Annotated in this window: 51 protein-coding genes and 1 pseudogene (1 of these 52 running past the window's edge); 25 read left to right on the forward strand and 27 right to left on the reverse strand. The window is 68.4% G+C overall.

What is annotated here, in order from left to right; translation table 11 throughout:
* From AC0IZJ_RS22145 to AC0IZJ_RS22175, 7 genes and pseudogenes are all read left to right on the forward strand, one after another.
* Window positions 1–249, forward strand: a pseudogene (locus AC0IZJ_RS22145) (hypothetical protein); the annotation flags it as partial.
* Window positions 246–2,414, forward strand: coding sequence for a secretin N-terminal domain-containing protein (locus AC0IZJ_RS22150; protein ID WP_471853731.1), 2,169 nt, complete (start codon window positions 246–248; stop codon window positions 2,412–2,414). The pseudogene AC0IZJ_RS22145 and the gene AC0IZJ_RS22150, both read left to right, overlap by 4 nt.
* Window positions 2,415–2,422: 8 nt before the next feature.
* Window positions 2,423–2,890, forward strand: a complete 468-nt coding sequence (locus AC0IZJ_RS22155) for a type II secretion system protein (protein ID WP_471853732.1) — start codon at window positions 2,423–2,425, stop codon at window positions 2,888–2,890.
* Window positions 2,890–3,270, forward strand: a complete 381-nt coding sequence (locus AC0IZJ_RS22160; RefSeq protein ID WP_471853733.1) for a type II secretion system protein — start codon at window positions 2,890–2,892, stop codon at window positions 3,268–3,270. Before AC0IZJ_RS22155 ends, AC0IZJ_RS22160 begins: the two co-directional genes overlap by 1 nt.
* Before the next feature lie 6 nt (window positions 3,271–3,276).
* A complete protein-coding gene (locus AC0IZJ_RS22165; protein WP_471853734.1) occupies window positions 3,277–3,792 on the forward strand; it encodes a type II secretion system protein in 516 nt (171 codons plus the stop codon).
* A 244-nt stretch (window positions 3,793–4,036) separates the two neighbouring features.
* Entirely contained in the window at window positions 4,037–4,786 is a 750-nt protein-coding gene (locus AC0IZJ_RS22170; RefSeq protein WP_471853735.1) for an NF038120 family PEP-CTERM protein, read from the forward strand.
* A gap of 28 nt (window positions 4,787–4,814) precedes the next feature.
* Entirely contained in the window at window positions 4,815–7,985 is a 3,171-nt protein-coding gene (locus AC0IZJ_RS22175; protein ID WP_471853736.1) for a S8 family serine peptidase, read from the forward strand.
* A 90-nt stretch (window positions 7,986–8,075) separates the two neighbouring features.
* Here the strand turns inward: AC0IZJ_RS22175 and AC0IZJ_RS22180 are convergent, their stop codons facing one another.
* Window positions 8,076–8,486: a hypothetical protein gene (locus AC0IZJ_RS22180; protein WP_471853737.1), complete on the reverse strand. Its 411-nt coding sequence runs from the start codon at window positions 8,484–8,486 to the stop codon at window positions 8,076–8,078.
* A 52-nt stretch (window positions 8,487–8,538) separates the two neighbouring features.
* On the opposite strand from AC0IZJ_RS22180, the gene AC0IZJ_RS22185 reads away from it, so the two are divergent.
* Window positions 8,539–9,054 (forward strand): CAP domain-containing protein, encoded by a 516-nt coding sequence (locus tag AC0IZJ_RS22185; RefSeq protein ID WP_471853738.1) that lies wholly within the window; start codon window positions 8,539–8,541, stop codon window positions 9,052–9,054.
* On the opposite strand, the gene AC0IZJ_RS22190 is transcribed toward AC0IZJ_RS22185, so the two are convergent.
* The 4 genes from AC0IZJ_RS22190 to AC0IZJ_RS22205 form a co-directional block, all read right to left on the reverse strand.
* Window positions 9,032–9,697 (reverse strand): response regulator transcription factor, encoded by a 666-nt coding sequence (locus tag AC0IZJ_RS22190; protein ID WP_471853739.1) that lies wholly within the window; start codon window positions 9,695–9,697, stop codon window positions 9,032–9,034. The genes AC0IZJ_RS22185 and AC0IZJ_RS22190 overlap by 23 nt on opposite strands.
* Complete coding sequence (locus AC0IZJ_RS22195; RefSeq protein WP_471853740.1) at window positions 9,679–10,893, reverse strand: sensor histidine kinase; 1,215 nt, start codon at window positions 10,891–10,893, stop codon at window positions 9,679–9,681. Before AC0IZJ_RS22195 ends, AC0IZJ_RS22190 begins: the two co-directional genes overlap by 19 nt.
* 85 nt (window positions 10,894–10,978) lie before the next feature.
* Window positions 10,979–12,097, reverse strand: a complete 1,119-nt coding sequence (gene mnmA / locus AC0IZJ_RS22200) for a tRNA 2-thiouridine(34) synthase MnmA (RefSeq protein WP_471853741.1) — start codon at window positions 12,095–12,097, stop codon at window positions 10,979–10,981.
* Window positions 12,098–12,122: 25 nt separating this feature from the next.
* Entirely contained in the window at window positions 12,123–12,620 is a 498-nt protein-coding gene (locus tag AC0IZJ_RS22205) for an NUDIX domain-containing protein (RefSeq protein ID WP_471853742.1), read from the reverse strand.
* A gap of 83 nt (window positions 12,621–12,703) precedes the next feature.
* Between AC0IZJ_RS22205 and AC0IZJ_RS22210 the strand changes: the two genes are divergently transcribed.
* The 3 genes from AC0IZJ_RS22210 to AC0IZJ_RS22220 are packed head-to-tail and all read left to right on the forward strand — an operon-like array spanning window position 12,704 to window position 15,563.
* Entirely contained in the window at window positions 12,704–13,819 is a 1,116-nt protein-coding gene (locus AC0IZJ_RS22210) for a Re/Si-specific NAD(P)(+) transhydrogenase subunit alpha (RefSeq protein WP_471853743.1), read from the forward strand.
* A 2-nt stretch (window positions 13,820–13,821) separates the two neighbouring features.
* Window positions 13,822–14,142, forward strand: coding sequence for an NAD(P) transhydrogenase subunit alpha part 2 (locus AC0IZJ_RS22215; protein WP_471853744.1), 321 nt, complete (start codon window positions 13,822–13,824; stop codon window positions 14,140–14,142).
* Window positions 14,139–15,563 (forward strand): NAD(P)(+) transhydrogenase (Re/Si-specific) subunit beta, encoded by a 1,425-nt coding sequence (locus tag AC0IZJ_RS22220; protein WP_471853745.1) that lies wholly within the window; start codon window positions 14,139–14,141, stop codon window positions 15,561–15,563. The genes AC0IZJ_RS22215 and AC0IZJ_RS22220 overlap by 4 nt, the downstream gene beginning before the upstream one ends.
* On the opposite strand, the gene AC0IZJ_RS22225 is transcribed toward AC0IZJ_RS22220, so the two are convergent.
* From AC0IZJ_RS22225 to AC0IZJ_RS22240, 4 genes are read right to left on the reverse strand one after another with little or no spacing between them, the layout of a single operon-like run.
* Complete coding sequence (locus AC0IZJ_RS22225) at window positions 15,547–15,963, reverse strand: GtrA family protein (protein ID WP_471853746.1); 417 nt, start codon at window positions 15,961–15,963, stop codon at window positions 15,547–15,549. The genes AC0IZJ_RS22220 and AC0IZJ_RS22225 overlap by 17 nt on opposite strands.
* Window positions 15,960–16,664, reverse strand: a complete 705-nt coding sequence (locus tag AC0IZJ_RS22230; RefSeq protein WP_471853747.1) for a WbqC family protein — start codon at window positions 16,662–16,664, stop codon at window positions 15,960–15,962. Before AC0IZJ_RS22230 ends, AC0IZJ_RS22225 begins: the two co-directional genes overlap by 4 nt.
* Window positions 16,661–17,230 carry a PglD-related sugar-binding protein gene (locus tag AC0IZJ_RS22235; RefSeq protein ID WP_471853748.1) on the reverse strand — a complete coding sequence of 190 codons (570 nt, stop codon included), beginning with the start codon at window positions 17,228–17,230 and terminating at the stop codon, window positions 16,661–16,663. Before AC0IZJ_RS22235 ends, AC0IZJ_RS22230 begins: the two co-directional genes overlap by 4 nt.
* Before the next feature lie 16 nt (window positions 17,231–17,246).
* Window positions 17,247–18,206: a glycosyltransferase family 2 protein gene (locus AC0IZJ_RS22240; RefSeq protein ID WP_471853749.1), complete on the reverse strand. Its 960-nt coding sequence runs from the start codon at window positions 18,204–18,206 to the stop codon at window positions 17,247–17,249.
* A 246-nt stretch (window positions 18,207–18,452) separates the two neighbouring features.
* On the opposite strand from AC0IZJ_RS22240, the gene rffA reads away from it, so the two are divergent.
* From rffA to AC0IZJ_RS22260, 4 genes are all read left to right on the forward strand, one after another.
* Window positions 18,453–19,580: a dTDP-4-amino-4,6-dideoxygalactose transaminase gene (gene rffA, locus AC0IZJ_RS22245; protein ID WP_471853750.1), complete on the forward strand. Its 1,128-nt coding sequence runs from the start codon at window positions 18,453–18,455 to the stop codon at window positions 19,578–19,580.
* On the forward strand, window positions 19,577–21,592 hold the full coding sequence (locus AC0IZJ_RS22250) for a hypothetical protein (RefSeq protein WP_471853751.1): 2,016 nt from the start codon (window positions 19,577–19,579) through the stop codon (window positions 21,590–21,592). The genes rffA and AC0IZJ_RS22250 overlap by 4 nt, the downstream gene beginning before the upstream one ends.
* A gap of 98 nt (window positions 21,593–21,690) precedes the next feature.
* On the forward strand, window positions 21,691–23,364 hold the full coding sequence (locus AC0IZJ_RS22255; RefSeq protein WP_471853752.1) for a long-chain-fatty-acid--CoA ligase: 1,674 nt from the start codon (window positions 21,691–21,693) through the stop codon (window positions 23,362–23,364).
* Window positions 23,365–23,426: 62 nt separating this feature from the next.
* Window positions 23,427–23,993 (forward strand): hypothetical protein, encoded by a 567-nt coding sequence (locus AC0IZJ_RS22260; RefSeq protein WP_471853753.1) that lies wholly within the window; start codon window positions 23,427–23,429, stop codon window positions 23,991–23,993.
* A 141-nt stretch (window positions 23,994–24,134) separates the two neighbouring features.
* On the opposite strand, the gene AC0IZJ_RS22265 is transcribed toward AC0IZJ_RS22260, so the two are convergent.
* Window positions 24,135–24,695 (reverse strand): thymidine kinase, encoded by a 561-nt coding sequence (locus AC0IZJ_RS22265; RefSeq protein WP_471853754.1) that lies wholly within the window; start codon window positions 24,693–24,695, stop codon window positions 24,135–24,137.
* 430 nt (window positions 24,696–25,125) lie between these two features.
* Here AC0IZJ_RS22265 and AC0IZJ_RS22270 point away from each other — a divergent pair, with 430 nt between their 5' ends.
* Window positions 25,126–25,785 (forward strand): hypothetical protein, encoded by a 660-nt coding sequence (locus AC0IZJ_RS22270; RefSeq protein WP_471853755.1) that lies wholly within the window; start codon window positions 25,126–25,128, stop codon window positions 25,783–25,785.
* On the forward strand, window positions 25,782–27,005 hold the full coding sequence (locus tag AC0IZJ_RS22275; RefSeq protein WP_471853756.1) for a glycoside hydrolase family 19 protein: 1,224 nt from the start codon (window positions 25,782–25,784) through the stop codon (window positions 27,003–27,005). Before AC0IZJ_RS22270 ends, AC0IZJ_RS22275 begins: the two co-directional genes overlap by 4 nt.
* 155 nt (window positions 27,006–27,160) lie before the next feature.
* On the opposite strand, the gene AC0IZJ_RS22280 is transcribed toward AC0IZJ_RS22275, so the two are convergent.
* From AC0IZJ_RS22280 to AC0IZJ_RS22295, 4 genes are all read right to left on the reverse strand, one after another.
* Window positions 27,161–28,525, reverse strand: coding sequence for an efflux transporter outer membrane subunit (locus tag AC0IZJ_RS22280; protein ID WP_471853757.1), 1,365 nt, complete (start codon window positions 28,523–28,525; stop codon window positions 27,161–27,163).
* Window positions 28,526–28,530: 5 nt separating this feature from the next.
* Window positions 28,531–31,764, reverse strand: a complete 3,234-nt coding sequence (locus AC0IZJ_RS22285; protein ID WP_471853758.1) for an efflux RND transporter permease subunit — start codon at window positions 31,762–31,764, stop codon at window positions 28,531–28,533.
* 87 nt (window positions 31,765–31,851) lie between these two features.
* Complete coding sequence (locus AC0IZJ_RS22290; protein ID WP_471853759.1) at window positions 31,852–33,066, reverse strand: efflux RND transporter periplasmic adaptor subunit; 1,215 nt, start codon at window positions 33,064–33,066, stop codon at window positions 31,852–31,854.
* A gap of 20 nt (window positions 33,067–33,086) precedes the next feature.
* On the reverse strand, window positions 33,087–33,884 hold the full coding sequence (locus tag AC0IZJ_RS22295; RefSeq protein WP_471853760.1) for an alpha/beta hydrolase: 798 nt from the start codon (window positions 33,882–33,884) through the stop codon (window positions 33,087–33,089).
* Window positions 33,885–34,010: 126 nt separating this feature from the next.
* Here AC0IZJ_RS22295 and AC0IZJ_RS22300 point away from each other — a divergent pair, with 126 nt between their 5' ends.
* Window positions 34,011–34,943 carry a LysR family transcriptional regulator gene (locus tag AC0IZJ_RS22300; RefSeq protein WP_471853761.1) on the forward strand — a complete coding sequence of 311 codons (933 nt, stop codon included), beginning with the start codon at window positions 34,011–34,013 and terminating at the stop codon, window positions 34,941–34,943.
* 14 nt (window positions 34,944–34,957) lie between these two features.
* Here the strand turns inward: AC0IZJ_RS22300 and AC0IZJ_RS22305 are convergent, their stop codons facing one another.
* The 8 genes from AC0IZJ_RS22305 to trpE form a co-directional block, all read right to left on the reverse strand.
* Window positions 34,958–35,116: a hypothetical protein gene (locus AC0IZJ_RS22305; RefSeq protein WP_471853762.1), complete on the reverse strand. Its 159-nt coding sequence runs from the start codon at window positions 35,114–35,116 to the stop codon at window positions 34,958–34,960.
* Between the two features lie 145 nt (window positions 35,117–35,261).
* Window positions 35,262–35,948: a uracil-DNA glycosylase gene (locus AC0IZJ_RS22310; protein ID WP_471853763.1), complete on the reverse strand. Its 687-nt coding sequence runs from the start codon at window positions 35,946–35,948 to the stop codon at window positions 35,262–35,264.
* A complete protein-coding gene (gene trpC / locus AC0IZJ_RS22315; protein ID WP_471853764.1) occupies window positions 35,945–36,736 on the reverse strand; it encodes an indole-3-glycerol phosphate synthase TrpC in 792 nt (263 codons plus the stop codon). The genes AC0IZJ_RS22310 and trpC overlap by 4 nt, the downstream gene beginning before the upstream one ends.
* Entirely contained in the window at window positions 36,733–37,770 is a 1,038-nt protein-coding gene (gene trpD / locus AC0IZJ_RS22320; RefSeq protein WP_471853765.1) for an anthranilate phosphoribosyltransferase, read from the reverse strand. Before trpD ends, trpC begins: the two co-directional genes overlap by 4 nt.
* Window position 37,771: 1 nt before the next feature.
* On the reverse strand, window positions 37,772–38,272 hold the full coding sequence (locus AC0IZJ_RS22325) for a DinB family protein (protein WP_471853766.1): 501 nt from the start codon (window positions 38,270–38,272) through the stop codon (window positions 37,772–37,774).
* 2 nt (window positions 38,273–38,274) lie between these two features.
* Window positions 38,275–39,324 carry a low-specificity L-threonine aldolase gene (gene ltaE, locus AC0IZJ_RS22330; protein WP_471853908.1) on the reverse strand — a complete coding sequence of 350 codons (1,050 nt, stop codon included), beginning with the start codon at window positions 39,322–39,324 and terminating at the stop codon, window positions 38,275–38,277.
* 172 nt (window positions 39,325–39,496) lie between these two features.
* A complete protein-coding gene (locus tag AC0IZJ_RS22335; RefSeq protein WP_471853767.1) occupies window positions 39,497–40,078 on the reverse strand; it encodes an anthranilate synthase component II in 582 nt (193 codons plus the stop codon).
* Window positions 40,079–41,566, reverse strand: coding sequence for an anthranilate synthase component I (gene trpE / locus AC0IZJ_RS22340; protein ID WP_471853768.1), 1,488 nt, complete (start codon window positions 41,564–41,566; stop codon window positions 40,079–40,081).
* Between the two features lie 255 nt (window positions 41,567–41,821).
* Here trpE and AC0IZJ_RS22345 point away from each other — a divergent pair, with 255 nt between their 5' ends.
* Complete coding sequence (locus AC0IZJ_RS22345) at window positions 41,822–42,424, forward strand: chalcone isomerase family protein (protein ID WP_471853769.1); 603 nt, start codon at window positions 41,822–41,824, stop codon at window positions 42,422–42,424.
* A 152-nt stretch (window positions 42,425–42,576) separates the two neighbouring features.
* Here the strand turns inward: AC0IZJ_RS22345 and gph are convergent, their stop codons facing one another.
* The 3 genes from gph to AC0IZJ_RS22360 all read right to left on the reverse strand — a co-directional run bounded on the left by gph (window position 42,577) and on the right by AC0IZJ_RS22360 (window position 45,900).
* Window positions 42,577–43,239 (reverse strand): phosphoglycolate phosphatase, encoded by a 663-nt coding sequence (gph, locus tag AC0IZJ_RS22350; protein ID WP_471853770.1) that lies wholly within the window; start codon window positions 43,237–43,239, stop codon window positions 42,577–42,579.
* Between the two features lie 43 nt (window positions 43,240–43,282).
* A complete protein-coding gene (locus tag AC0IZJ_RS22355) occupies window positions 43,283–44,887 on the reverse strand; it encodes a DUF3455 domain-containing protein (RefSeq protein ID WP_471853771.1) in 1,605 nt (534 codons plus the stop codon).
* A 179-nt stretch (window positions 44,888–45,066) separates the two neighbouring features.
* Entirely contained in the window at window positions 45,067–45,900 is an 834-nt protein-coding gene (locus AC0IZJ_RS22360) for a class I SAM-dependent methyltransferase (protein ID WP_471853772.1), read from the reverse strand.
* Between the two features lie 144 nt (window positions 45,901–46,044).
* Between AC0IZJ_RS22360 and AC0IZJ_RS22365 the strand changes: the two genes are divergently transcribed.
* Window positions 46,045–47,055, forward strand: coding sequence for an AraC family transcriptional regulator (locus AC0IZJ_RS22365; protein WP_471853773.1), 1,011 nt, complete (start codon window positions 46,045–46,047; stop codon window positions 47,053–47,055).
* On the opposite strand, the gene alaC is transcribed toward AC0IZJ_RS22365, so the two are convergent.
* Window positions 47,052–48,275 carry an alanine transaminase gene (alaC, locus tag AC0IZJ_RS22370; RefSeq protein ID WP_471853774.1) on the reverse strand — a complete coding sequence of 408 codons (1,224 nt, stop codon included), beginning with the start codon at window positions 48,273–48,275 and terminating at the stop codon, window positions 47,052–47,054. The two genes, AC0IZJ_RS22365 and alaC, sit on opposite strands and share 4 nt — an antisense overlap.
* A 91-nt stretch (window positions 48,276–48,366) precedes the next feature.
* On the opposite strand from alaC, the gene AC0IZJ_RS22375 reads away from it, so the two are divergent.
* The 5 genes from AC0IZJ_RS22375 (at window position 48,367) to AC0IZJ_RS22395 (ending at window position 55,232) form a co-directional block, all read left to right on the forward strand.
* Window positions 48,367–49,044 (forward strand): alpha/beta hydrolase family protein, encoded by a 678-nt coding sequence (locus tag AC0IZJ_RS22375; RefSeq protein ID WP_471853775.1) that lies wholly within the window; start codon window positions 48,367–48,369, stop codon window positions 49,042–49,044.
* Window positions 49,041–49,949: a carbohydrate kinase family protein gene (locus AC0IZJ_RS22380; protein WP_471853776.1), complete on the forward strand. Its 909-nt coding sequence runs from the start codon at window positions 49,041–49,043 to the stop codon at window positions 49,947–49,949. The genes AC0IZJ_RS22375 and AC0IZJ_RS22380 overlap by 4 nt, the downstream gene beginning before the upstream one ends.
* A gap of 7 nt (window positions 49,950–49,956) precedes the next feature.
* Window positions 49,957–50,865, forward strand: coding sequence for a pseudouridine-5'-phosphate glycosidase (locus AC0IZJ_RS22385; RefSeq protein ID WP_471853777.1), 909 nt, complete (start codon window positions 49,957–49,959; stop codon window positions 50,863–50,865).
* A gap of 96 nt (window positions 50,866–50,961) precedes the next feature.
* Complete coding sequence (locus tag AC0IZJ_RS22390; protein ID WP_471853778.1) at window positions 50,962–52,137, forward strand: efflux RND transporter periplasmic adaptor subunit; 1,176 nt, start codon at window positions 50,962–50,964, stop codon at window positions 52,135–52,137.
* Window positions 52,134–55,232 carry an efflux RND transporter permease subunit gene (locus AC0IZJ_RS22395; RefSeq protein ID WP_471853779.1) on the forward strand — a complete coding sequence of 1,033 codons (3,099 nt, stop codon included), beginning with the start codon at window positions 52,134–52,136 and terminating at the stop codon, window positions 55,230–55,232. Before AC0IZJ_RS22390 ends, AC0IZJ_RS22395 begins: the two co-directional genes overlap by 4 nt.
* Here AC0IZJ_RS22395 and AC0IZJ_RS22400 read toward each other — a convergent pair whose 3' ends face one another.
* On the reverse strand, window positions 55,233–55,580 hold the 3' portion of the coding sequence (locus AC0IZJ_RS22400; protein WP_471853780.1) for a low molecular weight protein-tyrosine-phosphatase. 126 nt of this gene lie beyond the right edge of the window; only the last 348 of its 474 coding nucleotides appear in the window; its start codon lies off the right edge, out of view; it ends in the stop codon at window positions 55,233–55,235.

The raw sequence follows: 55,580 nt of genomic DNA on the forward strand, positions 1-55,580 counted from the left end.
GCCGCGCCCCCCCCACCGCCGATGGCGCCGCCCATGCCCTATCAGATGATCGGCCGCGTCGTCGAAGGCGATGGCGCCCAGGCCGTCGAGGTTGCGCTGCTCGCAGGGCCGAACAAGGCGCTCAGCGTCAGGCGCGGCGACGTCATCGACGGCCAGTGGCGCGTCGAACAGGTCTCGACCAGCGGCGTCAGCCTGACCTGGCTGCCGGCCAGGCTCCCACAGAACATCGCATTCAAGGTCGTGCCATGAAGCAGCTCCTTCTTCTCCTAAGCGCCCTGCTGCTGACGGCCTGCGCCAACCCCGCCCTGCGCCAGGCCGAAGACCTCGGCCGCACCAACCAGTGGCCGGCCGCGCTGCGCGTGCTGGACGACGCCCTCGGCAAGGACCCCAACGACCCGCAGTTGCGCGCCGCCCAGGTGCGCGCCCGCGAGCAGGCCACGGCCCGCCTCATCCTGCAGATCGAGGCGCTGCGAGGTGCCGGCCGCTGGGACGAGGCGCAGGCCCTGTTGAGCCAGCTCGGCCTCGCCGACGCCAAGCACCCGCGCCTGACCGCGCTGAGCGTCGACATCGAGCGCGGCCGCCGCCACGAGGCGCAGCTCATCACCGGCCGCGCCGCGCTGAAGGAGGGCCGCGTCGAGCGTGCCGATGCGGTGGCGCGGGAGATCCTCGCCGAGGCGCCCCAGCACCCCGGCGCGCGACTGCTGGCCAGCCAGGTCGCCCAGTCCCGGCCGCTTGAAACAGCGGTCGGCGAGCTGGGCACCAACTTCCAGAAGCCGGTGACGCTGGAGTTCCGCGATGCGCCGCTGCGCCAGGTCTTCGAGGCGCTGGCGCGTTCGAGCGGCGTCAACTTCGTCTTCGACAAGGATGTTCGCGCCGATGCCCGCGTGACCGTCTTCCTGCGCGGCGTGACGCTGGACGAGGCCATGCGCGTCATCCTCGGCACCCAGCAGCTGGACCGCAAACTGCTCAACGACAGCTCGGTGCTCATTTTTCCCAACACGGCCGCCAAGCAGCGCGAGCACCAGGAGCTGATCACCCGCACGCTCTACCTCACCAACGCCGACGTGAAGCAGGTGCAGGCCATGGTGCGCACCATCGCCAAGGTGCGCGACATCCACATCGATGAGCGGCTGAACCTGCTCATCGTGCGCGACACGCCCGAGGTGGTGCGGCTGGTGGAGCGGCTGATCGCTTCGGTGGACCTGCCCGAGCCCGAGGTGATGCTGGAGGTGGAGGTGATGGAGCTGGCCACCGACCAGGTCGACGCCCTCGGTCTGCAATGGCCGGAGACGATCAACTACGGGTTGCCGGGCTTCAACGGTGGGCTGGCCACCGGCCAGGTCTTTCTCGGCCAGCGCGACCAGTTCCGCGCGACCATCGCCAACCCGGCGATCGTTGCCACATTGCGCGGCTCGGGCGGCAACTCCAACACGCTGGCCAACCCCAAGATCCGCGTGCGCAACCGCGACAAGGCCAAGGTCCACATCGGCCAGAAGCTGCCCATCTTCACAACGACGACCAACTTCACCGGCTCCACATCGGTGGCCGCCTCGGTCAGCTACCAGGACATCGGCCTGAAGCTCGACGTCGAGCCCACCGTCCAGCTGGACAACGACGTCGTCATCAAGATCGCGCTGGAGGTCAGCAACGTCATCCGCCAGGTCAGCGGGCCTGGCGGCACGACGGCCTACGAGATCGGCACGCGCAACACCGCCACCACGCTGCGCCTGGCCGACGGCGAGACGCAGGTGCTGGCCGGCCTCATCAACGACGAGGACCGCAAGAGCGGCGCAGGCATCCCCGGCCTGTCGCGCATCCCGGTGCTGGGCCGCCTGTTCGGCACCCAGACCGACACGCGCAACAAGACCGAGGTGGTGCTGCTCATCACGCCGCGCGTCGTGCGCAACCTGGCCGTGCCCGACGCCTCCCTCACGCGCCTGGCCAGCGGCACCGACGCCAGCCCCGGCGCCTTCTCCAGCCTGCTGCGCCGCGAGGCCCGGGTGGGCGTGGGCCCGGCCAGCGGCACGGTCACCACCGCCGCGCCTGCCGCGGCCGCTCCGGCAGTGCCTGCAGAAGCCACGCTCAGGCTGGACGTGACGCCGCAGGTGCCGGCCGGCGGCACCGTCTCGGTTGCGCTGAAGAACGACAGCGGCCTGCAGGTCAAGGGCGAGTTGGAGTACGACGCGAGCCGCCTGGTGCCGGCCCAGCCGCTGCAAGGCGCCTCGCCGGGGCGCTATCCCATCGAGATCCCGCCTCGCGGCGACCGCGTCGTCGTGCTGCGGGCGCTGCCGGCGGCGGCGGGTCAGGTCCTCAACATCGGCCTGAGCGGGCTGTCGGCGAGCGGGCTGAATGGTGAATCGGCGCCCGTGCGTGTCGACGGCACAGGGCTGCTGACGGTGGAAGCCGCGCGCTGAGGCTGGCGATGCGCCAACGCGGCTTCACGTTGATCGAGATGCTGGTCGTGCTGGCCATGCTGGGCGTGCTCGCGTCGGCCGCGCGGCCGTTGCTGGAGCTCTCGGTGCAGCGCACGCGCGAGCACGAGTTGCGCCAGGCCCTGCGCACGCTGCGCGAGGCGCTCGACAGCTACAAGCGCGCGGTGGAGGCGGGCAGCATCACGCAGAGCCCGGAAGACAGCGGCTACCCAGCCCGGCTGCAGTTGCTGGTGGACGGCGTGCCCGACGTCAAGTCACCCAACGGCCGCAAGCTCTATTTCCTGCGCCGCCTGCCGCGCGACCCCTTTGCGCCGCCCGACCAGCCCGCCACTGAAACCTGGGGCCTTCGCGCCTACGACAGCGCGCCGGACGATCCCCGCGCCGGCAAGGACGTGTTTGATGTCTTCTCGCTCTCCGACCGAAAAGCGCTTGACGGCACGCGGCTGAAGGACTGGTGATGAAGCGAAACCTGGGCTTCACGCTGATCGAGCTGATCGTCGTCATGGCCATCGTCGCCCTGCTCGCCTCCATCGCTGCGCCGCGCTATTTCAACTCGCTGCAGAAGAGCAAGGAGACCGCGCTGCTGCAATCGTTGACGACGATGCGCGACGCCATCGACCAGTACGCCGCCGACAAGGGCCGCTACCCCGAGTCGCTGCAGGAACTGGCCACCGCCCGCTACATCCGCGATGTGCCCGAGGACCCGCTCACCGCGAGCCGCGAGAGCTGGGTGGAGCTGCCGCCGCCCAGCGACATGCAGGTGGGCGGCCACGTCTGGGACGTGCGCAGCGGCGCAGCCGGGCGCTCGGCGGACGGGCGGCTGTATGCGGACTGGTAGAGGCCGGTGAACACCCAGCGCGGCTACAGCTACCTCGCCGTTCTCTTCCTCGTCGCGCTGACGGCCGCCGGGCTGGCCGCGATGGGCCAGGCCTGGAGCACCGCCGCTCAACGCGAGCGTGAACGAGAGCTGCAGTTCCGGGGCGGAGAGATTGCGCGCGCCATCGCGGCCTATGCCCGCGCCACCCCCAACCCGCCGCAGCTGTACCCCAAGCGTCTGGAGGATCTGCTCGTCGACGGCCGCGGCTTCAAGCCCCGGCACCACCTGCGGCGTCTCTACGTCGATCCGTTCACCGGCGCGGCGGACTGGGAGCTGATGCCCGAGCCCGGCCAGCCCGGTGCCTTCAGCGCGGTGCGCAGCCGGTCGGAACAGGCGCTGCTGCGCGAGTTCGCGGCCGACGGCACGGCTGTGCGCGTAGCCCATGACCTGGTCTTCTCGGCTCATGCACAAGGCGCGCTTGCCGCTCAGGCTGGCGCCTCGGCACCGATGACGTTGCCTGCCGCATCAGCCGCTTCCCGGTAGCACGTTTTCCCTAGCCCAGGTTGCACATTTACTGCAATCGGGCGGGAAATCTGTCCCGCGTATAGAGGGTGGGCAAGTGTGTATTTAGTCACGCGAACCCCTCCAACAGAATCGAACTCCCCGCAGGCTTCGCCTGCACAGGGGGCTCGCCATCTTTCAACCCTTTGGCGGGCCACGCGGCCGCCCATCAGGCGCCGCGCTCCTGCGTTGCAAGATCCATTTGGCAAAGAAAGAGGGTATTTCGATGAAGAAGTTTGTGACCTCCCTGGCGCTGGCCGTGTCCGCGCTTGCCTTGTCCGCAGCGGCCCACGCGGGCGTGCTGCGTACCACGATCACATTCGATCCGGTGGACACGTCGACGCTCATTTTTCCGCCTGCGCTTGTGGATGGCGACGAGTTCTACCAACCTGGTCTGGGTGGCCGAACGATGTGGTTCGACCCGTTCGCGAACACCTCGGGCGCCTTCGGTACCCTCGTAGGCAACATCATCGACGGCTCCATCGTCGACGACACCTGTGTTGGCATCATCTGCCCGGTCAACAACGCGACCACCTACGTCGTATTGCTTAACGACGCCGTCCTCGCGTTCGGCTCGACCGACGGCTTGCCCTTTTCCGTGCAGAGCCTGAACGCCAGCTTCATCGGCTCCGGTGTTCCGGACGCCAGTACGCAGGGCTTCCTCGCACTGCAAGGCGTGCGAGGCGGCGCCGCGTTGACCGCCTACTACGAACTGTCCGCCCTGGACGCCAACGGCAATCCGAACTTCGAAGCCATCGACACCGGTGAGTTCGGCGACTACGAGTTCGATAGCGTCTTCGCCTTCGCGTTTGAGTGCCCGATCGACAGCCAGACCTGCAACGCGTTCTCGACGAACAAGGCCCAGTTCGCACTGGACGACATCGTCATCGAGTACGTCCCTGAGCCTGCCAGCCTGGCCCTGGTCGGCGTCGCCGGCCTCGCCCTCCTGGGTGCCCGCCGCCGCCGCGCCGCCTGACCGCTGACATCGTCGAAAGGATCACTCCATGAAGATGAAACTCAAGCCCGCCGCTCTGGCGACGCTGATCCTCGCCTCGGGCCTGGCCACGAGCGCCTTTGCACAGGATCGCAAGACCTACATCGTCCAGTTGAAGGACGAACCTGCAGCCTCCTACCAGGGCGGTGTTGCCGGTCTGGCCGCCACGCAGCCCGCTGCAGGCGACACCTTCAAGTTCGGCACTGCCGCCGTGCAGGCCTATGTCAACTACCTGGGCCAACAGCAGAGCAAGGTGCTCGCAGTCGTAGGCAGTGCGCCGGTGCTGGCGAGCTACAAGGTCGTGTTCAACGGCTTCGCCGCCCGCCTCACCGACGACGAAGCCCGCTCGCTGTCCATCAATGGCGGGGTCGTCGGTCTGTGGCTGGACGAGGCACGCCAGGTCGACACCATCTCGACCTCCAAGTTCCTGAAGCTCAGCGAACCCGGCGGTCTGTGGTCCAAGATCGTGGGTGGTTCTGCGCTGAAGGGCGAGAACCTGGTTGTCGGCATCGTTGACGGCGGCATCTGGCCCGAGAACCCGGCGTTCTTCGACCGTGTCAACGGCAATGGCGAACCCACCAACAGCCCGAGTGACGCGCTGGCCTTTGGCCCGGTGCCGGCCAGCTTCACTGGCAGCTGCGAGACAAGCCCCAGCATCGACCCGGCCAAGCACTGCAACAACAAGCTCGTCGGCATCAAGCACTTCGACGCCGGCTTCATCGCCAATGCGCCGCCGCTGCACTGGACCGACTTCGCCGGATCCGGCCGCGATTCCCTGTCCGGCGCCACCGGCCACGGCGGCCACGGGGACCACACCGCGTCCACCGCAGCTGGCAATGAGAACGTGCCCGTCACCATCAATCAGGCTGTGGTGGGCAGCGCTTCCGGCATGGCCCCGCGTGCCCGCGTAGCGTCCTACAAGGTCTGCTGGACCTACGTGAACGCTGCCGCCACCGACGGTACCGGCAGCCAGAACACGTGCTACACCTCGGACTCTGTGGCGGCCATCGACGCTGCCGTCGCCGATGGCGTCAATGTCATCAACTTCTCGATCAGTGGCTCGCAGACGTCGGTCAACGACCCCGTCGAGCAGGCGTTCTACCGTGCGTCGCTGGCCGGCGTGTTCGTTGCCACTTCGGCCGGCAACAGCGGCCCTGCCCAGGCTGTCGCCCACCTCAGCCCCTGGGTGACGACGGTCGCCGCTTCCACGCATGACCGCGCCTTCTCGGGCAGCGCCACCGTGGGCGGCACGACCTATACCGGCGGCTCCACCACCAAGACCGGGCTGGGTCCCACGAACATGATCCTGGCCGAGAACGCCGGCGTGGGCGGCGGCAACGCCAGCCTGTGCTTCAGCGCCTCGCCGCCCGCCGGCCAAGTGCTGCTGGACCCCGCCCTCGTGGCCGGCAAGCTGGTCGTCTGCACCCGCGGCAATAACGCGCGCGTGGACAAGGGCCTGGCCGTCAAGAACGCCGGCGGCGTCGGCATGATCCTGGCCAACGCCTCACCGGGCCAAACCATCGACGGCGACTTCCAGCCTGTTCCCACTCTCCAGGTCAGCAACACCGATGGCGCTGCCATCAAGGCCTACGTGAGCGGCGCCGCCAACCCCACGGGCTCTATCGCCGTCTCGACGATGATCAGCAAGCCGGCTCCCATCATGGCCGACTTCTCATCCCGTGGCCCGAATGGCGGCGACAGCAACGTGCTGAAGCCCGACCTGACCGCCCCGGGCGTGGACGTCGTCGCCCACGTCACGCCGGCACAAACCGAAGCGCAGAAGGCCCAGATCGTGGCAGGCACGCTGGTGCCGCCGCCCGCCTGGGACAGCTACCAGGGCACGTCGATGGCCAGCCCCCACGTGGCCGGTCTGGCGCTGCTGCTGAAGCAGGCCCACCCGACCTGGGGCCCTGCGGCCATCAAGTCTGCGCTGATGACCACGGCCTACTCGACGCTGAACGACGGGCTGCCCAGCCCGCAGAACGGGCTCCTGCCCTGGGCCCAGGGTGCCGGCCATGTCGACCCGCAAAAAGCAGCCGACCCGGGGCTGGTCTACGACGCGGGCAAGGCCGACTGGGTCAAGTACCAGTGCAAGGTCAACAGGCCCGCCGTCACGCCGGCCAGCGATTGCACGACCTTCGGCACGCTGGACGAGACCTACAACCTGAACCTGCCGTCGATCACAGTTGGCGCGGTGACAGGATCCATCGTCGTGACCCGCAAGGTCACCAACGTCGGCGCTTCTTCGGCGACCTACAACGCCGCCGTCACGACGCCGCCTGGCTTCACGACGACGGTGTCGCCCAACTCGTTGACGCTGGCCCCGGGCGAAACCAAGACGTTCACGGTCACGTTGGCACAGGCGGGCGCTGCAGAAGGCGTCTGGCAGTTCGGCCAGTTGGTCTGGAGCGACGGTGCCCACTCGGTGCGTTCGCCCATCCAGGCGAAGGCGGGCAAGGCGATCTCGGCACCCGTCGAGTTCACAGACACCAAGGGTTCAGGCAGCAAGTTGTTCACCGTGCGCACCGGCTTCGCGGGTCGCATGGGCGTGGCCAAGGGTGGGCTGAAGGACGTCACCCTGGGCGCGGAAACCACGCTGACGCCCTTGGTCACCAGCTCGGTGACGCTTGCCAACCGCTGCTACGGCAACAGCAACTTTGCGTCAATCGCCAAGTACAACTTCACCGTGCCGGCGGGTGCCATCGTGGCCCGTTGGGCATTGCGCCAGGACGATGTGAGCGGTGGGTTGGATGACCATGATCTGGTCGTCATCAACATGAACGCCGCGACCTACATCTACTCGGGCAATGACGGTTCGAATGAAGCTGTGCAGATCGTCGCGCCAGCGGCTGCCAACTACCGTGCCTGCGTGCTGGCGTACTCCGGTGCCGCGCCGATGAAGCACAAGCTGTCGAGCTGGATCGTGATGCCTGGTGATGCGGGTGGCCTGAACGCGCTGGTGCCAGCGCAGGTCTACGCCGGCGGCACGGCCACGGTTGGCTTCAGCTGGACGGGCCTCGCAGCCGGCAAGCGCACCGTCGGTGGCGCCCATTGGCTTGATGCCTCCGGCAAGGTGCAGGCAACCACCGTCCTGCGCGTCTCCACCGATGGCAGCGTGCCGGTGCAGAACGTGCCGAGCAACATGCCCAGCAAGCTGGTGGACGGGGCTGTCAACCAGTAAGCCGCAACCGACGTCGCCGGGGCCTTGGTGCCCCGGGTCGATCAGGCCGCATGCCGCGAGGTGTGCGGCCTTTTTCCTGGTGCGCCGCGACTATTTCGCGCTTCGCGATGGTGATGGCGACGTCGTCTGCACTTGGCAGCGGTTGGCCACGCAGGCGGCCCCGGGATCCGTCGCTATGGCGCAGTTGGAGCGCATGCCGCTGGCCTCGACCTCGCGCCTGTGCGCCTCGGCCTGCCGCGTGGCGAGCGCCTTCAGGGCTTCGGCATCCGTGCCCTGGGTGGACCAGGCCCAGTAGCCGGCGGGCCCGCCGCAGGCCTTGGCGCCAACCGGCACCGTGCGGCACTGCGTATCGCTGCTGCAGCTGGCTGGGCCGATCAGCGTGCGGAGTTCGCCGGCCAGGCGTGTGGAGTCGGCCACGGGAGCGGCGGCAGGTGGCGTCTGCGCGCAGCTGGCAAGGGCGATGCAAGTGAGGGCGGAGGCGAGGATGCGGGGCGGGTTCATGGCCGCATGCTGGGGCCGGTCGCCTGTTCTTGGCAACAACTAGGATGCATCCATGCGTATGTGGCCGTCCCTGTTGCTGAGCCTGGCTGCTACGGCGCCGACCGTGCTGGCCGCCGATTGCCAGCCCGATGCCCAGGTGGCCGCCCGCGCGCTGAACGCGCTGCGCGCACAGGCCCAGCGCTGCGGCGACCGCCGGTGGCCGGCCGTGCCCGCCTTGCGCTGGCAGGCGGTGCTGGGTGAGTCGTCCCGCCGCTACGCCGTCGAACTGGCCACGCTGGACCGGCTGGACCACACCAGCGCCAGCGGCGCCACGCTGCGCACGCGGCTGCGCGAGGCGGGCTATGCGATGCGCGCGTCGGGCGAGAACCTGGCCGGTGGCCCGGAGACGCTGGACGAGGCGCTGGCCCAATGGCTGGCCAGCGCGGGGCATTGCGAGAACCTGATGGCGCCTGACTTCGAGGAGTTTGGCCTGGCCTGCGTGGCCAGCGGGGGCCGGCTGCAGCGCTACTGGGTCCTGCAGCTGGCGGCGCCAGCGGGGCCTCGACCTAAATCCAACCCAGATCGATAGCGCGCAGCACCGCCTGCGTGCGGTCGCGCACACCCATCTTGGAGAAGATGGCCGAGCAGTGATTCTTGATGACGCCCTCGCTGTTGCCCAGCAGGCTGGCGATCTCGGTGTTGCTGCGGCCGCTGGCCACCAGGCGCAGCACTTGCAGCTCCTTCGGGCTCAGCGGGTCGGGATGGTCGGCCGCCGTGAAGGCGCGCTCGCCGCCTTTGGCCTCCATGCGCGTCGTGAGCGACGGGCGCAGCGCGGTGCCGCCGCCGTGCACGTCGCGCAGGGCCTGCAGCAGCGTGTCGGTGCTGATGGCTTTCAGCAGGAAGCCCTTGGCGCCGGCCCGCGTGGCTTCGTCGAAGGCGACGGTGTCGTCGAAGGTGGTCAGCAGGATGACCGGCAGGCGCAGCGCCCGCGCGGCCAGGGCGCGGATCAGGCCGACGCCGTCCAGCCGCGGCATGCGCATGTCGGACAGGATGACGTCGGGCATGTTCTCGGCTGAGGCAGCCGCCAGCCACTCCAGCGCCTCGGCGCCATCGCTGGCCTCGCCAACGACCTGCAGTTCATCGTCGTGCAGCGCGAGCAGGCCCTTGAGGCCTTCACGCACCAGTTGCTGGTCCTCGACCAGCAGGATCTTGATCACACCCATCGCGGACATCTCAGCTCGATTCGAAACCCAGGGCTCGTGCGCGTCACGCGCATCTGCCCGCCCAGTTCGGCCATGCGCTCGGCCATGCCGGTGAGGCCATTGCCAAAGCCATCGCCCCGCCCTTCGTGCCAGCCCGGCGCACCCCGCCCATCATCGTCGATGCTGACGGCGACTTCATCGCCATCACCCCTGAGTTCGACCTGCACGCGGCGGGCGAGCGCGTGGCGCACGCTGTTGGTCACGCCCTCCTGCACGCAGCGCAGCAGTGCGTGCGCGGCGCGGGGACCAAGGTCGCGGGTGGCGTCGTCCAGGGCCAGCTCAATGCGCGTGCTGGCAATCCCCTCGGCCAGCGCCTGCAACGCGGCAGACAGGTCGATGCGCTGCGAGCTGCGCTGCTGGGATACGGACTCGCGCACGTCGGCCAGCAGCTGCGCCGCCACGCCCTGGGCGCGGCCCAGCGCCTGACCGGCGCCGCCGCTGTCGGCCCGCGCCAGCAGCGCGCCGCCGAGCTGCAGCTGCAGGTTGAGTGCCGTCAGGTGGTGGCCCATCAGGTCGTGCAGCTCGCGGGCGATCTGCATGCGTTCGTTGTAGCGCATCTGCTCGGCCAGCAGGTGCTCGCCGGACAGCTGTTCGGCCAGCACGGCCTGCAGCCAGCGGCGCTTCTCGGCCTCGGACGCCGCCATGCGCCCCAGGCCGAAGGCCAGGCCGTGCAGGGCCAGCATGGCGAACAGCATGCCGAACTGGTCCAGCCAGGCCGTGGTCGAGGCGTAGACGTAGATGCCCGTGTTCAACAGCACCTGGGCCGCCGCGAAGCCCAGCGCCAGGCGGGCCGGCAGCACGACGGCGCCGAGCGCCGTGACCAGGAAGGGCAGGCCGGGCGTCACGCCGAAGGCCAGCAGGTCCACCAGCAGCAGCCAGGCCAGGCGCTGGTTCACCGGCAGGGCCGTCTGGCCCAGGCGCGCGAGGCGGAAGATCAACGCGACGAAGGCCACCAGCAGCAGCACGCAGACGACCACCAGGCCGCGGTCGTTCACGTCGCCGCCGAGCTGGCGCCAGACCCAGGCGGCCAGGCCGTCGTAGGGCTCCGTGCGCACGCCCAGCAGCGCGGAGCCGGCGCTGACCAGTTCCATCGCGCACACCACCAGCGCCGCCAATCGCAGCACGGTGCCGGGCTCGGCAAGCCGCGCGAGCAGGCGGTCGATCACTGGCGCCCCTCGGCCGGCGGGTACGCCGACCGATCCCCCGAGGGGATGGCCGCTTGCTTGGGACGGCCCGGCGCTGTGCGGCGCGTCATTCATCAAGGGCTTGCGCGATGACGCCGCCGCCGAGGCACACGTCGCCGTCGTAGACCACCGCGCTCTGCCCCGGCGTCACGGCCCACTGCGGGTCAGGGAAGCGCAGCGTCAGCCGGCCGGCCGCGTCGAAGCCGACGCTGCAGGGCGCATCCGCCTGGCGGTAGCGCGTCTTGGCCGCGGCCGCGTCGGCAACCGGGGCATGGCCGGCGATCCAGCTCAGGTCGTCGGCCACCAGGGCCGGGCTCAGCAGCAGCGGGTGGTCGTGGCCCTGCACGGCGATCAGCGTGTTGCGCTCGATGTCCTTGGCGGCAACGAACCAGGGCTCGTGCTCGCCGCCACCGCGTGGCGAGCCCTTCTCCTTCACGCCGCCTATGCCCAGGCCCTGGCGCTGCCCCAGCGTGTAGAAGGAAAGGCCGACATGCTCGCCAAGCTTGCGGCCGCGCTCGTCCTTGATGGGCCCGGGCTGGTGCGACAGGTATTTGTTCAGGAAATCGCGGAAGGGCCGCTCGCCGATGAAGCAGATACCGGTCGAGTCCTTCTTCTTCGCGTTCGGCAGTGCGATCTCGGCGGCGATGCGGCGCACCTCGGTCTTGGGCAGGTCGCCGACCGGGAACATCGTCTTGCTGAGCTGAGCCTGCGACAGCCGGTGCAGGAAGTAGCTCTGGTCCTTCAGCGGGTCCAGGCCCTTGAGCAGCTGGAACTCACCAGCGACTTCGCGGACGCGTGCGTAATGGCCCGTGGCGATCTTCTCGGCACCCAGCCGCATCGCATGGTCCAGGAAGGCCTTGAACTTGATCTCGGCATTGCAAAGCACGTCGGGATTCGGCGTGCGGCCGGCCTGGTACTCGCGCAGAAAGCTCTCGAAGACGCGGTCCTTGTACTCCGCCGCGAAGTTGACATGCTCGATGTCGATGCCCAGCACGTCGGCCACCGACGCGGCATCGAGGAAGTCCTGGCGCGTCGAGCAGTACTCGTTGTCGTCATCGTCTTCCCAGTTCTTCATGAAGATGCCGATGACCTCGTGGCCTTGTTGCTTCAGCAGGTGGGCAGTGACGGCCGAGTCGACGCCGCCGGACAGGCCGACCACGACACGGTGCTTCTTGTGGGAACTCATGGGCGCGATTGTCCCAAACGCCCGCTCACCCCTTGACCCACGGGGACTGCAGCGACTCATGCGCGAACACCGCCTCCAGCGGCAGCCGCCGCCCGGCCGCATGGTCGCGCACGCACTGCAGCACCAGCGGGCTGCGGTGGCGTTCCGTGCAGGCGGCCAGCTCCGCCTCGCTCATCCACAGCGTGCGCTTGATGCCCTCGTCCAGCGTGCGCCCGGCGATCTCCTCGCCGACCGAGCCGCTGAAGGCCAGCCGCACATAGGTCACATCCTCTAATCGTGCCGGCCGCAGGAAGCGGGCCAGGTAGACGCCGAGGAAAGCCTCGGGCTGAAAAGCCCGCGCCGTCTCCTCCAGCGCCTCGCGCACGACCGCCTCCATGGGGCTTTCGCCCAGCTCCAGATGGCCTGCCGGGTTGTTCAGCATCAGGCCCTCGGGGGTTTCTTCCTCAACGAGCAGATAGCGCCCGGCGCGCGCTATCACTGCCGCGACCGTGACGCTGGGGCGGAACCTGGCTGTGGCAAGCATGCTTCTTCCTCTCGCATTCCCGCTCCGGGCGGGCCTGTGCATTGTGTAAGCTGCCACGCAACCCCTGCCCCCGGAGGAGATCCATGCAGATTGGCATCCCGCGCGAACGCGCGGCCGGAGAGACCCGCGTGGCCGTCACACCTGAGACGGCCAAGAAGCTCAAGGCTCAAGGCCACACGCTGCGCATCGAAAGCGGTGCCGGCGTCGCCGCCAGCGTCACTGATGCCGCCTACGAGGCGGTCGGTTGTGAGATCGTCGACCAAGCTGCGGCACTGGCCAGCGAACTGGTGTTGAAGGTGCGTGCACCCGGCGCCGACGAGCTGGCCCTGATGAAGCCCGGCACGGCCTTGGTCGGCATGCTCAACCCCTTCGACCGCGAGGGCCTCACGGCGATGGCGGGCGCGGGGCTGACCAGCTTTGCCCTCGAAGCCGCGCCGCGCACGACGCGCGCCCAGAGCATGGACGTGCTGTCCAGCCAGGCCAACATCGCCGGCTACAAGGCCGTCATGATCGCGGCCGACAAATACCAGCGCTTCTTTCCCATGCTGATGACGGCGGCCGGCACCGTGAAGGCGGCGCGTGTCGTCATCCTCGGCGTCGGTGTGGCCGGCCTGCAGGCCATCGCGACCGCCAAGCGGCTGGGCGCCGTCATCGAGGCCAGTGATGTGCGGCCCTCGGTGAAGGAGCAGGTCGAGTCACTGGGTGGCAAGTTCATCGACGTGCCCTACGAGACGGCCGAGGAGAAGGAAGCAGCCGAGGGCGTCGGCGGCTACGCGCGCCCCATGCCGCAGAGCTGGCTGGACCGGCAGAAGGCCGAGGTGGCCAAGCGTGTCGCGGCGGCGGACATCGTCATCACGACGGCGCTGATCCCCGGCCGCGCGGCGCCGGTGCTGGTCACCGAGGAGATGGTCAAGGCCATGAAGCCGGGCTCGGTGCTCGTCGACATCGCTGCACCCGCAGGCGGCAACTGCCCGCTGACGGAGGCCGGCAAGACGGTCACCAAGCACGGCGTGGTCATCGTCGGCGAGACCAACCTGCCGGCGCTCGTCGCGGCCGATGCATCGGCGCTGTATGCGCGCAATGTGCTGGACTTCCTGAAGCTCGTCATCACCAAGGAAGGCACCTTCAACGTGCCGCTGGATGACGACATCGTCGCGGCCTGCCGCGTGACCCAAGACGGTCAAGTGACCCGGAGCTGAAGATGGAAATCGTCGACCACACCATCATCAACCTGATCATCTTCGTGCTGGCCATCTACGTGGGCTACCACGTCGTCTGGACGGTAACGCCCGCGCTGCACACGCCGCTGATGGCCGTCACCAATGCGATCTCGGCCATCGTCATCGTCGGCGCCATGATGGCCGCCGCGCTGACCGAGACCAACTTCGCCAAGGCGATGGGCGTTCTGGCCGTGGCGCTGGCAGCGGTCAACATCTTTGGCGGCTTCCTCGTCACACGGCGGATGCTGGAGATGTTCAGGAAGAAGGAAAAGAAGGCCGTGACGACGGAGGCCAAGCCATGAGCCTCAACCTCGTCACGCTGCTCTACCTCGTCGCCAGCGTCTGCTTCATCCAGGCGCTGAAGGGCCTCTCGCACCCGACAACCTCCATCCGCGGCAACCTCTTCGGCATGGTCGGCATGGCCATCGCCGTGTTCACCACCGCCGCGTTGATCTTCAAGCTGGCCGGCCACGGCATGGGTCTCGCCTGGGTGCTGTTGGGCCTCGTCGTCGGTGGCGGTTACGGCGCCTGGCGGGCCAAGACGGTCGAGATGACCAAGATGCCCGAGCTGGTCGCCTTCTTCCACAGCATGATCGGCCTGGCTGCGGTGGCGATTGCCATTGCGGCGGTAGCCGAACCCGTGGCGTTCGGCATCACCGAGGCGATTGGCTATGCGATTCCGAAGGGCAACCGCCTCGAACTGGCGCTGGGGGCCTTCATCGGTGCCGTCACCTTTACGGGTTCCGTCATTGCCTGGGGCAAGCTCTCGGGCGGCAGCAAGTTCCGTCTCTTCCAGGGCGCGCCGGTCACCTTCAAGGGTCAGCACTGGCTGAACCTTCTGCTCGGCCTGCTCGCCATCTGGGGGTGCGGGGTCTTCTGCTGGGCCGGCTACGAGCATGCCTTCTGGATCGTGGTGGCCCTGGGTTTCGTACTGGGCGTGACGCTCATCATCCCGATCGGCGGCGCCGACATGCCGGTCGTCGTGTCCATGCTCAACAGCTACTCCGGCTGGGCGGCGGCGGGCATAGGCTTCTCGCTGAACAACAGCATGCTGATCATTGCAGGCTCGCTGGTGGGCAGTTCGGGCGCGATCCTGAGCTACATCATGTGCAAGGCGATGAACCGCTCCTTCTTCAACGTGATCCTGGGTGGCTTCGGCGGTGAAGCGGGCACGGCCGCCGTGGGTGACGGCAAGGCCCGTCCAGTGAAGAGTGGCAGCGCCGACGACGCCGCCTTCGTGCTCGGCAACGCCGAGAGCGTCGTCATCGTCCCGGGCTACGGCCTGGCCGTGGCGCGCGCTCAGCATGCGGTGAAGGAACTGGCCGCCAAGCTCACCGAGAAGGGCATCAGCGTCAAGTACGCCATTCACCCGGTGGCCGGCCGCATGCCGGGCCACATGAACGTGCTGCTCGCCGAGGCCGAGGTGCCCTACGACCAAGTCTTCGAGATGGAAGACATCAACGGCGAGTTTGGCCAGGTCGACGTCGCCATCATCCTGGGCGCCAACGACGTCGTGAACCCCGCCGCGCATGTGAAAGGCAGCGCCATCTACGGCATGCCCATCCTGGAGGCCTACAAGGCCAAGACCATCATCGTCAACAAGCGCTCCATGGCCGCCGGCTATGCCGGCCTGGACAACGAGTTGTTCTACATGGACAAGACCATGATGGTGTTCGGCGACGCGAAGAAGGTCGTGGAGGACATGCTCAAGGCGGTGGAGTGACCGCCGACGGCCTGACGCGGAAGACCCAGTATTTCTGCAGCAGAAACAGCATGCCTGCCAGCGCAATCACCATCACGCCCTGCACCCAGGTGTGCGGGTAGCCCAGCCGGTCGACGCAGACGTAGAGCGCGACGAGATTCACCATGTAGCCGAGCGCGTAGGCGCAGCCATAGCGCAGCAGGGCGGCATGGGCTGCGCCCTCGTGGGCAAAGGTCCACTTGCGATTGAACGCGAAGGTCTGCAGCACGCCGATCAGGTAGAGCAGGCTCATGGCCGTTTTCGGGCCCAGATGCAGCAGTTCTGTCAGGCCGAGATACCAGACGAAGCCCAGGGCGTTGGACGCTATCCCGACGATGCCGTAGCGGAGCAGCTGGCGCAGCGTGCGCGGCGCTGCCGTCACGGCTGCCCGCCGTCGCGCCAGCCCCAGATGTACCAGGGCGCCTGCGGGCCGGTGTGGAACAGCAGATCGAGGATGCTCACGCCATGTTCGAACGTCTCGGTGCCCTGGTCGTAGGTCGGGTAGCCGCTGTAGTCCTTCCACTCCAGTTGGATGCCGGCGGCCGAGAACGCCGACTCATCGATGTACTCCCGCGCTGCAGGCCCCGAGATGTAGCGCTGCGTCTCGGCCTGGCGCAGCAGGCTCAGCAGGCGTTCCTGTTTGGCCCCCGCGCTGGCGTAGTTGCGCGAGTCCTCGAAGCGTGTCTGCAAGCCCAGCAGATCAACTGCAATGCGCTGGATCAGGTGCTGATTCAGCGCCGACAGGTTGGCCCATTGACGACCGCAGTAGATGTCTTCGAAGAAACCTTTGTACTGCTTGAAGTATGGGCTTTTGCGGTAGTTCTGCCGGATGTGATCCCAGTGGGAAGCCTGCCAGCGCGGGTCGTTCAGCTCGACATCGCAGATGCGCCTGTCCGTGCTGATGCCGACCGGGATGGTCAGCCAACGCGGCCCCTGTGGTGTCTGGATGCGATTGCGGTTGCGCCAGTCGTTCTTGGTGTACTGGACGTCGTCGTAGAAGATGAACAAATCCGCGTCATGGATGAGGTCGAAATATCCCTTCCAGGGGATGTAATTCGATTGCAGGACGACGACGCTCTTCATGTGGAGTGGGTCCGTTTGACGAGGGCAGCAGCCTTGACAAAGCTGCCGCTGGGCAACGCGACGCGGTCGACCACGACCGCACCGGCACCGACGAAACTGTGTTCTCCCAGCTGCACGAAGCCGCACAGCGTGGCGCCGGGGGAGATGAAGCTGTTGGCGCCGATCTGGGTGTCATGGTTGATGCAGGCCAGTGGCCACAACACGCAGGCCGAACCCAGTCGGGCATGCACGTCGACATGGGCGCCGGCCATGACGAAGCAGCCAGCGGCCACGGCCGCCTCTTCGGCGACGTAGGCCCCGGGATGGATCAGCGGCGGGCAGGCGTAGCCGGCGGCCTGCACGCGCTCCCAGGCCGCCCAGCGTGCCGGCAGATTGTTGTAGCCGATGGCGAGCGCCACGCCGTGGTCTCGTGCGGGATGGGACAGCTGCACCTGCTCGAAGCGGCCCAGCGCTTGTTCGTTCCGCCCGGTGTCGTCAATCAGGCCGACGACCTCGTGGCCGCACAGGCGCGCCAGCGCGGCCACGGTGTTCGAGAAATCACCTGCGCCGTAGATCAGCAGTTTCATGGTTCGGCTGCTTCCCTCACGGCGTGCGATGCACGTCCTTGACGATGAAGGTGGGCCGGTTCTGCACCTGCTTGAACACCTTGCCCAGGTAGATGCCGATGACGCCCATCCCCATCGTCGTGATGCCCAGGCTCAACGCGACCAGTGCCATCACAGAGGTGTAGCCCGACAGTGCGTCGTCAAACAGGATCTTGCGAACCACGAGGTAGACGATGTAGAGCATGCTCAGGCCGGTGATGCTGACGCCGGCGTTGAACAGCAGCGTGAGCGGCTGCGCCGAGAAGGCGCTGATGGCGTTCACCATCAGCTGGACTCGGCGCATGAAGGTGTAGCTGCTGGCGCCTTCGCGCTGGCCCTTTGGAATCGGGATGCCGATCTGCTGATAGCCGGTCCATGCCAGCATGCCGCCGATGAAGAGATTCTTGTCGCCAAGCTGAAGCGACGCCTGCACGAAGCGCCGGGTCATCAGGCGCTCGGTGGTCATGTTCTCGGGGATGCGGATGTCGCTCATCGAATTGAAGATGCGATAGAACATGCTGCCGGCGCGCCGCTCCACCCATCCGCCCTTGCGAGCTTCCTGATAGCCATAGACCATGTCGCTGCGGGTCTGCAGCAGCTTGGCGTGCATGTCTGCCAGCACGTGCGGTGAGACCTCCAGGTCGCAGTCGATCAGGAAGATCAGCTCGCCCCGCGCCGTCGCCAGGCCTGCCTGCATGGCCGCGTGATGCCCGAAGTTGCGGGACAGGTCGACCACCACCAGTTGCGGCAGCTGGGCGCGACTGGCCACGGCCCATTCGAGCGAGTCGTCCGGCGAGCCGTCGTTGACGAGCACGATCTCGAAGTCGCGACAGTCGATGCTCGCCAGCGCGGCGAGGCACTCATCAAGAAACTCTTCGAGGAATGGCCTGGACCGGTACATCGTCGAGACGATGCTGATGCGAGGACCTTCGGGGGCAGCGTCTGGGTGGGCGTGCATGGGGCAAGGAGAGGGAAGGATCCAAACGATCCGGGGCGCCGCCGCAGGCCGCCGTCAGACGGCTCTGCAGGGCGAAAGATGATAGGGGAGCGCGGTCGCGGCCCGCGCCGCTCGAATGGGCGGGGCGCGGTCGGCCGGCGGTTACCGTTCGGAGCGACACTGTGAACGATACGCCCGTGCTGCGGCTCACCCGACGGTGGGGCTGCTGCAGTGCTTCAAACGTTCGCCAGCCAACCTCTCCTTGACATGAGCATTCCGTTCAACAAGCCCCACATGACGGGCCGCGAGCTGTTCTACATCTCCGAGGCCCATCACCACGGATGGCTGGCTGGCGATGGGAAGTTTTCCAAGTTCTGCCATGCCAAGTTGGAAGAGGTGACCGGCACGCGCAAGGCCTTGCTGACGCACTCGTGCACTGCGGCTCTGGAGATGGCGGCCATGCTGGCCGACATCGGGCCCGGCGACGAGGTCATCATGCCCTCGTACACCTTCGTCTCGACGGCCAATGCGTTCGTGCTGCGGGGCGCCACGCCGGTGTTCGTCGACATCCGGCCCGACACGCTCAACCTCGACGAACGTCTGGTCGAGGCGGCGATCACGCCGCGTACCAAGGCCATCGTGCCGGTGCACTACGCTGGCGTGTCCTGCGAGATGGACACCTTGCTGGACATCGCCGCCCGGCATCAATTGCTCGTCATCGAGGACGCCGCCCAGGGCTATGGGTCCTTCTACAAGGGGCGGCCGCTCGGCACGCTGGGCGCCTTAGGTGCGTTTTCCTTCCACGAGACCAAGAACGTCATTTCCGGTGAGGGCGGCGCGCTGCTGGTCCAGGATCCCGCGCTGGTGGAGCGCGCCGAGATCATCCGCGAGAAGGGGACGAATCGGTCTCGCTTCTTCCGCGGCCAGGTCGACAAGTACACCTGGGTCGATATCGGTTCGTCCTTCCTGCCGTCCGAGCTGGTTGCGGCCTTCCTGTGGGCGCAGCTGCAGGAAACGGATCGGATCAACGCCGAGCGCATCGCCATCTGGCAGCGATACCACGAGGCCTTTGCGCCTCTCGAAGCGGCGGGCCTGCTGCGCCGCCCCATCATCCCGGCGGACTGCCAGCACAACGCCCACATGTACTACCTGCTACTCGAAGACCTGGAGCAGCGCACGCGCTTCATCGCCGAGCTGAAGGCCCGCCACATCGGCGCCGTCTTCCACTACGTGCCGCTGCATTCCTCGCCGGCCGGCCAGCGCTTCGCTCGCGCATCGGGGTCGATGGCGGTGACGGACCGGCAATCCGAGCGGCTGGTGCGCCTGCCGCTCTGGTTGGGCGTGGAGCCTGAACAGGAACGCGTCATCGACGCCGCGCTTGCGACGCTCCGATGAGCAGCCTGCGCCGCGCCGCATACGGCCTGGTCGTCGCGTTGCTGGTTGGCCTGCTGCTGGTGCTGGTGCATCAGCGCGCCAAGCCTCACCGTCTGGAGGTCTGGGTTGACAGCCCGGCGGTCGGTTCCCTGTGGCTGCAGGCGCGCTGCGAGGGGTCCGGCGCCGAGGCCTTCCGGCATCGCGAAGCCATCCACCCCGGGTATCAGCGGCTGCGCCTGCCGCTGCCGGCCTGCCCGCTGGAGGCGGTGACCCTTCGGTCCAACGTCGACTCGGCGCGGCTCGCGGCCGCCCTGGTCAGCCGCTACGGCGTGCCACGCCAGCAGTTGCTGGGCGAGGCGAGGACCCTGGAGGGCGAGGGATTCCTGCGCATGGATGCGCGGCCGGATCGCGCGCAGGCCGTGGCGTTGGCGTCGCCGCTCACCCTGCCGGCCGGTGGTCTGGACACGCGCGCCCCGGGTGTCGGCGCCCTGCAACTGATGTTTGTGCCCCTGCTGGTCTGGCTGGCGGTGCTGCTGCTGCCCCGTCGCGATCTGGCGGCGGATGCGCCGGTGCCGTTCACGCGGGGCTGGGCGCTGGCCCTGCTGCTGGCCGTCATCACGATGGCCTGGCTCGTGCGCACCGATGTGTCGCTGAGCCCGGATGAGGGCACGCACGTCACGACGGCCCGCTACCACTTCGAGCACTGGGTCAAGCCCGCCATCGGCGCGGCCGAGATGGAGCCGGCCTACCGGGCCAACGTCTACGGCATTTCCTACCTCAACGCGACAGATCCGGTCTATGTGCTGGCCGCGAAGTTCGCGGTGGCAGCCTGGCCGCTGTTGCAGGACGACGTACTCGGTCTGCGGCTGTTCAACGTGCTGTTGCTGGCCTGGGTTCTCGTGGCTGCCGCGCGGTTGCGGCGCGGCTTCATGTTCCTGCTTCCGCTGCTGCTGATGCCGCAGGCCTGGTATCTGTTCGCGTACTTCAACGGTGACGCCTTGCCTTACGCCCTGAGCGCGATGCTGTACCTGCTGACGCTGGCCCATTGGACTTCGGACGTACCTCGATCACCCTGGTCCCCGGGTCGGGCGCTGGCCTTTGGCGGCCTGGCCGGCCTGCTGCTGCTTTCCAAGCAAAACTACTGGCCCTGCCTGGTGCTGCTGGCAATGCTGTGGATGTCCACCTGCCGTCCCGGACTCGATGCCCCGGCCTGGCGCAGGCTGCGCTGGGCGGCCCTCTGGCTGCTGCTGTTCTTGCCCTTGGCCATCGACGGTACCCTGCCCGCCCTCCCGCGCGCGCTGCCTGCGCTGATCTGCCTGCTGGTGCTGGCGACCCTGCTGGCCTGGTGGGGCTGGCGCCAATGGCAGGCGCGGGGCGACTGGCTGCCTCGCTGGCGCGCGGTTGGCTGGCTGGCGCTCGGCCTGTGCCTGGTAATCGGCATCAAGATGACCGACGAGCTGGCACACAACGCGGCGCCCTGGGCGCCCGAGCGGGCGGCAGCCGCGCTTGCGGTGCAGGAAAAGTTTGCCGAGGCGAGCATGCGCCCGAGCGCGCTTGCAGCGGGGGGCGCCAACAGCCGCTACCGCATGCGCAACCAAGGAAAGGGCTTGGTCGAGCTGCAAGAGCGGGGCTGGCTGGGGCAATCCCTGCGCACGGCCTTCGGGTCCTATGGCTATCTGGACATCGAGTCGCCGGCGCTGTTGAGCTCCGCGCTGCAGGCCAGCCTACTGGGCGTGCTGGCCCTGGCGTTCTGGCGTCAGCGGCCGCAGGCCGAGTTGAGCGGCGTGCGCCAGGCCGTGCTCGTCAGCTGTGCCAGCGCCATCGTCGCTTCGGCGTTGTTCAGCTGGACGGGGGACTACCAGCCGCAGGGGCGCTATCTGCTGAGCATCGTGCCCATGCTGGGCCTGGGTCTGGCCCTGGTCGGGCGCGAGGATCGAGTGCCGCTGCGCTGGGTCGCCGCAGTCGGCTTCGCGTTGTCCCTGACGTCCTTCGTTGGCGTGGGCACTGCAGGGCTCGTGCACGTCGTTCACTAGGGGTTGCGCGGTCGCCAAGCGCCTATCGAATCCCCTGACGGTCCGCTGTCAGCCTTCGGTCAGAATCGCCGCCAATCAAGAATGAAGGAGACAAGGCCATGGAGCCCATCTGGCTGAAGCAATACCCGGCCGAGGTACCGCGTGACGTCAACGTCTCGCTCTACCCGAGCCTGGTCGATCTGCTCGACACCTCGTTCAAGAAGAACGCCGCCAAGCCGGCCTATCTGATGATGGGCAAGAGCGTCAGCTTTGCGCAGGTGGACGAAGCCTCGCGGGCCTTGGCGGCCTATCTGCAGAGCCTGGGCCTGGAGAAGGGCGACCGCGTCGCGCTGATGATGCCCAACCTCTTCCAGTACCCGGTGGCCGTGGCTGCCGTGCTACGGGCGGGTTATGTCGTCGTCAACGTGAACCCGCTGTACACGCCGCGCGAGCTTGAGCATCAGCTCAAGGACTCGGGCGCCAAGGCCATCGTCATCATCGAGAACTTCGCCTCGGTGCTGCAACAGGTCATCAAGAGTGTGCCGACCAAGCACATCGTCCTGGCGGCCATGGGCGACATGCTGGGCCTGCTCAAGGGCAGCATCGTCAACTACGTCGTGCGCAAGGTGAAGAAGATGGTGCCGGCCTTCGAGCTGCCCGGCGCCGTTCGCTTCAACGATGCGCTCGCCAAGGGCCGCAGCCTGACCTACAAGGCCCCGAAGCTTGGCGCCGACGACATCGCCGTGCTGCAGTACACCGGCGGCACGACGGGCGTGTCCAAGGGCGCCGTGCTGCTGCACCGCAACCTGGTCGCCAACATCCTGCAAAGCGAGGCCTGGTACCAGCCAGCCTTGAAGAAGCTGCCGGCCGGCGAGCAGGTCGTCACCATCTGCGCATTGCCGATCTATCACATCTTCGGTTTCAACACGAACATGATGCTGTCCATGCACATGGGCGGCGCCAATGTTTTGATCCCGAATCCGCGCGACCTGCCGGCCATGTTCAAGGAGCTGTCGCAGCACCGCTTCCACAGCTTCCCGGCCGTCAACACCCTCTTCATGGCCATGGCCAACCATGCCGACTTCGGCACGGTGGACTGGAGCAAGCTTGTCATTTCGGTGGGCGGCGGCATGGCTGTGCAGCAGGCCACGGCCAAGCTCTGGCTGGAGAAGACCGGCTGCCCCATCGTCGAGGGTTATGGCCTGTCCGAGACCTCGCCGTCGGCCACCTGCAATCCGACCGACAGCACCGCCTACAGTGGCACCATCGGCCTGCCCATGCCGCTGACCGAGCTCAAGCTGCTGGACGACGACGGCAACGAAGTGCCCATGGGCCAGCCGGGCGAAATCGCCATCCGCGGCCCGCAGGTGATGGCCGGCTACTGGCAACGGCCGGATGAAACCGCCAAGGTGATGGCGGCGGACAACTTTTTCCGCACCGGCGACATCGGCACCGTCGATGAACGGGGTTATTTCAAGATCGTGGATCGCAAGAAGGACATGATCCTCGTCAGCGGTTTCAACGTGTATCCGAACGAGGTCGAGGACGTCCTCACGCAAATGCCCGGCGTGCTGGAGTGCGCTGCCGTCGGCGTGCCGGACGCGAAGGCCGGAGAGGCCGTGAAGGTCGTCATCGTGAAGAAAGACCCGAATCTCACCGAGGCTGACGTCCGGTCCTATTGCGAACTGAACCTGACCGGCTACAAACGTCCCAAGATCGTCGAGTTCCGCACCGACCTGCCCAAGACCCCCGTGGGCAAGATCCTGCGACGTGAGCTGCGGGACAAGACCTGATCGCCGTTTCTTTGTGACGAGGCCTGTCGGCGGTGATCCCGTCGCGGGCGAGGCTCCCCACCGTGCTCGATTTGCTGCATTCCAAAACCGAGGCTGGGCGCGCTGAAATTCGCGCGCGCGCCCTGCCGTTGTCCCGCGCCGCGCGCAATCTGCTGCTGGTTCTCGACGCGACCAAGCCCGCCGGCGAATGGCTGCGCCTTGTCACCGGGGCGACCGAGGCCGATCTCGAGGCGCTGCGCCAGCAGGGCCTGATCGTGCCGCAGGCCGGTTGGGCGTCGCCGAGCGCGGCTCAGCCGCCAGCACCTGCCCGGCCGCCCGTGGCGGCACCCCCGCCGAGCGCTGCGGCCCCGGCACCCGCGGCCGCGCCCGCCCCCGCAGCCGCGCCCGCGCCCGCGCCCGCAGCCGGGGGCTCGCCGCTGCTGGACCGCGCTGCCCTCTACACCTACATGAGCGGCCAGGCCACCAAGCTGTTGGGCCCCTTCAAGGGCTATGCGTTCGCATTGGAGGTCGAGCGCTGCGACAGCCTCGGCGAATTGCAGGGCCTGGCGTTGCAATTCGTCGAACGCGTGCAGAAGGCCAAGGGCGATGCCGCCGCCGCCGCCGTGCGCGACGCGCTGGGCTTGCGTTAACGCGGCCCGACAACCAGCGGGCCGAGAGCCTTGCCGCTCCAAAGCCGGCCCGCCTGGCGACGTACGTGCCGGTCGATCCGGTCTGGGTCGCCGTCCCCTTCAGGAACCGGCCAAGGTATTCCTCAGACGAGGGGCTTCACTTCAGCCCCGGTGAAAGCAGCGACCGCAGACTGATCGGTAGCGGGCGTTGCCGCCAATCTCCACCTGCGCGCCTTCGGTGACCTTGCGGTTGCCGGCGTCCACGCGCATGTTCATCGTCGCCTTGCGGCCGCAGTCGCAGATGGTCTTCATCTCGTCCATCTCGTCCGCCAGCGCCAGCAGCGCGGCCGAGCCGGGGAAAAGCTCGCCCTGGAAGTCTGTGCGCAGCCCGTAGCAGATGGCGGGCAGGTTGCTCAAATGCGCCATCTCGTGCAGTTGCTGCACGTGGCGCTTGGACAGGAACTGAGCCTCGTCGACGAGGATGCAAGCGATGCCAGGGCTTTCGGCCATCAGCGCCTGGAAGTCGGTGCCGGCGTCGAACTGTTCGGCCTCACGCCTGGGACCCAGGCGCGACGTGACGAAGCCGGTGCCGTAGCGGTCGTCCAGCCGGGCTGTGAAGATGCGCACCCGGTGGCCGCGCTCCTCATAGTTGTGTGCCACCTGCAGCAGGGCAGTGGACTTGCCGGCGTTCATTGCCGCATATCTGAAAAATAGCTTGGCCATGGGTCGTCAAAAGCAGAGGGGCATTGTCCCCGGCGGCCGACCCCGCGCTTGCGGGTAGGGGAAGCCCGTGGTTTCAGGCCGAACTGGGGGCTTGCGAGGTGGCGCTGTCATGCGGCATGTGCATCAATGCACACTTCGTCCTGACCCGTACGAAGATGAGCAAAGATTCTGTGACTTCAGTCCGTCAAGATGGCCTTCGCTACCAGTCGAAGGTAGGCGGTTCGCCCTTCCTTGGCAGTGGCCACACCCGCTCCTGCTTCAAATGCGGCAAGCACCGTGCGCCTGCCAGCCTGCAGTCGATCCGGCTGTTGGGGCGCAACGAGGTGGTCTGCAAGCCCAACTGCAAGACGCTGCCTTAGTCATTTCAAAGGATGCGGCGCTCAGAAGCGCCGCAGTAAGCTGCCCCGTCTCACCTGACCGGGAGCAGCAGATGCCGATTCCATTGATCGCGGCCGCGCTGTCGGCGATAGCGCCACAGCTTGCCCAGAAGGGGCTGGACCTGCTCAGCGGCGTGTTCCGCGGCGCGGTCAACAAGGGCACGTCCGAGATCGCCAATCTCATCCAGGAAAAGACCGGCATCGACATCAACGATGTCGCCGACAACAAGCTCACCGAGACGCAGTGGGCCCAGCTCAAGCAGTTCGAGTTCGAGTACCAGGGCAAGCTGCTGGAATACCGCCAGAAGAGCGACGCCAACCTGCTGGAGTACGAGCGCATCGCTGCGGCCGACCGCCTCAGCGCGCGCCACATGCAGGAAACGGCCATAGGCAGCACCGATCCCTGGGTGCGCCGGTTCATCTACATCTACGCCAGCGTGCTGACGCTGCTGACCTTCATCTTCATCTTCGTTGCGGCCTTCGGACCCAAGTACGAGGCCACCGACCCGCGCGCCCGTGTCATCGACACCGTGCTGGGCTTCCTGCTCGGCGTGACGCTGTCGGCCATCATGCAGTACTTCTTCGGCTCCAGCGCCGGCAGCAAGGCCAAGGACGAGAAGATCGGCCAGCTCGGCGATGCCATCCGAGCCCAGAGCTCGGCCATGCAGGCCGAGGCCGATCAGGACAGCAGCGATCACGGAGGCCGCAAATGAGCGACCTCGTGCGCGAGCAATCGGTCTTCCTGCTGCATGTCTGCGAGCTGGTCCGCAAGGCCGGCGAACTGGGCTTCTCCGCCTCTGCCGGCGAGCTCTACCGCACGCCGGAGCAGCAGGCGCTGCATGTGCGCAACGGACGCAGCACGACGATGGCCAGCCAGCACCTGAAGCGCCTGGCCATCGACCTCAACTTCTTCCGCGACGGCGTCGATGGACGGCCGATATTGGTCTACGACGTCGAGACGCTGCGCCCGCTGGGCCAGTACTGGGAAAGCCTGGACGGCGCCAACCGCTGGGGCGGCAACTGGACGACGTTCAAGGACACGCCGCACTTCGAGCGCCGCGAGGGCGCGTCCGTTGCGGTGAGCGCGCCGGTGGTCGCTGGCGGGGTTGTTGCCGCTGCCGCCGGCACACGCGGCAAAGGTCTGACGACCGGGGCGGTGGGCGCTCAGTGCAGCAATGCGCGCGACGACGTCGAGACCGTGCAGCAACTGCTGAACCTCTGCGGCACCACCGGCCGCATCGTCCTGGCCGAACCGCTGAAGGCGGACGGCGCCTTCGGGCAGAAGACTCTGGACGCGATCATGGCCTTCCAGCGAAGCGCTATGGGCCAGGGCGAGCCTGACGGCCGCATCGACGCCAACGGCGCCACGCTGGTCAAGCTGTGCGAATCACTGCCCGATGCGCTGGCGCCGGCTTGGCTGAGCCTGCTCTACCTGCGCGCCAAGGACAGCGATGTGGCCGACTTCTCGCAGCGGTTGCTGAAGATCATGGCCAACCGCCACATCGACACGCCACTGCGCCAGGCGCACTTCCTGGCCCAGGTGGGGCACGAGTCCGGCGAGTTCCGCTTCCGTGCCGAGATCGCCAACGGCGAGGCCTACCAGGGCCGCGTCGACCTCGGCAACGTGCAGCCCGGCGACGGCCGCAGGTTCAAGGGCCGCGGCCTCATCCAGCTGACCGGCCGGGCCAACTATGGCGAGTACGGCCGCGCCATCGGCCGCGAGGCCGAGCTGCTGGCCACACCGGAGCTGGTGGAGACCGACCCCGAGCTGTGCGTGGACGTCGCGGGTTGGTTCTGGGCCAAGCGGAATCTGAACAATCTGGCCGACGTGGATGACCTGACGTCGCTGACCAAGCGCGTCAACGGCGGCCTCAATGGCATTGACGACCGCCGCCGGCTGCTGATGCGCGCCAAGGCGCTTTTAGGCGCCTGAAATGAAACCCCTCGCTCAGTCTCGCCGCGCTGAACGCGGGCGCGTCTGATCGGTCCCCCTGGGGGACGGCGATGCTTGCGGCGTTGAGCCGCAATCACATCGCCATCGGGGGCCGGCTTGGGAGCGGCCCGGCGCTCGGCCCGCAAATCCCGCGCTCAGGCACCAGCCCAGCCGCCTCCCAGCGCCCGGATCAGCCCGACGGTGGCCTGGTATTGCGCCGATCTCACCTGCAGCGCCGCACGCTTGTTGGCGAGCTCGCTGCGGCGCGCGTCCAGCAGCTCGAGCTGGCTGACCAGGCCGTTGCGGTAGCGCGTGTCGGACAGGCGCAGCGCCTGGCTGGCGGCGCTGACGGCGCGTGAGTTGGCCTCGCCCTGGGACTGCAGCAGGCTGAGCGCGCCGAGCTGGTCTTCCACGTCCTTGAGCGCCAGCAGGAACTGCTCGCGGAAGGCGATCGCCGAGCCGTCGAGCTGCGCCTTGGCCGCGTTGACGCCGGCCTCGCGACGGCCGCCGTCGAAGATCGGCAGAGCAGCCAAGAGGCCGACGCCCCAGGTGCTGGCGCCGCTTTTCAGCAGGTTGGACAGCTCGCTCGACACACCGCCGCCCTGCGCCGTCAGCGCCAAGCTCGGCCACCAGGCGGCCTGGGCGGTGCCCACGCGGGCCTGCGCGGCCTGCAGCTGGCTTTGCGCAGCGGCGAGGTCGGGGCGGCGTTGCAGCAGCTCGCTCGGCAGCCCGGCGGGCACGGCGGGCAGTGCGGTGGACCAGGCGGTAGGCGCCAGGCGGAAGTTGGAGGCCGGTTCGCCCAGCAGCACAGCCAGCGCTGTTTCCAGCTCCAGGCGCCGACGGTCCAGCGCAAACGACTCGGCCTCGTTGGCGGCCAGCTCGGCGCGCACGCGGGCGACGTCGAGGTCGGCCACGTCGCCCGCCCGGGCGCGTTTTTCGGTCAGCGACAAGGTCTCGCCGTATGCGGCGACGGTGCCTCGGACGATCTCGCGCTCGGCGTCCAGCGCGCGTAGCGCCAGATAGCCGCGGGCGACGTTGGCCTGCACCAGCAGGCGGGCGTCGGCCAGCAACTGCTCGCGGGCGCGCACGTCCAGCGCAGAGGCGTTGCGCTCATGCAGCAGGCGGCCGCCGAGGTCCAGCTCGTAGGCCAGGTTCAGGCCGGCGTTGTATTGCGTCGCGCCTCGCCCGCCCGGGTCGGCCGTGCGGCCGGCACCGGCGGCGACGCCGACCTGCGGCAGCCGCGACGCCTCGGCGCCGCTCAGGGCGGCACGGGCCTGCGCCAGGCGGTTGGCTGCTGCCTGCACGCTCGTGTTGGCCGCCATCGCGCGGCCGACGAGGTCGTCCAGCACCGGGTCGGCAAAAGGCTGCCACCAGCTCACGGTCAGTGCAGGTGCGTCGTTCGCAGCCGTGGCCTTGTAGGCAGCAGGTGCCTGCGGCAGCTGGGCCGGGTTGACGGTGCCGACCGAGGCGCAGCCTGCCAGCAGCAGCGCTGCAAAAAGTGGGGTCAGGTTCAATTTCATGATGATCACTTGCCTCGTTGCGGCAGAGCGTCGACGACGGGCGCGACGTGCTGCGGGGGAACTTCGGGAGCGGCCGGAGCAGCAACTTGCCCGCCGTGGTGGCGCAGCGGCGAGTTGCCGGTCAGGCGGCGGACGATGACGTAGAACAAGGGCGTCAGGAACAGTCCGAAGACGGTCACGCCGATCATTCCGGCGAACACCGCGATGCCCATGGCCTGGCGCATCTCGGCGCCGGCACCGGTGCTCAGCACCAGCGGCAGCACGCCCATGACGAAGGCCATCGACGTCATCAGGATGGGTCGCAGCCGCAGTCGTGCCGCCTCAAGTGCCGCTTGCACCGGCGTGCGGCCCGCAAACTCCAGCTCGCGGGCGAACTCGACAATCAGGATCGCGTTCTTCGCACTCAGGCCGACCAGCACGATGAGCCCGATCTGCGTGAACACGTTGTTGTCGCCGTGGCTCATCCACACGCCCGTCATCGCCGCCAGCAGACCCATGGGCACGATGAGCAGGATGGCGATGGGCAGCGTCAGGCTTTCGTACTGCGCGGCCAGCACCAGGAAGACGAGCAGGATGGCCAGCGGGAACACCCACGCGCCCGAGTTGCCGGCGATCTTTTCCTGGTAGGTCAGGTCGGTCCACTCGAAGCCGACGCCCGGCGGCAGCGTCTCCGCAGCGATGCGTTCCACCGCAGCCTGTGCCTGGCCCGACGAGAAGCCGGGCGCGGCGCCGCCGTTGATGTCGGCGGCCAGGAAGCCGTTGTAGCGCATGGCGCGCTCGGGGCCGAAGCTGGGCTTGACCTTCATCACCGCGGACAGCGGCACCATCTCGCCGGACGACGAACGCACCTTCAGCGCGCCGATGTCCTCGGCGCGGGCGCGGTAGGCGGCGTCCGCCTGCACGCGGACCGAGTAGGTGCGGCCGAACTGGTTGAAGTCGTTCACGTACAGGCTGCCGAGGTAGATCTGCATCGTGTCGAACACGTCCGTCACGGCCACGCCGAGCTGGCGGGCGCGGGTGCGGTCGAGGTCGGCAAACAGCTGCGGCACGTTGACCTGGTAGCTGGAGAACAGCCCCGCCAGCTCCGGCGTCTTGCCGGCCTTGGCCATGAAGGCCTTGACCGCCGCGTCCATCGCCTCGTAGCCCACGCCGCCGCGGTCCTGCAGCTGCAGCTTGAAGCCGCCCGTCGTGCCCAGGCCTTGCACGGGCGGCGGCGGGAACATGACGATGAAGGCGTCCTCGATGGCGCCGTACTGCCCGTTCAGCGAGCCGGCAATCGCGCCGGCCGACAGGTCCTTCGTCTTTCGCTCGTTGAAAGGCTTGAGCGTCGCGAAGACGATGCCCGAGCTGGAGCTGTTGGTGAAGCCGTTGATCGACAGGCCCGGGAAGGCCACCGCGTGTTCGACACCCGGCGTCTTCAGCGTGATGTCGGTCATGCGGCGGATGACGTCCTCGGTGCGGTCCAGCGTGGCGCCGTCGGGCAGCTGCGCAAAGCCGATCAGGTACTGCTTGTCCTGCCCCGGCACGAAGCCGCCGGGAACCGCCTTGAACAGGCCGACCGTGGCCGCCACCAGCGCGAGGTAGATCACCATCATCAGCGCCTTGCGCGACATCAGCGTATTCACGCCGCTGCCGTATTTCGCGGAGCCGCTCGTGAACAGGCGGTTGAAGCCCGCGAAGAAGCGGCCGAAGACCTTGTCCATGCCGCGCGTCAGCGCGTCCTTGGGCGCGTCGTGGCCCTTCAGCAGCAGGGCCGCGAGGGCGGGCGAGAGCGTCAGCGAGTTGATCGCCGAGATCACCGTCGAGATGGCAATGGTCAGCGCGAACTGCTTGTAGAACTGGCCCGTCAGGCCGGTGATGAAAGCCAGCGGCACGAACACGGAGATCAGCGTCAGCGCGATGGCGACAATGGGCCCGGAGACCTCGCGCATCGCCTGGTAGGTCGCGTCGCGGGGTGACAGGCCTGAGGCGATGTTGCGCTCCACGTTCTCCACCACGACGATGGCGTCGTCGACGACGATGCCGATGGCCAGCACCAGGCCGAACAGACTCAGCGCGTTGATCGAGAAGCCGAAGCCGTGCATGACCGCGAAGGTGCCGACGATGGACACCGGCACGGCCAGCAGCGGGATGATGGAGGCGCGCCAGGTCTGCAGGAACAGGATGACGACCAGCACCACCAACGCGACGGCTTCCAGCAGCGTGTGGATGACGGACTCGATGGAGGCACGCACGAACTGCGTCGGGTCGTAGACGATGGTGTAGTCCACGCCCTCCGGCATGGCGGCCTTCAGCTCGGCCATCGTCGCGCGCACGTTGGCGGAGATGTCCAGCGCATTGCCGCCCGGCGCCTGGAACACGGGCACTGCGACGGCGGGCTTGTTGTCGAGCAGCGAGCGCAGCGCGTATTCGCTGGCACCGAGCTCAAGGCGGCCCAGGTCACGCAGCCGCGTGACGGCACCGTTGGCGCCGCTCTTGACGATGATGTCGCCGAACTCCTCGACCGACTGCAAGCGGCCCTGCGCGTTGACCGACAACTGCAGGTCGATGCCCTGCAGGCCGGGCGACGCGCCCACCACGCCGGCCGCGGCCTGCACGTTCTGGCTGCGGATGGCGGCCACCACGTCGCTGGCAGACAGGCCGTGCTCGGCCACCTTCTGCGGGTCCAGCCAGATGCGCATGGAGTAGTCGCCCGAACCGAACAACTGCACCTGGCCGACGCCCTGGATGCGCGCGAGGCGGTCCTTGACGTTGAGCAGCGCGTAGTTGCGCAGGTAGGTCATGTCGTAGCGGTCGTTGGGCGAAGTCAGATGCACGACCATGGTCAGGTCGGGGCTGCTCTTGACCGTCGTCACGCCCAGGCGCTTGACCTCCTCGGGCAGCCGCGCTTCGGCTTGGGAGACGCGGTTCTGCACCAGCTGCTGGGCTTTGTCAGGGTCGGTGCCGAGCTTGAAGCTGACGGTCAGCGTCATCAGGCCGTCCGTCGTCGCCTGGCTGCTCATGTAGAGCATGTCCTCGGTGCCGTTGATGGCTTCTTCCAGCGGTGTCGCCACCGTCTCGGCGATGACCTTGGGATTGGCGCCGGGGTACTGGGCGCGCACGACAACCGAGGGCGGCACGACGTCGGGGTATTCCGAGATCGGCAGCGCGCGTATCGACAGCAGGCCGCCGATGAAGATCAGCAGCGACAGCACGCCCGCAAAGATCGGGCGGTCGATGAAGAATTTGGAGAAGTTCATTTTTCTTCTTTCTGAAGGCAAAGCCGTCCCCGCAGGCCGGTCAGAACCGGCCTGGTCGCAGGGCTTGCTACGGAGGGGGGTGCTAGGTCAGGAGGCCTTGGCCGCGAGCTGGGCCTGCAGTTCGGGCTTGGCGTCCATCGCCACATCCTTGGGCGCGAGGACCGAGCCCGGCCGCACGCGCTGCACGCCGCCGACGACGACGCGCTCGCCGGCCTTCAGGCCGCTGGTCACGACGCGGAGGCCGTTCACGTTGGCGCCCAGCGTCACGGGCCGCCACTCGGCCTGGTTGCCGGCGCCGACGACGATGACATAACGCTTGTCCTGGTCGGTGCCGACGGCGCGCTCGTTGACGAGCAGTGCCGCTTCGTTCGTCGCCTGGCCGAGGCGCAGCTTGGCGAACTGGCCCGGCATCAGGCCGCCATCCTTGTTGTCGAAGACCGCGCGCACGCGCAGCGTGCCGCTCTTGGCGTCGACCTGGTTGTCAATGAGCTGCAACCGACCGGAAGTGGACTTGTCGGCCCCCGCCAGCATTTCGACGGGAATGCGCTCGATGCCGCGCCGCTCGGCAGCGCCGTTGGGCAATGACGCCAGCGCCTCTCGCACCACGCGTTCATCGGCATCGAAGCTGGCATAGATCGGGCTGACCGACACCAGCGTCGTCAGCACCGGCGCGCCGGCCCCGGCGGCGACGAGGTTGCCCTGTGTCACCTCGATTTTGCCCACGCGGCCGGCCACCGGCGCACGCACCTGCGTGTAGCCCAGGCTCAGCTGGGCCGACTGCAGTGCGGCTTGCGCGGCGCGCAGGTTGGCCGCGGCCTCGCGGGCAGCGTTGTCTTTTTCGTCGAACTCGCGGCGGGCCACGGCGCGGTCTTCCCACAGCGACTTGGATCGCACGGCCTCGCTCTGCGAATAGGTCACGCGCGCCTGCGCCGCCGCCACCTGGGCCTCGAAGCGGGCCACCTCGGCCTGGTAGGGCGCGGGGTCAATGGTGACGAGCAGGTCGCCCGCCTTCACGAGGCTTCCTTCGCGGAAGTGCAGTTGCTGGACGGCGCCGGAAACGCGCGCCCGAACGTCCACGCGCTCGACGGCTTCGAGCCGGCCGGAGAACTCGTTCCAGGCGGCCACATCCTGGCTGACGACCTGGGCGACCGACACCGGCGTGGCGGGCGGCGCGGCCGGGCCGGAGTTGGCCTGCGCCGGCTGGCTGAACTGGCCGAAGCCGATGGCGCCGAGGGCCACGAGGGCGACAGCGCCCGCGATGACACCGAGGCGGCGATTGAAACGGGGGGTGGTGGACTGCATTTCGTTTTCTCGCAGAAGCTTCAGACAGAAGGCGATGAAGGTGATGCGAGAGCCTGGCGGGTGGCCTGGCTCACGAATTCGTGGATGGGGGCCAGCACATAGCCCGATGCGATGGCCGGCAGCGTCAGCTCCTTGGCGGCACCGCCGTGTTCGCGCAGCGCGGCGGCATAGCGGCGCGATTCGTCGTTCAGCGGATGGCCGGCCACGCTGAGGATCAGCGCGGGCGCCAGGCCCGCCAGGCGGCTCGCGTTCAGCGGTGCGGCGTAAGGGTGGTCGGCCCGCGTGGTGGTGCCCAGGTAGGCCTGCCAGCCCTTGGCGTAGATGCACTCGCAGGTGCCGCATTCGCCTTCGCGCATCGACGCGCTGCCCAGCACGGGGTCCAGCATCGGCGAGATCAGCAGCTGCCCGGCGAGGTGCGGTGCGCGCTGGTCACGCGCCATCAGCGCGAGTGCCGCGGCAATGTTGCCGCCGGCTTCTTCACCCGCAACGAAGAGCGCCGTCTGCGCACTGCCGGTCAGCTTGGGCAGCATGGTGGCCAGGGCCTGCAAGGCCTCGAAGGCGGCGCTCAGGCCGGTGGGGAAGGGGTGGGCGGGCGCGAGCGGGTAGTCGAGCGCGACGACGTCGGCACCGGCCTCGGCCAGCAGCTGGCTGCGCGCGGCGGCGGCCTCGGTGGCGCAGTCGGTGAACGCGCCACCGTGCAGGAACAGCACCAGCGCGCGGCTGCCGCCGTCCAGCGGGCGCCGCGCGGCGTGGAAGGTGGCCGTCAGGCCGGGGGCAGGGCCCAGGCGCAGCGGGGAAGGGATGGCGAACTTGTCCATGGACCGAAAGATAGGCTTTCATGTCCCCCGGATAAACGCCCGGCAAAGCGACTCACTTTTCCTTCGCGTGGAACAATCTGCTTTGCCAGCAACAGTTGGCCGCCCCGCAAACAACAGCGAAGCCAAATGGACCGACTTTCTGCGATGCAAGCCTATGTCCGGGTCGTCGAGGCCGGCACCTTCACCAAGGCGGCGGACTCGCTGGATCTGCCCAAGGCGACGGTCACGCGCCTGATCCAGACGCTCGAGTCGCACCTGCGCACGAAGCTGCTGAACCGCACGACGCGTCGAGTCACCGTGACGCCCGACGGCGCCGCCTACTACGAGCGCGCGATGCGCCTGCTGGGCGACCTGGAGGAGCTGGAAGGCAGCATGAGCCAGGCGCGCGTGACGCCGCGTGGCCGCATCCGCATCGATGTGCCCGGCGTGGTGGGCCGGGAAATGATCATTCCCCACCTGCCGGATTTCTACGCCAAGTACCCGGACATCCAGATCGAGCTGGGCGTCAGCGACCGCACGGTCGACCTGGTCAGCGACAACATCGACTGCGTCATCCGGGGCGGCGACCTGACCGACCAGAGCCTGGTGGCGCGGCGCATCTCCGAGTTCCGCTTCATTACCTGCGCCACGCCGGAGTACCTGCGCCGCCATGGCATGCCCGCGCACCCGCGCGAGCTGGGCGAGCCGCCGCACCGCATGGTGGGCTACTTCTCGGCGCGCAGTGGCAAGGTGATGTCAGACACCTTTCGCCGTGGCGAGGAGAGTGTGGAGGTGGTGGGCAACCACGTCATCGCCGTCAATGACGCCAATGCCTATCTGAATGCCGGCCTGGCTCACCTGGGCGTGGTGCAGGTGACCTGCTTCATGGCCGCGCCGCTGATCAAGAGCGGCGAGCTGGTGCGGGTTCTGGAGGACTGGGACGCCGAGCCCATCCCGGTCTACGTCGTCTACCCGCCGAACCGCCACCTCAGCAGCAAGCTGCGGGTGTTCGTCGACTGGGTTGTCGAACTGCTGGGCCGCGAGGCGCTGGGCGGGATGAATCTGCGCTGTACGAGCTGATCGGCAGCGCCGCTTCAGCCCTGCTCGGCATCGGCAGTGGCCACGAGTGCCGGCGCGAAATCGGCCGTGGCCGGTGCTGGTGCGCTGATGGCCAGCAGCATGCCGGCCGCCAACGCCACGACGGCCGTCGCGGCGGTGATGAGCGTGAAGAGGGATCGGGTGCTGTTGTTCATGGTGACTCTCCTGAGCCGGCCAGCCTCGTCAGGGATGAGGTGTGCCGACAGGTTGTCACTTTAAGAATTGCGCGCCTCAAGAAAAAGCGGGCGCAAGAGAACGGCGAGTTGCTGGCAGCGGAACAATCCGCGCCTTGAAAGACGCTCAGGCCTTCTTTGGCGCGCCCCGGCCGCGCTCTTCCAGCCAATCCTTCGCCGCCGAGAAGTGCCCGCAGCCGATGAAGGGCCGTGGTGGCTTGAGCGCCGACAGCGGCGAGGGGTGGTTGGCCTTCAGCACGAGGTGGCCTTGCCGGGCCGCCTCGATCAACGGTGCCTTGGCCTGGGCATAGGCGCCCCACAGCATGAAGACCTTGGGTGCCGGGTCTTGCGCCGCAGCCTTGATGAGGGCGTCGGTCAGCACCTCCCAGCCTTTGTTGGCGTGGCTGGCGGGCTTGCCGTCTTCCACGGTCAGCACGGCATTCAGCAGCAGCGTGCCTCCCTTGGCCCAACTGACGAGGCTGCCATCGGGCGGAAAGGGCTTGTCGAGGTCGCGCTGGATCTCCTTGAAGATATTGCGCAGGCTGGGCGGCAGCGGCACGCCTTCGGGCACGCTGAAGCTCAGTCCCTCGGCCTGGCCCGGGCCGTGATACGGGTCCTGGCCGAGGATGACGACGCGCGTGGCGCTGAGCGGCGTCAGCGTCAGCGCGCGCAGCGGCTCGGGCGGGTAGATGGTGGCGCCGGCGGCGACGCGCTCCTCAAGAAACGCTTCCAGTTTCTGGCCGAAGGGCGAGTTGGCCCAGGCCTCGACGACGGGGCGCCAGTCGGTGTCGGGGAGCGCCAGCGGCAGCTTCATGCGAACAGCGTGGCCAGCGCCTGGCCCGGGTCCGGCGCGCGCATGAATGCTTCGCCGACGAGGAAGGCGTGCACGTTGGCGTCGCGCATGCGTTTCACGTCAGCCGCGCCGAGGATGCCGGATTCGGTCACCAGCAGCTTGTCGGCCGGCACGCGCGGCAGCAGGCCCAGCGTCGTGTCCAGCGTCACGTCGAAGGTGCGCAGGTTGCGGTTGTTGATGCCCACCAGCGGCGTCTTCAGCTTGAGCGCGCGGTCGAGTTCCTCGCCGTCATGCACTTCCACCAGCACGTCCAGGCCGATGGCCTGCGCGGCGGCTTCGAGGTCGGCCATCTGCGAGTCTTCCAGGCAGGCGGCGATCAGCAGGATGCAGTCGGCGCCCATCGCACCAGCTTCCATGACCTGGTACTCGTCGACCATGAAGTCCTTGCGCAGCACCGGCAGCTCGCAGGCAGCGCGGGCTTGCCGCAGGTAGGCGATGGAGCCCTGGAAGAAGCGCTCGTCCGTCAGCACGGAGAGGCAGGCCGCACCGTTGCGGGCATAGGTTTCGGCGATCACCGCGGGCTGGAAGTCCTCGCGCAGCACGCCCTTGCTGGGGCTGGCCTTCTTGATCTCGGCGATGACGGCCGCGTGGCCTGCGGCGATGGATGCGCGTAGCGAGCGCTCGAAACCGAGCTGCTCGCCTCGACGGGCTTCGGCCTCCTCGCGCTGCGAAGCCAGCGAGCGCTTCAGCTTGGCCGCCGCGACTTCTTCCCACTTGACCGCGACGATCTTGTTCAGGATATCGCTCATGGATTCTTCCCCAGGCTCTGCGTCACGTTGACGAAAGCATCGAGTTTGGCGCGTGCCGCGCCGCTGTCCAGTGCCTGGCGGGCGCGGGCGATGCCATCGGCCAGCGTCGGCGACACATTGGCCGCGTACAGCGTCGCACCGGCGTTCAGCAGCACGATGTCGCGCGCCGCACCGGCCTGGCCGTCGAGCACGCCGATCAGCATCTGGCGCGACTGCTCCGGCCCGTCGACCTTGAGGCTGCGGTTGCTCGCCATCGCGAAGCCGAAGTCCTCGGGATGGATCTCGTACTCGCGCACCGCGCCGTTGCGCAACTCGCCCACCAGCGTCGTCGCGCCCAGCGAGATCTCGTCCATGCCATCCTTGCCGTAGACGACGAGCGCATGCTCGGCGCCCAGGCGCTGCAGCACGCGCACCTGGATGCCGACGAGGTCGGGGTGGAACACGCCCATCAGGATGTTGGGCGCGCCGGCCGGGTTGGTCAGCGGGCCCAGGATGTTGAAGATGGTCCGCACGCCCAGCTCGCGGCGCACCGGCGCGATGTTCTTCATCGCCGGGTGGTGGTTGGGCGCGAACATGAAGCCGATGTCGCACTCGGCCACGCTGGCCGCCACCTGGCGCGGCGTCAGCTGGATGTTGGCGCCCAGCGCCTCCAGCACATCGGCGCTGCCGGTCTTGCTGCTCACGCTGCGGTTGCCATGCTTGGCCACCTGCGCGCCGCCGGCCGCGGCGACGAACATCGAGCAGGTGGAGATGTTGAAGCTGTGCGCACCGTCGCCGCCGGTGCCGACAACGTCGACGAGGTGGGGCTGCGGCCCTAGCGGCACCTTGTTGCTCAGTTCGCGCATGACCTGCGCAGCGGCGGTGATCTCGCCGATGGTTTCCTTCTTCACACGCAGGCCGGTCAGCAGCGCGGCGGCGATGACGGGCGACATCTCGCCGGCCATGATGCGGTGCATCAGCGCCAGCATCTCGTCATGGAAGATCTCGCGGTGCTCGATGACGCGGGTCAGGGCTTCGTTGTCGGTGATGGGCATGTCAGACCTCGCGCCGTTCGGGCTGGTTTTGGTGCAGATATCGGGTGAACAGATCGCGCGGCGGTGTCGCATCAACCTGCTTCATCAGCATGCCGACGTTGCCTCGGTGGTGGCTGCCGTGATGGATCACGTGGGCCAGGATTTCCTCGCGGCTCATGCGGCCGGCGTCGCCGTCGGTGAAGCGAAAGCTCAGCACTTCCTCGAACTGCGCGGGTGCCAGCGCACGCACGTAGTCGACATACCAGCCGTCCACCTGCTCGACCGAGGCCCGCAGCTCGTCCAGCGTCGGCGTGTCCTTGGTGTTGCTGGCCGCGAAGCCATGGGGCTCGCCGCGCAGATGAGCCGCAAAGATGCGGTCCACCGTGTGGATGTGGTTGAGGGTGCGGATGGCGATGTGGCGGTTGTCGGGGGACAGCGGCGCGCCGGCAAGTGCCGCGAAAAACTCGCGGTTGATGGCCGCCTTCTGCTCGAACAGCGAGATCAGCAGCGTGGATGTCGACATGCTCAAGCCTCCGTCAGGAATTCGCGGGCGGCGGCGAGGGCGTGATCGATGCCGGCCGCGTCGACATCGAGGTGCGTGACGAAGCGCAGGCCGATCAGCCCCGTGGCCAGCACGCCGCGCGTCTTCAGATGCGCCAGCAAAGCCGGCGTGCGGCCGTCGCTGACCTGGGCGAAGACGATGTTCGTCTGAGGCGGCGTGACGGTCATGCCAGGCAGTGCAGCCAGCCCTTCGGCCAGCCGTTTCGCCAGTGCGTGGTCATCGGCCAGGCGTTCGACGTGATGGGTCAGCGCATGGTCGGCTGCGGCTGCCAGCAGGCCCACTTGGCGCAGGCCGCCGCCCACCATCTTGCGGATGCGGTGCGCGCGGCCGACCAGCTCGCGCGAGCCCACCAGCATCGAGCCGATGGGCGCACCCAGGCCCTTGCTGAAGCAGATGGACACGGAATCGAAGGTCCGCGCCAGGTCGGCCACCGTGCGCCCCGAGGCCACCGCCGCGTTGAACAGCCGCGCGCCGTCCAGATGCGTCGCCAGGCCGCGCGCATGGGCCAGCTCGCAGGCGGCATTCGTGTACTGCGTCGACAGCACCTGGCCGCCCCAGGTGTTCTCCAGCGCCAGCAGCCGCGTGCGTGCGAAATGCGGGTCGTCGGGCTTGATCGCTGCGGCGATGTCTTCGAGCTTCAGCGTGCCGTCGGGCTGATTGGTCAACGGCTGCGGCTGGATGCCGCCGAGCACCGCAGCGCCACCGCCCTCGTAGCGATAGGTGTGGGCGAGCTGGCCGACGATGTACTCGTCACCCCGGCCGCAGTGGGCCAGCAACGCGCAGAGGTTGCTCTGCGTGCCGCTGCTCATGAACAACGCGGCCTCCTTGCCGAGCAGCGCGGCGACGCGCTCCTGCAACGCGTTGACGGTCGGGTCGTCGCCGAAGACGTCGTCGCCCACCTGCGCCGCTGCGATGGCCGCAAGCATGGCAGGCGTGGGCTTGGTGACCGTGTCGCTGCGCAGGTCGACGGCGGCAGAGCCAGCCGCGCCTGATGATGGCGCGTAGTCGGTCATCGCGGTGGTCTCTGATGGGGCGCGCATGAACGCGGGCCGAGCGCCGGGCCGCCCCAAGCCGGCCGGCGGGCGATGTGCGCGCGGCTGAATGCCGGGCGCATCGCCGTCCCCTCGGGGGACCGACTGGGCTTGCCGGCGTTCAGCCGGAGCAAGACCGGGCGAGGGGCCGGGCTCATTTCAGCTCCAGGAAGTTGCGCAGCATCGCGTGCCCATGCTCGCTGAGGATGGACTCGGGGTGGAACTGCACGCCCTCCAGCGGCGTGGCCGTGCCGGCCAGCTCGCGGTGGCGCACGCCCATGATCTCGCCGTCGTCGCTGCGCGACGTGATCTCCAGCACCGCCGGGCAGGTCGCTTCCTCGATGACCAGTGAGTGGTAGCGGATGACGCTGAAGTCCTTGGGCAGGCCGGTGTAGACGCCGCGCTGGTCGGTCGTCAGCGTGCTGGCCTTGCCATGCATCTGGCGCTGCGCGCGGATGATCCGGCCGCCCAGCGCCTGGCCCATGGCCTGGTGGCCCAGGCACACGCCGAGCAGCGGCTTCTTGCCGATGAAATGCTGGATGGCCTCCACGCAGACGCCCGCCTCGTTTGGCGTGCAGGGGCCGGGCGAGAAGACGATATGGTCGGCGTTCAGCGCGGCCATTTCGGCGACCGTGATCTCATCGTTGCGAACCACCTTCACATCGGCGCCCAGTTCACCGAAGTACTGGACGAGGTTGAACGTGAAGCTGTCGTAGTTGTCGATCATCAAGAGCATTTAGAAGCCCTCCTCAACCAGCTCAGCGGCGCGCAGCAATGCGCGTGCTTTGGCTTCGGTTTCCTGCCATTCCAACTCAGGCACCGAGTCGGCGACGACCCCGGCCGCCGCCTGCACGTACAACATGCCGTTCTTGATGATGCCGGTGCGGATGGCAATCGCCAGGTCCATGTCGCCAGCAAAGCTCAGGTATCCGCAGGCGCCGCCGTAGATGCCGCGCTGCACGGGCTCCAGCTCGTCGATCAGTTCCATCGCCCGCACCTTGGGCGCGCCCGTCAGCGTGCCGGCGGGGAAGGTGGCCTTCAGCACATCGAGCTGGCCGACCTCGGGGCGCAGCACGCCCTCGACGTTGCTGACGATGTGCATGACGTGCGAGTAGCGCTCGACGGCGAAGGACTGCGTCACCTTGACGCTGCCGACGCGCGCGATGCGGCCGATGTCGTTGCGCGCCAGGTCGATCAGCATCAGGTGCTCGGCGCGCTCCTTGGGGTCGGCCTGCAGTTCGGCTTCCAGTTCCAGGTCGCGCTCGGGCGTCGTGCCGCGCGGGCGGGTGCCGGCCAGCGGTCGGATGGTGACCTTGCGGCTGCCGTCGCTGGCGTGCTCTTCGCGCACCAGGATCTCGGGGCTGGCGCCGACGATCTGGAAGTCACCCAGGTCGTAGAAGTACATGTAGGGGCTGGGGTTCAGCGCCCTGAGGGCCCGGTACAGCGCGATGGGCTCGGCCTTGTAGGGCTTGGCGATGCGCTGGCCCACCTGCACCTGCATGAGGTCGCCGGCGGCGATGTACTCCTTGGCCTTGGCCACGGCGGCCAGGTAGTCGGCCTTGGCGAAGGCGCGCGTCGGCGCGTGTGATTCGGTCCGCTGGACCTTGGGCACGCTGACCGAGTAGGTCAGCTTGTCGCGCAGCAGCGAGAGCTTCTTCTTGGCGCGGAAGAAGGCCTCGGGCTGGCGTGGGTCGGCCCAGACGATGAGGTAGAGGCGCCCGGACAGGTTGTCGATGACGGCCACTTCTTCGGACAGCAGCAGCACGATGTCCGGCGTGCCCAGGCTCTCGCCCTTGTGGTCGCGGTCCAGGCGCTTCTCGATGGCGCGCACGGCCTCGTAGCCGAAGTAGCCGGCCAGGCCGCCGCAGAAGCGCGGCAGGCCGGTCGGAATCTTGGGCTTGATGCGGTCCTGGTAGGCCGCGATGAAGTCGAGCGGGTTGCCCTCGTGGGTTTCGACGATGGCGCCGTCGGTCAGCACTTCGCAGTGCTGGCCCGTCGCACGGATCAGCGTGCGTGCCGGCAGGCCGATGAAGGAGAAGCGCCCGAAGCGCTCGCCGCCGACGACCGACTCCAGCAGGAAGCTGTTGCGGCCATGGCCGGCGCCCGAGCACAGCTTGAGATAGAGGGAAAGCGGGGTTTCAAGATCCGCAAAGGCCTCGCTGATGAGCGGGATGCGGTTGTAGCCCTCGGCGGCGAGGCTCTGGAATTCGAGTTCAGTGATCACGGCGCAAAACCTTGAATGGACAGCTTCAGGGCTTGGCGTGCAGCCCGAACGGGCAACGCGAGTAAGAGCGCGTCAGGGCGCGCCAAGCGGCATCAAACGGCGGTGGCCCAGGGACGCCAGGGCCAGGCTCCCCGGTCGCTCGACCCCATGATGTGCTTGCGCGTGATGAACATGATGCGGGCGAGTGTATTTCAAGCCGGGCCATACTTCGGCCCGCGAAGGCGCCGTTATCGCGCCACGAATACGGAGACAGACATGCGTGCATTCATCGTCGCGGCCCTGTTGGCTGCGGGTAGTTTGAGCGGAGCGAGCACCTGGGCCCAGACGGTCGAGGTGGCGAATGTGAAGTACGAGGGCGCCGTCGACCTGGCCGGCCAGAAGCTGCAGCTCAACGGTGCCGGCGTGCGCTACAAGTTCGTCGTCAAGGTCTACGCGGCGGGGCTCTACCTGACGCAAAAGGCCGGCACGACGGCCGAGGTGCTGGCCGCCCCCGGCCCCAAGCGCATCCACATCCACATGCTGCGCGACATCGACGGCAACGAGCTGGGCAAGCTCTTCACCAAGGGCATGGAGGCCAACGTGTCGCGCGAGGAGTTCGCCAAGTCCATCAACGGCGTGCTCAAGCTCAGCGAGATCTTCGCCAGCCGCAAGCAGCTGAACAATGGCGACAGCTTCTTCGTCGACTACATACCCGGCGTCGGCTCCACGGTGCTGGTCAACGGCAAGCCCTTGGGCGAGACGATCAAGGAGCCCGAGTTCTTCTCGTCGCTGCTGCGCATCTGGCTGGGCGACAAGCCGGCCGATGACGCGCTGAAGGACGCGCTGCTGGGCATCAAGAAGGAACGCAAGCAGCGCTGACCTGAAGCCCCACGCCCGGACTCGCGCGCTGAACGCGAGCGAGTCCAGGCGGTCCCGGTGGGGACGGCGATGCTTGCGGCGTTGAGCCGCTCGCACATCGCCAGACGGGCCGGCTTGGGAGCGGCCCGGCGCTCGGCCCGCAGAGCGCCCGCTCAGCCGAGCCGGATCTCGTCGAGCCGGTCGACGTACTGCCGCGCAGACACGGCGCGGATGTCCTCGCCGTGGTTGTAGCCATAGGTCACGAGAACCAGCGGGCAGCCGGCCGCGTGCGCCGCCTCGGCATCGTTGCGCGAATCGCCCACCATCCAGGTCGCTGAAGGCGGCGTGCCGAGCGCTTCGCAGGTCTTGAGCAGCGGCAGCGGGTCGGGCTTCTTGCGCGCGAACTCGTCGCCACCAAAGACGTGCTGGAAGTAGCCGTCCAGCCCCTTGCGCTTGAGCAGCTCACGCGCCGGGGCGCCCGGCTTGTTCGTCAGCACGGCCAGTGGGATGCCGAGCGCGCGCAGCGCCTCCAGCCCTTCGATGACGCCGGGATAGATGGCCGCGTGCTCGCCGTTCACCTCGGCGTAAAGGCGCTGGTACAGCGGCCAGGCGCGCTCGAACAGGTCGGGCGCGCCGCCCGCCTCGGCCAGCGTCCTGCGCACGAGATGCTCACTGCCCTTGCCGATGGTGTGCTCGATGAACTCCGGCGTGACGCCGGGCAGGCCGAGTTCGGCGAGCATGCGGCCCAGCACGACGATGAAATCGCCCATCGTGTCGACGAGGGTGCCGTCAAGGTCGAGCATGCAGGCCTGGGGCCGCGGCAGGGGGGTGGACATGGTGTTCGGCAGGCGGGGAGGGAGTTCCCCGCCATTGTCACGTTCAGGACGCCAGCATCAGATAGTCCGCCGTGTAGGGCACCCGCTCCACAGCGCCTGCGTCGGCCGAGGCGCAGGCCTTCTGAGGCGCCACGCCGCCCTGCGTGTTGACGCGCTGGATGGCGGTGACTGCGGCGAAGCGGCCCGCCGGGCCGACCGAACTGGCGTTCAGCAGCAGCCAGGGGATGGCACCGGCCTGGGCGGCGTCGGCCTTGGCCTGCGGCGCGCCACGCACGCGGCTGCCGCCCGCGGCCTGCCAGTGCGGGCCGGCGTCGTGCGTGCCGACCTGCACGCCGCTGGCGTCGAACAGCAGCGCCTGGGGACCGACGAACTGCCAGCCGTCTGCGCGGCATTCGTAGACCTGCACGCCGCGCGCGCTGATGCGCTCCAGCAGCCGCGTGCCGCTGCGTGCGATGGCCGCCGGCAGGCCGACATCTTCAGGCGCCAAAGCCACACGCTGCGCCGCCAGCGCACCGATGCGCCGGCCCATATCCAGCCCGACCTGCGTCGACGTGCGGTAGTGGATGCCCGCCCAGATGCGTGACTGGGACACCTCCTCGGTGAAGGCTTCCACGGAAGTCCAGCGATGCGTCGCACCATTGGCCGTCGGGCTGCTGGTCGACAGCTCGGGCAGGGGGCGCCCGGCGCCGTCGGCCTTCAGCACCTCACCCAGCGACGCTGCGAGGACGCTGTGGGCGCTGGGGTACTCGGGGTGCATGGGCGTGTCGATCAGCGGCGCCCAGCCGGCTTCCATCGCGGTGTCCTCGCGGCCGTCGCGGTCGCCATTGCGGATGGCCGTGACGGGGCGCCAGAAGCCATGGTGGTACTTGGCGTCCATGATGGCGATGACGCCATCGTCCATGGCCTGCGCTGCGGCGGCGAACAGCCGGGCGTTCTGCGCGGCGCTGCGTCCGGGCGCGTCGGCCACGGAGCGCAGCACGCCGAAGTAGATGGGCGGCAGCGAGAACTCCCAGAACTTCGCCACTTCGGTCTGCGCGGCCGTGCGCTGCGTGCTGGTCTTGCCGCCCAGCGCCTTCACCTCGTTGAAGTCGCGCGCCCAGGCCTCGCTGTCCAGAGCCGGCGGCGGTGCGGGGCGAAACTGCCCACCGTCGGCCATCAGCCACGGCGCTCGGCGGCCCCAGTGCGGCGTGGCGACCGACGCCGTCGGCACGTATTGGCCGGCGCTGGTGTGCGGCCGGTAGGCGTCCCTGGCCGCGGCGCCGTCGGCCGCGCGCCAGGCCAGCACGCGGCGTGCGGCGTGTTCGCCGGCGGCGGCGCCCTCGGCCACGGCGGCGGCATTGCCGAGCTTGTCCACGGCCTTGCGGTAGGCCGCAGTGATGTCGGCCTCCTGCTGCGGCAGCAACTGGATCAGTGTCGCGCGGCTTGCGGCGGCCACGGCGGCGTCGCTGCTGGCCTGCAGGCGCTGCGCGTCGGCGACGGCCTCATGCACGGCGGTCTGCACGATGGCCATGGCGCGCACGGCGGGCGGCGTGCCCAGGCGGGCCTGGGTCATCAGCTCGCCGGCGGTGAGGTTCCAGCTGGTGACGGCGTCGGCCTGTGCTGTCGATGCAGCGGCCAGCAGGGCGAGGAGGGAAACGGAAGTTTTCATGTTGGATCAGTAAAAGTGTGGGATTCGGTGCGTGAATGCGGGCCGAGCGCCGGCCGCTACCAAGCAGGCCCGCAGGCGATGTGCATGCGGCTCAACGCCGCATGCATCGCCGTCCCCTCGGGGGACCGACTGGAGTCGCTCGCGTTCAGCGAAGCGAGGCTGGGCGAGGGGCACGCAACTCAGGCGACGGTGACGACGATCTCGGCGTATTCGCTCGGCACGACGATGCCGTGGCCGCCGCCGATGTCGTGCTCGTGGGTCAGCGCCAGGATGTCGCGCTGCAGTGCGGCGCCGGCCTCGTCGCCCAGCGCGGCGAAGGCCTTGTGCGTGGGGCCGTAGTAGGTCTTGAACACGTGCAGGAAGTGCTCGGCCGAGCGGTAGCGGAAGTTGAAGTGCTTGCGCACGACGCGAAGCGCGCTGGCCGAAGGGCCGAACAACGCCGTGATGTGGGCTTCCGAGCCCCACAGCGCCGGCGAGCGCAGGCCGGCGGGCGGCGGCAGGTGCCGGCCCAGCGTCTTGAACAGCTGGCCGATGAAGCCCTCGGGCGTCCAGTTCGCCAGAGCGATGCGGCCGCCGGGCCGCACGACGCGCAGCATCTCGCGCGCGGCCGTTGCGTGGTCGGGGGCGAACATCACGCCGAAGGTCGAGATGACGAGGTCGAAGCTGCCGGCCTCGTAGGGCAGGGCTTCGGCATCGGCGGCCTCGAAGTGCACGGCCAGGCCTTCGGCCTCGGCGCGCTGGCGGCCCTTGTCGAGCAACGCGTCCACGTAGTCGGTGGAAGTGACGTCGGCATAGCGGCGCGCCGCGGCGAGGCTGGCGTTGCCATTGCCGGCGGCCACGTCGAGCACGCGTTCACCGGCGCGCACGTCGGCGGCTTCGGCGAGCTCCTCGCCGACGATCTGCAGCGTCGTGCCGACGACGGCATAGTCGCCGCTGGCCCAGGTGGCCTGCTGGCGCTGCTTGATGGCGGCATAGTCCGGAGCTGCTGCGGTGGGATTCAGGGTGGGGGTCATGATGAGAGATTCCTTGACGGTGAAGAGAGACGGCCGATGTCTTGTGGATCGGTCTGCCTATGGTTGCGGGCGGGCTGAAATCCCGCTTCACCCGGCGTCGCCCGCGCTTGCTCCAGCGTCCGTGCAAATTACCCGGCGGTGGCCATGACGGCCGGGGATCCGCTGTCGGACGTGCTGCGCAGCGTGCGCCTGCGCGGGGCCGTGTTCTTCCACGTGAGCTGCCGCGATGAGTGGTCGGCCCTCGCCGCGCCTGCCAGCGAGCTGGGGCCTGCCGTGATGCCCGGCGCAGAGCACGTCATCGAGTACCACCTCTTCGTCAAGGGCGCCGGCTGGGTGGCCGTGGACGGCGAGCCGCCGATGCGCGTCGAGGAAGGCGAGATCGTCATGCTGCCGCACGGCGACGCGCACGTCGTGTCGAGCGCCCCGGGGCTGGCGCCCGTCGACGAAGGCAGCGAGTGGCTGCTGCGCATGCGCGACGCGCCCAAGCCGATTCCCATCACGTATCGCGGCGGCATGTTCCTGCCGGGCGAGGGGCTGCCCAGCGAGGAGGCATCGACCGTGCTGCTGTGCGGCTTCATCGCCTGCGACCTGAAGCCCTTCAATCCACTGATCGACGCGCTGCCACGTCTGCTGCGCCTGCCGGCACCGGGTGTCGGTGCCTGGGTGCAGCCGGTGATGGCACAGGCTGCGCTCGAGTGGGAGGCGCCCCGTGGAGGCACCGCGGCGCTGCTGCAACACGTCAGCGAGATGGTGTTCGTGGACGCCACGCGACGCTACCTGGAGTCGCTGCCGGAACAGAGCCAGGGCTGGCTTGGCGCGCTGCGTGACCGCCAGGTGGGCCGTGCCATCGGCCTGATGCACGCCGATCCGGCCCAGCCATGGACCCTGGAGGAATTGGGCCGCCGCGCCGGGCTGTCACGCTCGGCGCTGCACGAACGCTTTGTGGCCCTCGCCGGCATGCCGCCGATGCAGTACCTGACCAACTGGCGCATCCAGTGCGGCGCGCGCTTGCTGCGCGAGGGCAGCGCCAACGTTGCCGACGTGGCGGTGCAGGTCGGCTATGACTCGGAGGCGGCGTTTTCGCGCGCGTTCAAGCGCGCGACCGGCCTGCCGCCGGCGACGTGGCGCCGGCAGCAGGCGACCGCGCCGACCTAGGCCTTCAGCAGCCCGTCCGCCTTGAACATCGCCTTGATCCCCCGCACCGCCTGGCGGATGCGCGACTCGTTCTCGATCAGCGCGAAGCGCACGTGGCCGTCGCCGTGGTCGCCGAAGCCGATGCCAGGCGACACGCAGACCTTGGCCTTCTCCAGCAACTGCTTGGCAAACTCCAGCGACCCCAGCTCTCGGTAGGCCTCGGGGATGGGCGCCCAGATGTACATGCTGGCCTTGGGGCATTCGACCTGCCAGCCGGCTTCGATGAGCCCCTTGTAGAGCACGTCGCGGCGGCGCTGGTAGCTGGCGCAGATGTCCAGCACGCATTGCTGGTCGCCTTCCAGCGCGGCGATGGCCGCAACCTGCAGCGGCGTGAAGGTGCCGTAGTCGTGATAGCTCTTGATGCGCGCCAGCGCGGCGACCAGGTCGGGGTTGCCGACCATGAAGCCGACCCGCCAGCCGGCCATGTTGTAGCTCTTGCTGAGCGTGAAGAACTCGACCGCCACGTCCTTGGCGCCCGGCACCTGCATGATGGACGGCGCCACATAGCCGTCGTAGACGATGTCGGCATAGGCCAGGTCGTGCACGACGAGGATGTCGTGCTTCTTTGCCAGCGCCACCACGCGCTCGAAGAAGGCCAGGTCCACGCATTGCGCCGTCGGGTTGGACGGGAAGCCGAACACCATCATCTTGGGCTTCGGATAGCTGCCGCGGATGGTCTTCTCCAGCTCAGCGAAGAAGTCGACCTCGCTGCTGACCGGGATGGCGCGGATGTCAGCACCGGCAATGACGGCGCCGTAGATGTGGATGGGGTAGCTCGGGTCCGGCACCAGCACGGTGTCGCCGCGGTCCAGCGTGGCCAGCATCAGGTGGGCCAGACCCTCCTTGGAGCCAATGGTGACGATGGCCTCGTGGTCGGGGTCGATGGCGACGCCGTAGCGGCGCTGGTACCAGTGCGAGATGGCGCGGCGCAGGCGCGGGATGCCCTTGCTGGCCGAGTAGCCGTGGGTGTCGGGCCGCTGGGCGACCTCGTTGAGCTTGGCGACGATGTGGGCCGGCGTGGCCCCGTCGGGGTTGCCCATGCTCATGTCGATGATGTCTTCGCCGCGCCTGCGGGCCGCCAGCTTGAGATCGGCGGTGATGTTGAAGACGTAGGGCGGGAGGCGGTCGATGCGCGCGAAACGGCGCTTGCCGCCGGAGGCGGAAGAGGAGGGTGAAATCATTGGCTGTGTACGTAAGCGCCCGGAACCGTCCGAGCGACGTGGGCGGCTTGGCGCCGCACCGCAGGCGACTCTAGCGCACTAAGCTGCGGACATGACCGCACCCGAGCCGCTCACGCTGACCGTCGATGAACAGACCGCCGTGTCCGCCCTGTGGCTGCAACCGCCCAGGCCGCGAGCGCTCTACGTGTTCGCCCACGGCGCGGGCGCCGGCATGCGGCACGGCTTCATGGAAGCGCTGTCGCAGGCCTTGTCCGAGCAGTCGGTGGCGACCATGCGCTACCAGTTCCCCTACATGGAGCGAGGCTCCAGGCGGCCCGACTCGCCCGCGCTTGCCCATGCCACGGTGCGCGCTGCGGTGGCCGCCGCGCGCGAACGCCTGCCCGACGTGCCGCTGCTGGCCGGTGGCAAATCCTTCGGCGGCCGCATGACGTCCCAGGCGCAGGCCGCCGCGCCGATGCCTGGCGTGCGTGGCCTGGTCTTCGTCGGCTTTCCACTGCACCCGGCCGGCAAGCCGGACATCGCGCGCGCGGCGCATCTGGCTGACGTCGACCTGCCCATGCTCTTCCTGCAGGGCACGCGCGATGAACTGGCCGACCTGGCCTTGCTGCGCGGCGTCGTGCAAGGGCTGGGCAGCCCGGCGACCCTGCACCTCGAGGACGATGCGGACCACGCCTTCCATGTCCGGGTGCGCAGCGGCCGCAACGATGAGCAGGTCGTGCAGGCGCTGGCGCAGGCGGTGGCGGCCTGGCTTCCTAGAATCCGGCGATGAAACCTTCGGCCGCCCCCATCGTCTGCATCGGCGGTTTCAACGTCGACCGCAAGCTGCGCCTGCTGGCCGATCCGCTGGACGGCTCGTCCAACCCCTGCGAGGCGCACGAGACGCCGGGCGGCGTGGTGCGCAATGTGGCCGAGAACCTGGCGCGCCTGGGCGTGCCGGTGGCGCTGGTCGCGGTGGTGGGCGACGACGCTGGTGGCCGCATGCTGATGGAGCAGGCCGAGCGCGTCGGCATCAACACCGAGGCGGTGCTCAAGCTGCGTCGGCAGGTGAGCGACAGCTACACGGCCGTGCTGTCGCCCGATGGCGATCTGTGCCTGGGCCTGGCGGCCATGCCGCTGGTGGAGCGGCTCAACGCCTGGGCGCTGGAGTCCAGCAAGGCCTTGCGGGTCGGCGCAGCGCTGGTGGTGGCCGACGGCAACCTGCCGACCGACGCCTGGCCGTTGCTTCTGGGCGAGGCGCAGGTCAGCGGGATTCCGCTCGTGGCCGTGGCCGTGTCCGAGGCCAAGATGGGCCGCCTGCCCGAGGATCTGCGCGGCATGCATCTGCTGATCCTCAATGCCGGCGAGTTGTCCACGGTGGCTGAGGAGCCGGGTGAGGCGCTCGCGCGGCTGCATGCGCGCGGCCTGGGCTGCGTGCTGGTGTCGCACGGCGACGCCGGCCTGCTGCTGAGTCAGGTCGGCAGCGAGCCGCGTCACTGGGCCGCGCCGCAGGTCCATGTCGTCGACGTGACCGGCGCCGGCGATGCGCTGGCGGCGGGCGTCTGCGCCGCGCTGCGGACCGACCCCGACGACGCCGATGCCGCCGCCCGCCTGGGCCTGGACCTGGCCGCGCTGACGCTGCAGACCGAGGACAGCGTCCACCCAGAACTGAACCCGAGTTTCCTTAGTGATCGATGACCTGCCGATGAACGACCTGATCCAGCTCTCGCCCGAAGTCGCCGCCGCCCGTGAGCGGGGGCTGCCCGTCGTGGCGCTCGAGTCCACCATCATTGCCCACGGCATGCCCTGGCCGCAGAACCTCGAGACGGCCCGCGAGGTGGAGGACGTCATCCGCGCCGAGGGCGCCGTGCCGGCCACCATCGCCGTCATCGGCGGGCGCATCCGCGTTGGCTTGACGAACGAGGAGCTGACACAGCTGGCCCAGGCGCCCGACGCGATGAAGCTCAGCCGCCGCGACCTGCCCTATGCCATCGCCACGGGGCAGCTGGGCGCCACGACGGTGGCCGCGACGATGATCTGCGCGCATCTCGCCGGCATCGAGGTCTTCGTGACCGGCGGCATCGGCGGCGTGCACCGGGGCGGGCACGAAAGCTTCGACATCTCGGCCGACCTGCAGGAGCTGGCGCGCACGCCGGTGGCCGTGGTCTGCGCGGGCGCAAAGTCCATCCTCGACCTGGCCCTGACGCTGGAATACCTGGAGACGCATGGCGTGCCGGTGCTCTCCATCGGCCAGGACAACTTTGCCGCCTTCTTCACGCCCGACAGTGGCCTGAAGGCCGACTTCCGCCTGGACGATGCACAGGCCCAGGCGCGCTTCATCCGCGCCAAGTGGGCGCTGGGGCTGTCGGGCGGCGTGGTGGTGAGCAACCCCGTGCCGGCCGCCGATGCGATGCCGCGCGAGCAGATCGACGCGATCACCGCGCAAGCGCTGGCCGAGGCGCAAGCGCAGGGCGTGCAGGGCAAGGCCATCACGCCCTTCCTGCTGGCGCGCATCAAGGCGCTGACCGGTGGCAGCAGCCTGGCGACCAACATCGCCCTGGTGAAGAACAACGCCGTCGCGGGTGCGCGGCTGGCGCGCGCGCTGCAGAACTAGGCGAAAAACGCCTGCTCCAGCAACGTGCGAGCAAAACGCGGCCGGTAAGCTGGCGCGTCATTACAGTCAATCCCCTTTACCTTTCGGCAGGCTTGCATGCGCGCGACCCCTCCCTTGATCCTCTGCGCCCTGCTGGTTGCCGGCCTGACTGGCTGTGGGAAAAAAGATGCCGGTGCAGCGTCACCGGCGGGCGCCGCGAGCGGCCCGCAGGCGCAGAACGTCAGCGTCATGCAGGTCAAGCAGGCCGATGTGCCCATCAGCGTCGAAGCCAGCGGCACCGTCACCGCGCTGCAGAGCGTGGACCTGCGCGCGCAGACGAACAGCATCGTCAGCCAGGTGCTCGTGAAGGACGGCCAGAACGTCAGGAAGGGCGAGCTGCTGTTCCGCTTCGACGACCGCGGCGACCGCGCCGCGGTGGAAAGGGCCCGTGCCCAGCTCGCGCGGGACCGCGCCTCGTTGAACGACCTGGAGCGTCAGTTCAACCGCGCCAAGGAATTGCGGGCGCAGAACTTCATCGCCCCGAGCGCGCTCGACACCGCCCAGTCCAACTTCGAGGCTGGCCAGGCGCTGGTGCGCAGTGACGAGGCCGCCATCCAGGCCGCGCAGGTCACCGCTGGCTACAACGAGCTGCGTGCGCCGATCAGCGGCCGCGTCGGCATCGTCAGCGTCTACCCCGGCAGCCTGGTGCAGGCCAACTCGAGCGCAGCGCCCCTGGTCAACATCGCGCAGCTCGACCCCATCGGCATCACCTTCACCCTGCCCGAGACGCAGCTGGCGTCGCTGATGGCGGCCACGCGCGCCGGCGAGCTGGATGTCGAGGCCCTGCCACCCCCAGGGTCGGCCAAGGGCGCGGCCGCGGTGAAGGGCCGTGTCACGGCCGTTGACAACCTCGTCGACGCGAGCACCGGCACCATCAAGGTCAAGGCCGAGTTCGACAACAAGACCCAGGCGCTGTGGCCGGGCCAGTACCTGCGTGTGCGCGTCACGCTGCGCACGCTCAAGGGCGTCACGGTCGTGCCCCAGGCCGCCATCATCCTGCGCGGCAACGAGCGTTCGGTCTACGTCGTCGCGCCGGACAACACCGCCAGACTCGTGCCGGTGCAGCTGCGCCAGGCGGTGGGCGAGCAGGCCGTCGTCGAGGGCCTGGACGCGACGGCCCAGGTGGTCATGGACGGCAAGCAGAACCTGCGGCCGGGCACGCCGCTGCGCATCCAGGCGGCTGCTGGCGCGGCTGGCGCTGCGTCCAGGCCGGCTTCGGGCGCCAGCAAATGAGCATCACAGAGGCCTTCATCCGGCGGCCGGTCATGACCGTGCTGCTGAACCTGTCCCTCGTCATCGCCGGCCTGGCGGCCTGGGGCAAGATTCCGGTCGCGGCGCTGCCGTCGTACAACACGCCCATCATCAACGTCGGCGCTTCGCTGCCCGGCGCGGCGCCGGAGACGATGGCCTCGTCCGTCGCGCTGCCGCTGGAAAAGCAGTTCTCCACCATCCCGGGCCTGCTGACGATCTCGTCGACGAACACGCTGGGCAACACCTCGCTGACGCTGGAGTTCGACCCGTCGCGCAACATCGACTCGGCCGCCGTTGACGTGCAGGCGGCGCTGTTCCGCAGCTTGCGGGCGCTGCCGACGGAGATGACCTCGCCGCCGAACTACCGCAAGGTCAACCCGGCCGACGCGCCGGTGCTGCTGGTGGCGCTCACGTCGCCGTCCATGGACCTGACGGAGCTCAACGACTACGCCGAGAACCTGCTGTCACCGGGCCTGTCCACCATCGACGGCGTGGCCCAGGTCTCCATCTACGGCCAGAAGCGTTACGCCGTGCGCATCAAGGTGCGCACCGACCTGCTGAACCAGCGCAACATCACGCTGGACGAACTGCAGACAGCGGTGCGCACGGCCAACGCCAACACGCCGGTCGGCACGCTGGACGGCTCGCGCCAGACGCTCACCATCCAGGCCAACCGTCAGCTCAGGAACGCCGCCGAATTCGGCCGCATCGTCGTTTCGTCGCGCGACGGCGCGCCGGTCTTCCTGCGCGACGTGGCAGACGTGCAGGACAGCGTCGAGACGAGCAAGACCTACTCCACCTTCCAGGGCGAACGCTCCATCGTGCTGGCCATCCAGCGCCAGCCGGACGCCAACACCGTGCAGGTGGTGGACAAGGTCAAGGACCTGCTGCCCCGCTATGCGGCGCAGATGCCGGCGTCGGTGCAGATGCGCACGCTGAACGACCGCTCGGTGTCCATCCGCGAGTCGCTGCACGACGTCTACCTGACGCTGGCGCTGACGGTCTGCCTGGTCGTGCTGGTCATCTTCATCTTCCTGCGCCGCGCGGTGGCGACGCTCATCCCGACCGCCTCGCTGCCGATCTCGCTGATCGGCGCCCTCACGCTGCTGTTCGCGCTGGGCTACTCGCTCGACAACATCTCGCTGCTGGGCATCACGCTGGCCGTGGGCCTGGTGGTGGACGACGCCATCGTCATGCTGGAGAACATCGTCCGCCACGTCGAGGACGGCATGAAGCCCTTCGACGCGGCCGTGCGCGGCGCCCGCGAGATGGCGTTCACCATCCTGTCGATCTCGGTGTCGCTGGTGGCAGTGCTCATCCCCATCTTCTTCATGCCCGGCGTCATCGGCCTGCTGTTCCACGAGTTCGCCGTCGTCGTCGGCCTGGCCATCCTCGTGTCGGCCGTCGTGTCGCTGACGCTGGTGCCCATGCTGTGCAGCCGCCTGCTGAAGGCCGACGAGCACCACGAGGATGGGCCGATGGGCCGCCTTTTCGAGCGCGGCTTCACATGGACGCTGGACACCTACACACGCACGCTGGACCTGGCGCTGCGCCACCGCAACTGGGTGCTGGGCGTGGCGGCGCTGAGCTTCGTCGCCACCATCTGGTTCTACGCGACCATCCCCAAGGGCTTCTTCCCCGAGGAGGACATCGGCCAGATCTCCGCCAGCACCGAGGCGGCCGAGGACACGTCCTTTGCCGCGATGACGGTGTTGCAGGACCGCGTGGCGGCCATCGTCCGTGACGATCCCAATGTGGCGGCGGTCAGCTCGTCCGTCGGCGGCGGTGGCCAGAACCAGCCGGTCAACAACGGCCGCATGTTCATCAACCTGAAAGCCCGCAGCGACCGCGCAGCGATGCCGCAGGTGCTCGAGGGCCTGCGCAAGAAGCTGCGCGCCGTGGCCGGCATCCAGGTCTATCTGCGCCCGGTGCAGAACCTTCAGCTCGGCGGGCGGCAGAGCAAGAGCCGCTACCAGTACACGCTGCAGTCCATCTCGGCCGGCGAGCTGGGCAGCTGGGCCACCAAGATGCAGGAGAAGCTGCGCACCGACGAGCGCTTCCGCGACATCACCAGCGATTCGCAGATGCGCGGCCTGCAGGCCAGCCTCATCATCGACCGCGAGCGCGCCGCCATCCTCGGCGTGCAGATGCAGGACCTGCGCAACGCGCTCTACGGCGCCTTCGGCGAGCGCCAGGTGTCGAGCATCTATGCCGAGAGCAACACCTACCAGGTCATCATGGAGGCGGGCGAGGACGACCGCAGCAGCGAGGCCGCCTTCGACAAGATCTACCTGCGCGGCAGGAACGGCAGCCAGGTGCCATTGACGGCCTTCGCCTCCGTGCAGCGCACGCTCGGCCCCACGGCGGTGAACCACCAGGGCCAGCTGCAGGCCATCACGATCAGCTTCAACTTGGCTCCGGGCGTGCCGCTGGGTGATGCGACCAAGCAGATCGCTGCCTTCACGCAGGAGATCAAGCTGCCGCCCAGCATCATCACCAGCTACGGCGGCGACGCGGCCGTGTTCCAGGACTCGCAAAGCGGCCAGCTGCTGCTGATCGGCCTGGCCGTGGCCGTCATCTACGTGCTGCTGGGCGTGCTCTATGAGAGCTACATCCACCCGCTGACCATCCTGGCCGGCCTGCCCTCGGCGGCGGTGGGGGCGCTGATCACGCTGCAGCTCTTCGGCATGGAGCTGACCATCATCGCCACCATCGGCATCGTCATGCTGATCGGCATCGTCAAGAAGAACGCGATCATGATGATCGACTTCGCGCTGGACGTGCAGCGCAGCCAGGGGCTTGCGCCCGCCGACGCCATCCGCCAGGCGGCCATCCTGCGTTTTCGGCCCATCATGATGACGACGCTGGCCGCGCTGATGGGCGCGCTGCCCATCGCGCTGGGTCTGGGTGCCGGTGCCGAGCTGCGCCAGCCCCTGGGCCTGGCCGTGGTGGGCGGGCTGATCCTGTCGCAGGCCGTGACGCTCTACATCACGCCGGTCATCTACCTGGCGCTGGACCGCTTCAGCGGCACCGGGCCGGATGTGCGCGAGGTGGCGGAGGCCACCAGCAAGGTCTGATCAGCCGAGCCTGAGCCGCCCCTCGCGGCTCTCGGACAGCAGGCGCTGGGCCGCGCGCTCGATCATGCCGATGACGGCATCGAAGCCGGCGACTGGGCCGAAGTAGGGGTCAGGCACGTCCTGGCCGGCCAGCTCGGGCACGAAGTCGGTCATCAGCACGATGCGCGCGTGGTGCTCCGGCGCTGCCTTGGCGCGCAGGGCGTCGGCGTGCTCGGCCTCCATGACCAGCACCAGGTCGTAGTCACCCAGGCTCTCGGGCTGCACGCGGCGTGAGCGCCATTTGCGGTCCAGGCTGTACTTGTGGCGCGTCAGCGCAGCGGCTGCGCGCGCATCCACCGGGCCGCCGCG

The organism is Roseateles sp. AC306, from assembly GCF_979253795.1.

Coding starts and splice junctions, on each gene's coding strand:
- AC0IZJ_RS22230 (WP_471853747.1), bottom strand. CDS start 16,664: ATGAAGAGCGTCGTCGTCCTGCAATCGAATTACATCCCCTGGAAGGGA.
- AC0IZJ_RS22275 (WP_471853756.1), top strand. CDS start 25,782: ATGAGCGACCTCGTGCGCGAGCAATCGGTCTTCCTGCTGCATGTCTGC.
- trpD (WP_471853765.1), bottom strand. CDS start 37,770: ATGCCCATCACCGACAACGAAGCCCTGACCCGCGTCATCGAGCACCGC.
- AC0IZJ_RS22295 (WP_471853760.1), bottom strand. CDS start 33,884: ATGGACAAGTTCGCCATCCCTTCCCCGCTGCGCCTGGGCCCTGCCCCC.
- AC0IZJ_RS22335 (WP_471853767.1), bottom strand. CDS start 40,078: ATGCTCTTGATGATCGACAACTACGACAGCTTCACGTTCAACCTCGTC.
- mnmA (WP_471853741.1), bottom strand. CDS start 12,097: ATGAGTTCCCACAAGAAGCACCGTGTCGTGGTCGGCCTGTCCGGCGGC.
- AC0IZJ_RS22355 (WP_471853771.1), bottom strand. CDS start 44,887: ATGAAAACTTCCGTTTCCCTCCTCGCCCTGCTGGCCGCTGCATCGACA.
- AC0IZJ_RS22250 (WP_471853751.1), top strand. CDS start 19,577: ATGAGCAGCCTGCGCCGCGCCGCATACGGCCTGGTCGTCGCGTTGCTG.
- ltaE (WP_471853908.1), bottom strand. CDS start 39,324: ATGACCGACTACGCGCCATCATCAGGCGCGGCTGGCTCTGCCGCCGTC.
- AC0IZJ_RS22185 (WP_471853738.1), top strand. CDS start 8,539: ATGCGTATGTGGCCGTCCCTGTTGCTGAGCCTGGCTGCTACGGCGCCG.
- AC0IZJ_RS22310 (WP_471853763.1), bottom strand. CDS start 35,948: ATGAAGCTGCCGCTGGCGCTCCCCGACACCGACTGGCGCCCCGTCGTC.
- AC0IZJ_RS22255 (WP_471853752.1), top strand. CDS start 21,691: ATGGAGCCCATCTGGCTGAAGCAATACCCGGCCGAGGTACCGCGTGAC.
- AC0IZJ_RS22160 (WP_471853733.1), top strand. CDS start 2,890: ATGAAGCGAAACCTGGGCTTCACGCTGATCGAGCTGATCGTCGTCATG.
- AC0IZJ_RS22215 (WP_471853744.1), top strand. CDS start 13,822: ATGGAAATCGTCGACCACACCATCATCAACCTGATCATCTTCGTGCTG.
- AC0IZJ_RS22300 (WP_471853761.1), top strand. CDS start 34,011: ATGGACCGACTTTCTGCGATGCAAGCCTATGTCCGGGTCGTCGAGGCC.
- AC0IZJ_RS22265 (WP_471853754.1), bottom strand. CDS start 24,695: ATGGCCAAGCTATTTTTCAGATATGCGGCAATGAACGCCGGCAAGTCC.
- AC0IZJ_RS22380 (WP_471853776.1), top strand. CDS start 49,041: ATGAAACCTTCGGCCGCCCCCATCGTCTGCATCGGCGGTTTCAACGTC.
- alaC (WP_471853774.1), bottom strand. CDS start 48,275: ATGATTTCACCCTCCTCTTCCGCCTCCGGCGGCAAGCGCCGTTTCGCG.
- AC0IZJ_RS22305 (WP_471853762.1), bottom strand. CDS start 35,116: ATGAACAACAGCACCCGATCCCTCTTCACGCTCATCACCGCCGCGACG.
- AC0IZJ_RS22285 (WP_471853758.1), bottom strand. CDS start 31,764: ATGAACTTCTCCAAATTCTTCATCGACCGCCCGATCTTTGCGGGCGTG.
- AC0IZJ_RS22345 (WP_471853769.1), top strand. CDS start 41,822: ATGCGTGCATTCATCGTCGCGGCCCTGTTGGCTGCGGGTAGTTTGAGC.
- AC0IZJ_RS22190 (WP_471853739.1), bottom strand. CDS start 9,697: ATGTCCGCGATGGGTGTGATCAAGATCCTGCTGGTCGAGGACCAGCAA.
- AC0IZJ_RS22170 (WP_471853735.1), top strand. CDS start 4,037: ATGAAGAAGTTTGTGACCTCCCTGGCGCTGGCCGTGTCCGCGCTTGCC.
- AC0IZJ_RS22235 (WP_471853748.1), bottom strand. CDS start 17,230: ATGAAACTGCTGATCTACGGCGCAGGTGATTTCTCGAACACCGTGGCC.
- AC0IZJ_RS22175 (WP_471853736.1), top strand. CDS start 4,815: ATGAAGATGAAACTCAAGCCCGCCGCTCTGGCGACGCTGATCCTCGCC.
- AC0IZJ_RS22210 (WP_471853743.1), top strand. CDS start 12,704: ATGCAGATTGGCATCCCGCGCGAACGCGCGGCCGGAGAGACCCGCGTG.
- trpC (WP_471853764.1), bottom strand. CDS start 36,736: ATGAGCGATATCCTGAACAAGATCGTCGCGGTCAAGTGGGAAGAAGTC.
- AC0IZJ_RS22395 (WP_471853779.1), top strand. CDS start 52,134: ATGAGCATCACAGAGGCCTTCATCCGGCGGCCGGTCATGACCGTGCTG.
- AC0IZJ_RS22375 (WP_471853775.1), top strand. CDS start 48,367: ATGACCGCACCCGAGCCGCTCACGCTGACCGTCGATGAACAGACCGCC.
- AC0IZJ_RS22390 (WP_471853778.1), top strand. CDS start 50,962: ATGCGCGCGACCCCTCCCTTGATCCTCTGCGCCCTGCTGGTTGCCGGC.
- AC0IZJ_RS22150 (WP_471853731.1), top strand. CDS start 246: ATGAAGCAGCTCCTTCTTCTCCTAAGCGCCCTGCTGCTGACGGCCTGC.
- AC0IZJ_RS22325 (WP_471853766.1), bottom strand. CDS start 38,272: ATGTCGACATCCACGCTGCTGATCTCGCTGTTCGAGCAGAAGGCGGCC.
- gph (WP_471853770.1), bottom strand. CDS start 43,239: ATGTCCACCCCCCTGCCGCGGCCCCAGGCCTGCATGCTCGACCTTGAC.
- AC0IZJ_RS22270 (WP_471853755.1), top strand. CDS start 25,126: ATGCCGATTCCATTGATCGCGGCCGCGCTGTCGGCGATAGCGCCACAG.
- AC0IZJ_RS22280 (WP_471853757.1), bottom strand. CDS start 28,525: ATGAAATTGAACCTGACCCCACTTTTTGCAGCGCTGCTGCTGGCAGGC.
- AC0IZJ_RS22240 (WP_471853749.1), bottom strand. CDS start 18,206: ATGCACGCCCACCCAGACGCTGCCCCCGAAGGTCCTCGCATCAGCATC.
- AC0IZJ_RS22155 (WP_471853732.1), top strand. CDS start 2,423: ATGCGCCAACGCGGCTTCACGTTGATCGAGATGCTGGTCGTGCTGGCC.
- AC0IZJ_RS22220 (WP_471853745.1), top strand. CDS start 14,139: ATGAGCCTCAACCTCGTCACGCTGCTCTACCTCGTCGCCAGCGTCTGC.
- AC0IZJ_RS22360 (WP_471853772.1), bottom strand. CDS start 45,900: ATGACCCCCACCCTGAATCCCACCGCAGCAGCTCCGGACTATGCCGCC.
- AC0IZJ_RS22385 (WP_471853777.1), top strand. CDS start 49,957: ATGAACGACCTGATCCAGCTCTCGCCCGAAGTCGCCGCCGCCCGTGAG.
- rffA (WP_471853750.1), top strand. CDS start 18,453: ATGAGCATTCCGTTCAACAAGCCCCACATGACGGGCCGCGAGCTGTTC.
- AC0IZJ_RS22290 (WP_471853759.1), bottom strand. CDS start 33,066: ATGCAGTCCACCACCCCCCGTTTCAATCGCCGCCTCGGTGTCATCGCG.
- AC0IZJ_RS22205 (WP_471853742.1), bottom strand. CDS start 12,620: ATGCTTGCCACAGCCAGGTTCCGCCCCAGCGTCACGGTCGCGGCAGTG.
- AC0IZJ_RS22180 (WP_471853737.1), bottom strand. CDS start 8,486: ATGAACCCGCCCCGCATCCTCGCCTCCGCCCTCACTTGCATCGCCCTT.
- AC0IZJ_RS22365 (WP_471853773.1), top strand. CDS start 46,045: ATGACGGCCGGGGATCCGCTGTCGGACGTGCTGCGCAGCGTGCGCCTG.